The organism is Erythrobacter alti, assembly GCF_037996805.1.
GTDB lineage: Bacteria > Pseudomonadota > Alphaproteobacteria > Sphingomonadales > Sphingomonadaceae > Alteraurantiacibacter > Alteraurantiacibacter alti.
In genome coordinates this window covers 1-57,671 of the sequence record NZ_JBBNAX010000010.1, presented here as the reverse complement: position 1 = coordinate 57,671, position 57,671 = coordinate 1, and the positions used below count along the sequence as shown (strand labels likewise).

Below are 57,671 nucleotides of genomic sequence, written 5' to 3'. Positions count from 1 at the left end.
ATTGGTGAACAGCACATAGCGCTGGAAATGTCGGGCAGGCGTGCCGGTGTAGTGCCGCAAGCGGGCGAGGCTGAAATCAGTTCGAAGCGCATCGAATAACGACAGCGGGCGTTCGCCGTCGCGGCGGCTGATCCAGGTGCCATCGACGACCTCATCCCCGATCTTGACCAAGTCCGAAGCCGGGAAATGCCGTGTCAGTTCCGCGCTGCTGGCGCCTTGCAGCTCAAGCGCGCCGCCATCCAGGACGTATTGATAGGGAATTTCGTCGCCCGATAGGCCGACTTCAAGTTCGACGGTGTAATCTTCGACAAGATATTGCAATTGCTCCTTAAGATACGGGCGGAACAGACCCGGTTCGGCAATCGAGCTGGTGTAGGTGCCGGGCTGATTTAGCCGGGCGAAGGAGCGGGCAGGATGACTTGCCTTCTCATCATCGGCGTAGCGCAGGGTTAGCTCGGGATAGGCAAAAATGCCTTTCGCGCGCTGCTTTGGGTCGGGTGGTGTGCGATCTTCGGCATAGCGGCCCAGTGCCGCAACAAGGTTGGACCGGGAAGCGTCCGAGATTGCCTCCAATTGGTCGAGAATACTGTCTATTTCACCCGTCGTGGTTGCCACAAACGCTCCGTTTTCAAGAATGATTAAAGGCCTTCACTAGCCTATTGCTCGGCAAATACCCAGTCGAGATAAGCTGCCAACCGGACGCCCGACTGGGCAAGCCGTTGTTCCACGCTCGGCATCCAGGTCCAGTGGTAGCTATAGCCGATGGTGACCGGCGAATCCTGCGTACCCATGCCTCGTTCCGGCCCGGTTTCAGGATAGATCCTGTCGCGCAATGTCGCGCTTTCGGCAACCCAGTTCGTCGGGGTCTTGTCCCACCAGGCAAGTACTTGCACAGGCCCGATCCGCCGTTCCAGACGATCCGCGTATTCTGAGTAGGACAGCTGCTGGCGCAGGATCATTCCTTCGTCCCATACCCAGTGCAAGTTGGTCTTTTCGTCGAACCAGTCGACGACCACGTCATTACCGCCGCGGTCTGTACCATTGCCGGAATGAAGGGGCATATGCAGGTCAGACACAAGATGGACGACAAAGCGCAGTGCCAGCGCCTTCTCCTCGCGCGTGGCAGTATCATCGCGCAATGTAGCCGTGAAACTCGCCAAAGCAGTCAGCGCGTCACCTTCTGGCGGGTGCTGCAATTGCTCGACTCCGCGTCCCTCGGGAAGCGTGACATAGTGGTACGAACCTGCACTCTCCTGCCAGAAAGAGGCCGGGTTGGAGCGTTGTTCATCAGGCCAGGTGCTGGCCTCAGGAAGACCTTCGGTGCCAAGGATTTCCGCGATCTCTGCGCGCGTGCGGCCGCTGACATTGTCCTCGGCAATCTCTGCGGTGACGCGATGGCCTATCGGACCCCAAGCTTGGGCTGGCGTCGTTGCAATAAGCCCTGCGGCGGCGAATGCTGTTGCGATTGTTCTGATCATATTGCTTTTCTAGCTACACGAAATGACACGCCTGTGAAGTGGCATCGCCGATCCACGAACATGCGACGGGAGACTGTTGAGAATACGTTTGCATGAGCAGGCCGCTATACATCGCAGCGAAGCCCCTATATCTCTTTCGTGTGATGGGTGAGGCTCCCTCACAGCACCGGTCAACGGGTCCGAGCGTCACTGCCAAATCCGGCGGCGCAGGACCGGGCACGGGCATGGCGGGGATTTAAGGCATGAGCAGTTCAAAAGGACAGGTTGTCGGCTTTGGTGAGCTGTTGCTGCGGCTCACTCCGCCCGGCCGCAAAATGATTGCCCAGGCGCAGTCGCTCGATGTCGAAGTCGGCGGAGCAGAGGCTAACGTACTCGCTGGCCTGGCCTGTCTTGGGCACTCGACAAAGATGGTCAGCTGCGTTGCCGACAATCCGCTGGGCAGGCTGGCAGTTGGCACACTCGCGGCACGCGGTGTCGATGTAAGAAGCGTGACGAACGCGCCGGGCCGGATGGGCCTCTACTTCCTCGAGCAGGGCCAGGGCCTACGGGCTTCCGCAATAACTTATGACCGGGCCAGCTCGACATTCGCCAGAGCCGAAACGAAGCTGTTCGATTTTGAGTCCGCGCTCGAAGGCGCCGCTCTGTTGCACCTTTCTGGAATTACGCCCGCGCTTGGACCCAATAGCGCCGAAGCCGCCCTCGCCGCAGCGGAGGCAGCGCGTGCGGCGGGCGTCCCGATCAGCTTCGACGGAAATTTCCGACCGCAACTCTGGGCTGCGTGGGACAGCGACCCGAAGACGATCCTGACCGAAATCATCGGCAAGGCTGACCTCCTGTTCGGCAATCACAAGGACATCAGCCTGCTGACCGGTAAGGAGTTCGACGGTGATGGGCTTGACCGTCGCCGAGAGGCCGCTGAAGCGGGCTTTGCCGCCTTTCCCAACCTCAAACTTATCGCTTCAACCGCGCGCCATGTTATCGATGTCGATCACCACCGCATCGCGGCGCGCGTAGATCTGCCCGACGCATCAGCTTCGACCGGCGAAGTCGATGTGACAGGTATCATCGATCGTATCGGCACCGGTGATGCCTTTGCGGCGGGCGTATTGCACAAGTATCTGGAAGGAGCCGATGTCGAAAGCATGGCCCGGGCAGGCCTTGGTCTGGCTGTGCTGGAACATAGCCTGCCCGGCGACATGCCGCTGTTCAGCCGCGATGATCTCGCCGCGTTCGAACAGGGTGGTCGGGACGTAAGGCGCTAGTCGTTTCTAGCGCTGTACACGTCCAGATCCGTCACCGCTCATCAGCTTTTCAACTTCGGAAACCGTGACACGGTTGAAATCGCCGAGGATGGTGTGCTTGAGCGCGCTCGCCGCCACGGCGAATTCCAGCGATTGCTGGCGATCCTCGTAGGCATTGAGGCCGTAGATCAGTGCGGAGGCGAAGCTGTCCCCGCCACCGACGCGATCAACAATATCGGTGAGCTCGTACTTCTTCGACAGTTTGAAGCCACCGTCGCGGGTGCGCAGGCAGGCGGACCAGTTGTTACGATCCGCGCTGAGGCTTTCGCGCAGCGTGATCGCAATAGTGTGCATGTCCGAATAGATGTCGAGCACCTTCTGTCCCAGTGCCTCGTATTTGGCAGTGTCGAGTTCACCCGATTCCACGTCGACATCGACGGTAATATCGAGCGACTTCTGGCAATCTTCTTCATTGGCAATGCCGACATCGACATATTTGACCAGTTCGCGCATCACGTCAGGTGCGGTCTTGCCGTATTTCCAGAGCTTGCCGCGGAAGTTGAAGTCACACGAAACGGTTACCCCAGCTTCCTTTGCGGCTTTCACGCAGTCCATCGAGAGCTCGGCAGCAGATGCACTTAGCGCGGGCGTGATGCCGGTGATGTGCAGCCATTTGACGCCATTGAAAATGGTCGGCCAATCGAATTCATCACGCCCGGCGTTACAAATCGAGGAATTGGCGCGGTCATAAACGACCTTCGACGGGCGCTGGTTGGAGCCGGTTTCAAGGAAGTAGATGCCGACCCGATCACCCGAGCGGCTGACATGCGCGGTATCGACACCGAATTTACGCAACTCCATGATCGCATTTTCGCCGATGTCATTGTCCGGCAAAGCCGTGACGAAGCCCGCGTCGAGACCGTAATTGCTCAGCGCAACCGCCACGTTGGCTTCACCGCCCCCGAAAGTCGCCTCGAATGCAGGCGACTGGAAAAAGCGTTCATGCCCCGGTGTCTTGAGGCGCAACATGATTTCACCGAATGAAAGAAAATCCGCCATTTTACTAAACCCATTTCCTTGATGTGCTGGCGACCTTGGCCAAGTCTCCCACGCGCTTGCCAGCGTCTGCCAGCCCGCAGCTTATATCTTCGATCCTGAAACCGGCCGGCATCCCTGCCCGCCGGTCCCTGCTATCTTACGAGAACGCCAGGCCGCCATTGATGTCGTAGTTCGCGCCCGAGATGAACGAAGCTTCATCCGACGCGAGGTACGCAATCAGGTCAGCAGTTTCTTCCGGACGGCCCTGACGCTTTAGCGGTGTCGAATTGGCAACATTCTCGCGAGCGGCGTCAGGCGTGAACTTGTCGTGGAATGCCGTGGCGATCATGCCCGGGCACAGCGCATTCACGCGGATCCCCTGCGGACCGAGCTCTTTCGCCAGACCGCGCGTGAAGGTCATCACGGCGCCCTTTGAAGTAGCATAGGCAACCGCGCCGCCGCCGCCGCCGTCACGGCCAGCCAGCGAAGCAAGGTTCACGATGGCGCTGCCTTCGGGCATGTGCGGCACCGTCGCCTTGCAGGCGAGGAAGGCCGAAGTCATGTTCAACTGCATTACGAAGTTGAAGAATTCCTCGTCCATCTCATCCAGCTTTTTGCGCGCGACCAGTCCGCCAGCGTTATTCACGAGAATGTGGATCTCGTCACCGAACGCTTCACGCGTCGCTGCTACTAGCGCGTCCACCTCGGCCGCCTTGGTCACATCGGCCTTCACCTTGATGGCTTTGCCGCCCGCAGCTTCTACGGCAGCTACTGCAGCATCGGCGTCGGCTTCATTACTGTTGTAATTGACAACAACATTGGCCCCTTCGCTGCCGAGCTTGACGCAAGTTGCGCGCCCGATGTCGCGGCTGCCGCCTGTAACGATGGCGGTTTTTCCTGCGAATTTACCCATTATAATCCCCTTGCGTGATCAGTTGTGATGTGAGGCCGTTCAGGCCGTTTTCGATTTAAGTGGTTTGATTTCCGGACACAGAACGAAGATCGACAGAACCGTCAGGATCGCCAGTGCCGCACCGACCACGAAGGCCGGTGTGTAGGAATTGACCGTGATGACCGGGATCAGGAAGTTGAGCCCGACTACCGCCAGCTTCGCCGCAGTGCCGGCAAACCCGGCGAGCGAACCCACCGACTTGCCGCTGTAGAAGTCGCTCGGAAGCGTCTGGATATTGCCGATCGCAGTCTGGAAGCCGAACAGGATCACCGCCATGATCAACACCGCGGTCAATGGCGTGGCTGCCTGTGTTGTCAGCAGAAGCGAGACGAGCATGATGAGGCCACCAAGCGCAATCACGGTCTTGCGAGTGCGATTTACCGTCCAGCCGGCTTTCAGGCGATTGCCCGCGAGCAGTCCGCCGAACCAGGCGCCGAACATCGCCCCGACATAAGGGATCCAGGCATAGACTGCGATTTCCTCGACACCGAAGCCATAGGTGTTGAGCAGATAGATCGGCAGCCAGCCAACAAACAGCCACCAGATCGGGTCGATGAAAAAGCTTGCGAGGATGACTCCCCAGCTTTCCTTGCGGCTGAGGATTTCCTTCGTGTCGGGTGCATAGTCGGCAACCTCGTTGGTTTCCGCATTGCGCTGGCCGGTGAGAATATACTGGCGTTCCTCTTCGGTAATCCACGGATGCGCTTCAGGGCCGCTCTTGTAAACAATCAGCCACGGCAACAGCCACAGGAAGCCGAGCGCGCCGATAGCGATGAAGGTCGCCTGCCAGCTGCCGAGGAATACGAACAGCAGTCCGATTATGGGAGCGGAAACGATACCGCCGATCGCAGCGCCGGAGTTGAAAATGCCCTGCGCCAGCGCACGCTCGTTGATCGGGAACCACTCGGCATTTGCCTTGGTCGCACCAGGCCAGTTACCCGCTTCGGAGACACCGAGGAATGCGCGAAATGCAGTGAAGGCGAGCAGCGAATTGGCCGCTGCATGAAGCATCGTTGCCGCCGACCAGACTACGATCGATAGCACAAAGCCCAACCGCACTCCGATCCAGTCGAAAATCTTGCCGAAAATCGACTGGCCGAATGCGTAGGCGAAAGTGAAGACGTTGAGGATGATTGCGTAATCGAACTCGGTCAGGCCAAGCTCGGTGGAAATCTCAGGCCAAAGAAAGCCGAGCGCGCCGCGATCGATATAATTGATGATCGTCGCAAGCGCGACAAGGCTGACGATCCAATAGCGTAGCTTGCCCTTCATCTTTCTTCTCCGCCTGGCAGGAAGTCTTCGCGCATCGGGCTGAACATATCGATGAGAACGCCCGCTTCGAGACAGACTGCCCCGTGCATTTCATGAGGCTTGACGTAGAAGCCATCACCCGCACCAAGCTCGGCATCCTCGCCATCGATGGTGACGAGGAAGCGGCCGCTTTCGACATAGCTCGTCTGCGCATGATGGTGAGCATGTTGCGAACCTACCGCGCCTTTTTCGAACCACACGCGCACGGCCATGAGATCGGGTCCATAACCGAGGAACTGGCGGCTGATGCCGTCCCCCAGATCTTCAATCGGTGTCGCGTCTGCATGAATATACCGCTCGCTACCAGTCACTTGCCGGGTTGCCATTTCAGTTGTCTCCCTGCCCGAGCGCAATGCGCGCCGCATATCCGCTCCAGCTGATTTCGCGTCCATCTACCGTGACGCTGTGTTGTTCTTCAGGATCGTCGTCCCACGAGATTGCCACCGCAACGTTTTCGCCGGCCAGCGTCTCGACGAGCACCACATCGTGCTCACCCGATCGTACGTGCCGCAACGATGCGACCTGGCTGTCGCTGCCAATGGTCTGTTCGGTCGCGCCGTCATAAAGGCCGTGCGATTCCAGCACGCTGACGAAGGTCGCGTTGCCACTGCCTCTCACGCGCTGGATGACCAGAGGCTCACGGCGCAGGTTGAAATTCGGGTCACTGGCGCCTGTTTCGCCCAGGATCACTTCCATTTCGCCGCTCGGCACGAAGCGATAGGTGTAGAAACGGCCACCAAGCAGCCAGGTCATGAATCCCTGATCGGCGGCAGGCGTAGCGCGGCCATCGACCCAGATGTGCTGGTACCCGTGGTCGCTCCCAAGCACAGGTCGGCCCGCAGTAAAGCGCTCTGGGTCGAATCCCAGCCGCATGATGTGGCCCGAATAATGCAGCGGCAGGTCGAACTGGAGCTCGCCCTCCCCCTGCGCACGCAGCACATCCAGAGCCAGCGGCGAGGAAAGGCCTTCGACCTCGACCATCGCCAGCACGCGGGTCATGGCGACATTCTCACCGGGATAGGCGTTGTCGATCCCGGCAGCGCTGACTTGAAAACCGTCTTCGATGTTGAAATAGTGCTGGGTAGGCCATGACTGGTCGGCCAGGTCGCGGTCACCGTAGAAATGACTCTGCTCGTTTACGACCAGCGCATTGTGGGCCACACTCTGCTTGGCCCAGCTTTCGTTTTCGGGAAGGTAGCGACCACCGTCTTTCGCCTCGATATTGAGGAAGCGCGCTGCGCCATAATCGCGGACAATCTCGTTGCCGCGATCGTAAAGTTGCCAGCTGAGCTTGTCGAAATGGCCATGCCCCATGCCTTGCGAAGCATTTTTGGCGACCATTGCCATATGCATCGGCCCCTGACCGCTGCGGAACACGGCAACCGCGCCCTGATCGCCTTCCGGCCCATCGGTCAGCAGCATGGATCGGAAATTGAACGGTTCGGCCAGCCCGGCATCGAGCGCACGGGACATCTCGAGACCTTGCGGCGTGATCACTGTACGGCCTTGGTGGCGGGCGATATCGAGAAGTGCGGGGTCCTGCGACACCGAATATCCAATGGCCACGCCTTCGTAGAGTTCAGCCGTATTCAGGCTTTTGTCGCGGATCGCATCGTTGAACGGGAAGAAATACCCGTCATAAGTCAGCTGGATGGTGGCGTTGAGCGCCTTCATCAATATACCGTCACGATGCTCAAAAATTCCGATCTCGGGGTCGTTGCGCTCGATAGCGCCAGCGAAAACCATGAACGGCAGCATCGCGAAGCGCTGGTAGTACGGGCCTTCGGTGTAATAGCCATCAGGCGAAAACAGCAGTTCGGTCTGGCGGATAAAGCCCGTCTCGCCGTCACCTGCAGAACCATAAAGCGCACGCCGGACAAGATCCTCGTCCTCGAGAACATAGCCGGTCATCCCAACAGCGGCGGTAGCCCAGGTCGCGTGATTGTGGATGAGGTTAAATGTTCGCTCCGAATCCACCGAGAGGAATTCGGATGCGCGGCGGAACACGTCATTATCGATCCGTGCGCGGTCTTCCGCGCTCAATTCGTCACGGATCGGCTCGTAGGCCTGGATTGCGTGGACCTGCCACATGGCATCGTTAAGCACCTGCCAGAACAGGCGACCGACATTTTGATTGGCCCGCGCCGGGTGATCGCCCAGCGTCGGATAAAGGTCCGCATATTCGAGCAGCATGTCGCGCACGTAGTCGAAGAAGCGCTGCTCTCCGGTAACGCGATAAAGGTTGCTGGCGAGATACATCGCGCGGTAATTGCGCTTGTGCTGTTCGTGAGTGTAGCCGCCACCCGGGTCCTGGGGAACAGGCACCACGATCCCGCCGTCCATCATCCCGTGCACGAATTCCTCGGCCAGCTCCATCTCGGCAGCGAAGAGTTCCGGATATTCCATGGGCTGAGCATCATCAGCAGCAGCCTCGTGCGCAGCCTCATGCCCATGCGCTAGGACTGGCGCAGCCGTTGCCAGCGCAGTGGTGGAGATGATCGCGGTCAGGATGCGTTTCATGCGCCTTCTCCGTCAGTGTGGACGTTGCTCGACATCTCGACACGTGGCTCGCCCGGGTAGACAAGCTCGATCAGTTCGGGTGCGGAAGTGCGCTCGAAGGCATTGCCGGTGATCGCGGTAACCGGAGTGCCGACGGTGTGAGTGATCCCGATAGGCGCAGACGCCATGAAGGCGTTCTCGGAAATATTCGTGCGCTGCGCACCATGCAGTGCGATCGACACGCCCGCACCGCTTCCGACATTCTCGATCACCGATTGCGCGATATCAACATGCGGCCCGAAGGTGCTTTCATCGCGTCCGCCGCGATAGACCCGGGCGACAGGACCGGTGAGATTACGAAAGATTGATTCCCGGATGTCGAGATACTCGACATTGTACCGGCCTTGGTCATCGGATTCCGACGAAGCTGAAACCACCGATCCGGTCACGTTTTCAAAGATGCTAGACCGGATATCGACGCGGTCTGCCAGTGTCGATTTCCCGAAGTAAATGACATCGAAGTCGCGGTTTACATCGAGATTGCGCACGATGACGCGATCGAGTTCGATCTGCAAATTTCCGCGGATCGGCACGCTGGCGGTACGGATCACGGCATTGCCGGTAGAGTCCGGAGCGTTTGCACCATCGATCAGCAGGTTAGCCAGGCGCAAGCGCCCACCTTCGCGCATTTCGAACAAGGATGGCCGCGCAAAAGTGACAGTCACTTGTCCGTTACCGGCACCGGCTATGGTCAGCGTGCGGTAGATAGGAATGGTACGTTCAATGTCATAATTGCCCGGCGCGAGTAGCAATGTGTCGCCGTCTGCGGCGCCGTTAATAGCTCTCAGCAATGCGCCAGCCGAGGCTTCCACCGCGATTTCACTACCAGCGCCAAACTCGGTGTCAGCACCGGGCTTGGGGTACCAGTCAACGCCGACCTCATCGAGCGCCATGACCCGCAGATCCCGCGGCGCGCCGACATTGGCGAGCGCCGGATTGACCGGATAGAGCAGTCCGTTGTCCGCACGCTCCATCTCGGTCTGGTAACGCGGAATGGCCTCGACCGCGCTATGCATCTGGCCCGAGATCACAGCATTGCCCGCCAGCGCGATGCCGGAAATATCCGCGTCGACCTCGAGGAAGGTTTCCCCGTCACGCCCGCCCAGCAGGTTTGAGTAAAAGTAGCTGTCCGATGGCGCGGCAGAGCGTTCCTCGTCCGCACCGGCACCGAAAGTGATGCGGTCACTGTCGATAATCGAATTGCGCAGTATCTGCGCGTGCTGCACTTCGACATAGCGGTTGGCGGGCGAATTGGGCACGCCATTCATCACGGTCAACGCGCTGGCAAATCCATCGCCGCGCAGTCCCTCCATGTAATTGTCGCGCACGATCTGCCGGCGATTGATGACGCGAATGCCTCCTGTGTGATCCTTACCATCACCCAGGAAGACATTGCGCTCCACCAAATTGCCGTCACCATGCCGCAGCGTCAGCGCTCCGCGTGAATGCAGGAAAAGGTTTTCACGGAATGTATTGCCGCCCGACTTCGAAGAGATGATCTCCACCTCGCCATCGGTGCGATCGAAGACATTGTTCTCGACCACCGTGTTCGAATCATATTCCGCGTAATGGCTGGTGCCGATGCGCAGCGTTTCACCGCCGTTCGAACCGAGGTTCGGCCGCGGGCCGAAATAGTTATGGTCGATGCGGTGATTGTTCTGGCGGCTTTCCGCCGTGTTCAGCCGTACGGCGAGTGTGACTCCGCGGTTCGTCTTGCCGACCAGGTGGTTGTGATCGAAACGGTTGTTCTGCCCGTAAATCGCGACCCAGTAATCTGTTTCCGTACGATCGAGCTTGCTGAAATTGTCGATGACGGTCTGGGTTACCCGGGAATTCCGCGCGAGATTTTCGCTGTCGCGGCGGAAGGAAACAACTTCACCGGTCGGGCTGAAACCGTCGCGGAAAACCAACCCGGACACTACAATGTGCTCGCCGCCAATGCGCAGGTTTGATTGCCCGGTCAGGATAACCCCGCCCGGTGTTTCAGAAGTCAGCGTGATCGGGGCATCGGCAGTTCCCTGCCCGGTGATGACGATTTCGAAATCGCGCCACTCACCGTTTGCGAGCGTAATCGTGTCGCCAGCGCCGACTTGATCAAGCGCTGCGGCATACTCTTCCTGATTGCTGACGATACGATCTTCGGCATGCGCGGGCACCGCCCAAAGGCACACAGCCGCCGCACTCAGGGCAATCCTGCCAAACATCCCTCGTCCTTCCATTATTTTATGGAATGACAATAGGGCCGCAGCCAAAGGTGTCAACCAGATTTGTATGCCAAATCTGGATATCTATCATACCAGTTCAACTGGCGGTGCTATTTGAGCTTGGCTGTGCTGAGAAACCGTTCCCGGCTTTCGCTCGCGCGCTGCTGTACTTCGGCCAGCGCCTGCTGCTCCGTGGCATCGAGCATGGTTTCGATCAGTCGCTTGAAATGCTCGCGCATTGCTGAGCGCGCTGCGGCCGAATCGCGGGCTTTCAAAGCGAGGAACACGTCGCGATGTTCATTGCTGCGAAGCTCCTCGTCATGGCTGCAGACGGATTCGTAGACGGCTTTGACGTTTGGTATTGTATCGCGCATCCGCCAAAGCTGCTTTACGCTATGGACGATGGCGGCATTGTTGGATGCCTTGGCGATGGTTTCGTGGAACAATTCGTCAGCTTCGTCGGCCTGAGCCTTGTCCCCTTCAGCCATGCGATTAACAAGTTCTTCGATCTGGTCGACCTGCTCATCGGTGATGTGGTGCGCGGCCAGTGCCGCTGCTTCTGACTCGATCATCATTCGCGCTTCAGTCACTTCGAAGGCGCTGGCTTCGGGGAGGAGTTCTTCAGCTTTTGGCAGACCTTCGCTGACATAGACGCCCGAACCCGTCTTGATTTCCAGCCGGCCTACAGCCTGCAAGGCAATTTCGGCTTCCCGGATAGTGACGCGGCTGACATCGAATTTTTCGGCAAGTTCGCGTTCGCCAGGCAAACGTGATCCGGGCGGATAAGCGCCTTCTTCGATCAGCTCGGCGATCTGTTTTGCAATAGATTGGTATAGTCTCTTCGTTGTCATCCTCGGCCCCGGAATTCGTATGCACCGTACTGTGCTAACTCACGCCATTAACTGATCATACCAATTTCAACCAGTCTCCAATTGTAAAGGGGCGCCAGTGCCGAAGCACCGGCGCCCCCAAAGGTCAGAACTTGAAACGAACGCCTGCGAAGAATCGTGGGCCGTAGAGCTGCGTTGCACCAAAATCATCCGGTGCACCGCGGTAGTTGATTCGCGGTTCGTTGAAGAGGTTGATCCCTTCCAGACGAACCGTGACATTGTCGGTCAGGCTGTAGGAAATACGCGCTTCGAAAACGCTGGTGTCATCCACGTAGCGTATGCGGCCTGGCGACGATACGAACTGCTGGAAATAATCCGAACGGTACTTGTACACGCCCTGCAGGTCGAGATCGCCGATTTGGTAATAGACCTGTGCCGACAGCACATGCTCCGAGAGACCGAAAATGTTCGAAGGCGGGATTAGCCCGTTGACCGTAGTGATCGTTCCGTCCGGCTGGACTGTAGATATCGCACCCAGCGTGTCGTCTTCGAATTCGAAGTCCGAACTGGCATAGTTGTAGCCAACCTTGAAGCCGAGCCCGTCCAGCGGGGCCGGCAGATAGCTCAACCGGTGCGCAACCGACAGCTCGAAGCCGTAGATCGTGCTGGTATCGTCAGTCGTGTTGACCGTGCGAACCAACGCGTTGACGTCTTGCCCGTCGATGTTGAAGGTTTCGGTTTGACCGATCGCCTCAAAGCCACCGTTGAAGCTCTTGTAGTAGGCGGTACCGGAAAGAATAGTGTCCTCGTTGGGATACCATTCCAGCGAGATATCACCGTTCCATGACATCAGCGGATCGGTGAAGGGATTGCCCAGACCGGTCACGACGCCAATCGCCTCTTCGATCGTCGCAAACTCTTCATCATCATCAATGGAGAAAGCTCGGCCGAAGCCAAGGTCAGACGGATCTGGCCGCGACATCGCACGATAGACGGCGACACGGCCGAGGATTTCAGGCGTCAATTCAGCCGTCAGGTTAAAGCTCGGCAGGAATTCCGTATAGGAACCGCCGCCCGTTACCGTCTGGAGATTGTCTGTATCCTCAACCAGAGTGATCGTCGGTGCCATCGGGTCCGAATTGTCGACAATCGAGTTCAGCGTAGTGCGGAAGCCGGTTGATTCGACTTCGGTATGCACGACACGAAGACCGAAGTTTCCGCGAACCGGTGTCGAACCCAGATCACCATTGAAATTGGCCTGCACATAGCCAGCCCAACTATGTTCGGTAACGTCACTGTTCTGAACCGAATCGAATTCACCCGTCGGATAAATCGGCACGCCATTGGCATCGAACGAAAGGCCCGAAGGATCTTCACGCTCGAGCACCTGCACGATGCACAGTGCATCAAAGGTGGCGTAGGTATTGGCGGTACCAATCACATTTCCATTCTCGTCGAGATTGGTAATCAGCGGATTGCCGCCCGAAACCGAAGACAGGAACCCCGTGGATGGGAAGCTTGTCCGGCATTCGCGGTTGGCAGCTGCCAATGCGCCCGTGTCGTCGGTGTCGTTATAGGTATTTTCGAAACGGCTGGTGCCTCGCTGCGCACCGGGTACATCGCGGTAAACGAGGTCTTGGAAGCGTGCGCCGACCATGATCGAGGACAGGAAGCCGTCCAGTTCATACTCGGCATCCGCACGTACGGCCCAGATCGAATTATAACGATCCTGCTCGAGATCGGCGCGCACGCGCGGATCATTGGCAAACAGGTCGTGGTTGGTCACATCGAAGTTCTGAGTAAAGAAGTTCAACGCCTGCGAACCGTTCTGCATGATCTGCACGGCTGTTTCGACGCGGTCGTTGGTGGATGAGCCGTCGCTTTCAAAAGCGTTCGGCCAGACAGCGGCACCGGTGATGTCTTCATTGTCTTCGGTGCGGAAACGGACCTGTACGGCCTGTTCGATACGCTGGGTTTCAGAATATGAAACGTCTGCTGTAACCGTCAGGCGATCGCTGACTTCCAAAGCGATATCAATTCCGCCACCGTAGTAGTCTTCGGTACGCTCCAGATATTCGCTGGTCGCCTCAATGCGCTGCTCGTTGGTGAACTGACGCAGGGCACCCGTTTCGGTATAGATCAGCGGAAGGTCGATGCGGTTTGGATCACCCGGACCATCGATACGACGGCCTTCTACGAAGCCCAGATCGCTACGCTGCTCGCTAAACGTACGATTGGCATATTGGAAATCTGCATTGATCTCGAACGTCGGAGACGGACGGTACTGGAGCGCCGCGAAGAATGAGTCGCGCTCATCATCGGTGATGTTGTGACGGAAGGCGTAGCTGTTGCGGGCAATGACAAAGTCGTTTGCAACGCTGCCATCACGAAGACCGTCGATTGTCGAGCCGCTGGTGTCACAATTGCCATCGTCGAACACGCCATCACTGGTCGTTGTCGGGTCGAGCACGCAGGCACGGATCGTGTTGCTGACGTTGGCTTCCTGCTCGGGATTGGTCGAGCGATTGGTCTGATAACCAAGCGAAATTCCCAGGTCGCCCAAATCCCCCAGCTCGTATTGATCGACGTAGCTCAGCGTCACACGGTGACCGAAGTCACGGAAGCGCTGGTCTTCGTCGATGTCCAAGTTCTGCGGGTTGTAAGGGATCTTGATGTCGGCCTGGAAACGGCGACGACCGTACTCCAGCGGCGCAATGGTTTCCAGGGCGATCTGGCCGGCAACGCCGCCCTCAATCAGGCTGGCCGACTGTGTCTTGTAGATCGCCAGCGTATTGAACAGCTCCGAAGGGAACTGGCTAAAGTTAACCGAACGATCGCCACTACCGTTGGTAGCGGCACGGCCGTTGATGGTTGTCGAACTGAGGAACGGGCCGAGACCGCGCAGGGAAATTTCCGTGGCACCGCCCTGCTCACGGTGCGAGGCCGCACTGGTCAGCGTTTCGAGCGCCTCACCGATCGAAAGTGCGGGAATGTCGCCGATCTCGTCCGACGTAAGCACTTCAACGATCAAGTCGCTTTCGCGCTTTTCAACGATCGAAGACTGGATCGTTCCGCGGATACCGGTGACGACGATGTCCTGTCCGCCCTGTGCCGCCGGTTCAGCAGGCGCGTCCTGCGCCATTGCCGGCGCTGCGGCCAGTACCATTGCGCTACTAGCGAGCAGTCCGCCAACAATACGCGAATTAGTGATCGAGCGGCGCGAGCCGCTTCCCCCATTACCCATCAATCTTCTCCCAAACACTTTGTTATGCCCTTAGGTTAGACGTGCGAGACCAGTTGTCAACCACAGGTTCATGCCAATCTGAGAACTCCTGTAATACCAATTTGACTGTGACCTAAATGTAACGGAATTGTCACAAGCTGGGTGAACCTTGGCTCAAACCTGCGGCCCAAACGAAGAAAGGCGCCCCACATCGTGAGGCGCCTTTCCAGATTTATGTTTGCGATCTTGATTGAGCGTTAGAAACTCACAGTCGCGCCAAATACGATCCGGCGGTCAGGCAAGCCCTGGAAGCAGAGCAGCGCACCGTCGTTCACGCAGTATTGTTCGATCGGCGACTTGGTCAGATTCACACCCTCGACACCGACGTTCAGGAAGTCCGTCACATCGTAATTGATGCTGGCATTGAGCTGACCGCGTGCCGCTGTAACCGCGGGGAAGCCGATCGTGCTGCCCAGTGTCGCGCCGCCTGCTGTGTCCAGCGTGCGGAATGAATCACGCCACGTGTAGCGGGCACGGGCGGAAAGGCCGTACTTCTCGTAAAACAGCGTGACGTTGTAGGCGTGCGGCGAGAAGTCCAGCAGGCCCTGCACCGCGGTGAACGGTCCGGTCAAGCCACTGCTCGATTCGAGAATCGCCGTGCCGCGACTGTCTGAATCCGATGTGTTCTCCAGCGTACCACCACTGAATTCCTGATAGGTGTAGTTGGCAATCACACCGAAGCCCGATGCGAACCCGAGCGTGTCCTCAAAGTCCGATAGGTCGTACTGGAATGCGACTTCGATACCCTTTTGGGTGGTCGTGCCGGGATCGTTGACGATCGTCTGGATCGGGACACACAGTCCGTTACCGGGAACGTTGGACAACACGTTGCGGTCGGGCAGCGGATTGAAGATACCACCGCCTTCACATGGTGGCGTAATATCGCGGAAGCCATTGGCGTCTTCTGCGGCAGCTTCTTCCTGGGTGACGAACAGGTTCGTGCGATCCTTGAGGAAGAGGCCGACACTCAGCACCGCGGACGGTGCAAAATACCAACTGGCAGACACATCATACGACGTGACCGATTCAGGCGACAGGTTCGGGTTACCGATGGCCACCGCATTGTTCGGGCCAGTCGGGAAATTGACCGAGAGCGACAGGTCGTCGAAATCGGGACGATTGATGTCTTCAGTGTAGCTGGCACGAAGCACGAGGTCATCGGCAACGTCCGCAATCACATTGAAGCGCGGCAAGAACAGATCGTAGTCACCGGTTGAAGAAATCGGCGTTACGACACCTCCAGCAACTTCGTTACCGAAGGATGTGATCGACGTAGCCACATAACGCAGGCCAAGGTTGCCGCGGACCGGGCCGAATTCGAAGTTTGCCTGGCCGTAGAAGGCGCTGGTTTCTTCTTCGACCGAGAAGCTGCCCTGTGGGACTGGTGACGGATCGCTGATCGAACCATTGGTCGTCGCGAGCGCGGCCTGCAAAGTGTCCAAAGTGCCGTCAGCATCGTTGAAGGCACGGTCCGGATCGACGAGGAGGAAGTTTCTGAAAGCCAGTGTGCGGCCGTCGAAATCACCGAAGTTGCTCGGACCGGGAACCAGCAGGTCCGCGAACAGCGATCCACTCGGGCTGTTGGCGATTGCACCCGTTCCGAAGGTAGAACGCACCTGATTGAACTCGGTCGAGGTGTCGTTGAAGCGATAGCCGAAATCGAGCGACGTGATAAACGGTACGACGTCATACATGTCGTATGTGAAGTCGACCCGGAACGCGTCTTCCTTGTTGTTGGTCGTGTTGCGGCCAACCGTAACGGCGTCCAGCACGGTGTTTGCCGGATTGAGCAAATCGTCGATCGTCGGTGCGAACGGCGAAGCAAAGTCGACCCCAAAGCTCAGCGCGCCGCCCGAAAGATCGTAGATGAACGGGACAGCGTTGTCGTTGCTGGTGCCATCGAGCGGCGTCAGCGGATTGGGGTTGATGAAGTTCAACGTCGTGCTGAGGTCAGGAGTGAACGAGTCCGAGGTCGAGCGCGATGCTTCGATCCGCATGGTAAACGGGCCAGTGCCCCATTCGCCGCCCAAGCGGTAAACTTCGTTCGTGGTCAAACGGGCGCCGACATCGCTCGAAAAGCGCAGGTTCGGATCATCGTCATCTTCGGCGAGGTTCGGCTGGATCGTGCCGGTCAGCGCGGCCTGGATCGAACCGAGGTCAACACCGCCAAGCGTACCGAAGTTAACGGTCTCGAACGAATCCGGCACGTTCACAAAGCGAAGTGAGCTTACGCCCGATCCCTGAACACGCGAACTGTCCTGCCGACGCTCCTGATCGCTGTAAATCGCATCGAAGAAGAGGCGCAGATTGTCAGCCGGAGCCCATTCCAGGGTGCCGGCGAAGTTGATGGTTTCATATTCGAAGTTTTCAAGTTCCTGGTTGAGGAACTGAATACCCAGATAATCGAAGTCCGGACCGGGTGCACCGGTGGAGGTTACACTCGAACCCTGGGGGATTAGCGTATCGCGGTCGACACGCGGGCGGAAAGAAGTCGCCTCCTGCTCGGCGTAGCTTCCGCTCAGCACGATGCCGACTTCGCCAATGCCCGTATCCCAGCGATCGCCAAAGCTTGCCGATACGCGAGGCGTGATGCTGTCGGACAGCTCGCTATATTCGCCCTGGACACGTGCGGACAGCACGCGGTCGGTCAGGTCGAGGGGACGGATCGTCCGCAGGTTGATAGTACCGCCAACGGAACCTTCCGTCGTGGCGGCGGTCGGCGCCTTGATCACTTCAACCGAAGCGATGATGGCTGCATTGATATCTTCAAAGCTGATGCCGCCACGTCCGGTACCGGAACCAAGCGTACCAACGCCATTGATTTCGGTGCGGTTGTCATTCGTACCGCGGATCTGCACGCCGGTGCCGACACCGGCTGTCCTGGTGATCTGCACACCCGTGACGTTCTCGAGAACTTCTGCAAGGTTTTGATCGGGCAGCTTACCGATATCTTCCGCCTGGATGACTTCGATAAGGCTGTCGGCGTTGCGCTGCTCGTTGAGCGCGCTCTGCAGAGCGCCGCGGATACCGGTGACGATGATGACGTCACCCTCATCCGTCTGGACCGGAGTTTCGGCATCCTGCGCAAGCGCGGGCGAAGCACCGAGGGCAAGAACACTGCTTGTCAGCAGGCTGGCGATAACACGATTGCGACGGCAAAAGCCGCCCTTGGAATTCCTCACAACATCTCTCCCGTTTAGTTATTTGTGCGGAAGGCTAGAATTACAAACCCGTTTGTCAACCCAATTGTTAGACCTTTCGCATATTTCTGTACTACCAATTTGAATAACGCGATAAACCGCGATCGGGGTTGGGCCGAAGGATCGCGATATGTCTCGCGCCGAGCCTGCAGGCAAAGCGAAACAATATTTCGAATTCGACCGGCTTTCCGGAGACTTAGGGAAGTTCGATAAACGTCCAACCGCGCAATATTCTTCGATTGGGCGGACAGGCTGTGTCAATTTGGCGACAACGATCAAGGAAATCGGATCCGACCTTCGATCGACGTGTCAAACGACCTTTCAGCCTGTCTGGCAAACCTTCGACTTATTTGAATTTTGCAGAAGAAGATCCGCACAACACGTCAATCGCGCCGATTATTCACTCGCGCACGCGAATCGCCACAGGCGGCAACCCGAGCGACAATTGACTTCTCCAGTGCAATCAGAATGACAGCCGCGAGGACACCTGGACTTTTTGAAGATCGCCCGACAGGCCGTTCTCGAGCATGCGCTCCGCATACATGTATTCGATACCCACGTCGAAGCGGCTTGCCGGCGACCAAACCAGGTTGACGAAGGCATTCCAGCTTTCGTCGGTTACCTGGTTGCCTGTCAGCATCACGGGATTATCGGCCTTGAAGTAGGACCCTGCGATGGTGGAACGCAGATCGTCGGCCCAGAAATGGCGGAAAGCGGCAAAGCCTGAGTAGGTAAAGATGGGATCGAGCTCGCCATTGATGTTCACCGCAGCATCATTGACGATATTGAGCCCGATATAGCGACCAAGCCCATCGCCTGCGGTCCCCATGAAGCGCAGGTCGTCCCGCTCACCGACACGGATACGGCCAGACAAACTCAGGCCATATCCGAAGGCCGAATCGTCTCCCATGCCGAAATCATCGTCGGCCACATTGAGGCTGCGCACGATGCCCGCCGCGGTCAAGGAACCCCAGTCACCGCCGTGATTGTAGCGGATCACCATATCCGGCAGGGTATCATCGCCCGCGAGCACGCGTCCGCCGGAACTTGTCGTCACCGTGGTTTCCGGTTGCTCCGCCGCGATTTGCAGGCCGCCGGATGTATAGCGGATCATCGGCTGCCGTTCGAACACTGTGCCGGGCGTGGTGCCCACGAAATCCATCGATTCGGGCAACGCGCCAACATTCTGGAAGGTCGACCATGTCTGGCCGAGAAGCCAGTCGCCATAGGTCATATAGGCCTGCCGCATGCGGGGTGTGTAGCTGTTGGAAATGCGCTCATCACCGCCGGAAGTGACCATGAAATCAACCTCGACAAATGTGCCGACGGGATTTTCGAGCCCTACATCGGTGGAGGTGCGCATGTTCAGGCGCGTCTGGCGTGCCGAGAAATCTGTATCCCAGCCCGACGCGGTTCCCCCGACCGGGATGGCACCCGGAATGAGAAAGTCGCGAACAATACTCCCGCTTCCCACCTGACCGCCGCTGGTTCGCTGTGAAATTGCGTCCAGCTTCACATAGCCGCCAAGCGTGAATTGGGTGTTGCCAATCGAGAAGCCGTCACGTTCCTGCTCTTCGGTCACAGCCGCTACCTGCGTTGCAAGCTGTGCCTGCTCCTGCTGCAGCGCCTGCGTTTCCACGAGCACCGCCTCGGTCTGCGCTTGCAGTTCGGCCTGCTGGCCGGATGTCCGTGTCTCCTGTGTATCGAGCCGCTCGACGAGAGTTTCGACCAAAGCCTCCAGACGCGCAATTCGTGCTTCCATCGAAGCATCATCTTGCGCCTGGGCCGCTGCTGGCATCATGCAACTGGCAGCGAGCAATCCCGCAGTGAGCCGATGGCGAAGTGTCATTCCGGTCATCCAAACCTCCCGTTATGCGTTGGCCCGTTACGTCGCGGCCTTTGTGTTCTGGAGATGGTATGGAGCGCCCCTTGCGTTGCGAACAATTAGCGCATGGTCGTACGACCTTTGTCTGGAAGGCATCGCACGCTAGGCTGGTGTAAAGCGAGAAAAACGGAGGATCTGACAATGCGCGATCGTATCGAACGCCCTGCTGCAACAGCCAGCGCCAATTGCACGCCCGAACAATATGATACGCTCTATCGCCGCTCGGTCGAGGAGCCCGATCAATTCTGGCTTGAACAGGCGAAGCGGATGGTTTGGTCGACCTTCCCGACCAAGGCTGGCGAATGGTCGTTCGATCCGCCGCAGATCAGCTGGTTTGCCGATGGTTCGCTCAATCTGTGCTACAATGCGGTCGATCGGCATCTCGCAAAAAGTGGCGACACAACGGCTTTCATTTTTGAGCCGGACGACCCTTCCAGCCCCTCACGCAGCCTTACTTACCGCGAACTGCATTCCGAAGTCGTTCGCATGGCCAATGCGCTTAAGGCCATGGGTATCTCGAAAGGCGACCGGGTCACGCTCTATATGCCGATGGTGATCGAGGGCGCTGTCGCCATGCTGGCATGCGCTCGGATCGGCGCAATCCACTCGGTCGTCTTCGGCGGGTTTTCTCCCGAAGCATTGGCCGGTCGCATCGAGGCGTGCGAAAGCCGGTTCATCGTAACCGCTGATGAAGGCCTTCGCGGAACGAAGCGCGTGCCGTTGAAAGCAAATGTCGACGCAGCCATCCCGCTGGTGGCCAAGAGCACATCGGTCGATGGAGTGCTGGTAGTCAAGCACACTGGCGCCGACATCGATATGCTGGAAGGTCGAGATCACTGGTATCACGATGTCGCCAATGACGCGGATTGCCCGTGCGAAGATATGAATGCGGAAGACCCGCTGTTCATCCTCTACACCAGCGGTTCGACAGGTAAGCCCAAGGGTGTACTGCACACCACCGGCGGATACGGCGTTTGGGTCACGACCACGTTCCACTATACGTTCGACTACCAGCCGGGCGAGGTTTTCTGGTGCAGTGCCGATATCGGCTGGGTCACCGGGCACAGCTATGTTACCTACGGTCCGCTTATCAATGGCGGCACGAGCGTGATCTTCGAAGGCGTGCCGAACTACCCCGATCACGGCCGCTTCTGGGACGTGATTGACAAGCACAAGGTCAATATCTTCTACACCGCGCCGACCGCGATCCGCGCGCTGATGCGGGAAGGGGATGATTGGGTGACCAAGCACGATCTTTCATCGCTGCGTTTGCTCGGAACCGTGGGCGAACCCATCAATCCCGAAGCGTGGCGCTGGTATCACGACGTGGTCGGAAAGGGCACGTGTCCCATTGTCGACACCTGGTGGCAAACCGAAACGGGTGGCCACATGATTACTACGCTTCCCTACGCCCACGACATGAAGCCGGGCAGCGCGGGCAAGCCTTTCTTCGGCGTCCAGCTCTTGTTGGTCGACAACGAAGGCGAGCCGCTTGAAGGCGCAACTGATGGCAACTTGTGTATCAGCCATAGCTGGCCCGGACAGGCCCGCACAGTCTATGGCGATCACGATCGTTTCAACGAGGCCTACTTCAGCACTTTCCCCGGACGTTACTTCACCGGTGACGGGTGCAAGCGTGACGAGGATGGCTACTACTGGATTACCGGCCGAGTGGACGATGTAATCAACGTGTCAGGTCACCGTATGGGAACCGCCGAAGTCGAAAGCGCGCTGGTGCTGCATCCGAAGGTTTCCGAAGCCGCGGTTGTCGGCTTCCCGCATGATATCAAGGGCCAGGGCATCTATTGCTACGTCACCCTGATGGAGGGAGAAGACGACAGCGACGAACTTCATGGCGAGCTGCGCCAATGGGTGCGCAAGGAAATCGGCCCGATTGCCACGCCCGATCACCTGCAATTCACCGATGGCCTTCCCAAGACCCGCAGTGGCAAGATCATGCGCCGCATCTTGCGCAAGATTGCAGAGAACGACTTCGGATCGCTGGGAGATACATCCACGCTCGCTGACCCGTCGCTGGTTGAAAGGCTGATTGATGGAAGGCAGAACCGCTGACCATGCCTAGCAGAATCGTCATTGCCGATGACCATCCCCTGTTTAGAACAGCTCTGGGCCATGCGGTTGGTGCGGCTTGGCCCGATGCGGAAAAGATAGAAGCCTCGAGTGCGGCCGAAGCACGCGCGGCCGTCGAAGTCGGCGCGGACTGCCTTCTGCTCGACCTGCATATGGAAGATTCCCACGGTCTCAGTGCACTGATGGATTTCCGCCAGGACTTTCCTGCCGTGCCGGTTGTAATTGTCTCCGCCAGCGAGACGCCTCACGTTTACTCCGCAGCTGCCCAGCTTGGCGCGTCAGCTTTTATTCCGAAGTCGGCCAGTCTGGATAACATGCGAGAAGCCCTGGTTGCCGTGCGCGACGGCGACAGCTGGTTCCCCGAGGGAGAGGGCGAAGTCGATGAAGATCTTGCGCGCATTGCCTCGCTCACACCTGCACAACGCCGCATTCTCGATCAAATGCGTGCCGGCCTGCTCAACAAGCAGATCGCCTATGAGCTCGACATCAGCGAAGCGACGGTAAAGGCGCATATCACCGCAATCTTTCGCAAACTGAACGTGATAAGCCGGACGCAAGCGGCGATGCTTTCCGCCAAACTCGATGTCGATCAGTTGGACGCTAACGCCGGTCCAGGCTGACTATCCGGATCGCGATGCCCGGAAATGGCGCTTGCGATTATCGAACGCAATGCTGCCGGTGCGCCCGGCTTCAACAGCCGATAGGCCCCTATCGCCGCAGCGGCAGCGGCAGTTTCGTCGCTGGCTTCGGCTGTATATAGAATCACCGGTGGCCGCGTCTGCCAATATTTGCAAAGCGCCTCGTAAACTGCATCGCCGCGGGCATCGTCATCAAGCCTGTAGTCCATCAAGACAAGATCAGGCGCAACCTCCGTAGCATTCCGGGCGTCTTCTTCGCCACGTGCATCGGTGACGTCCAGTTCCCACCTTTCGAGCAGCGCGCGCGAGGCTGCCCGCGCGGCGTATTCATTGTCCACGACCAGAACCCGTGCATTGGACAGTTGTGCAGTCGATCGCGGAACACGCTGCCGCTTTTGTGCAATCCGCCATGATGCCACCGGCATGTGCAGGGCGAAGCAACTACCTTGCCCGGCCGTCGACGTGGTTTCGACTTCGATTTCGAGCAATCCGGTTATGCGCCGAACAATGGCCAGACCCAGGCCGAGACCTTCGCGATCAGCAGTACCCACGCGTTGGAATTCGTCAAAAATCCGTGCGACATCCTCCGGCGCAATTCCGCGCCCCGTGTCGTAAACGCACAGGCGGATGCTATCCCCTGCACGCCGCACACCAAGCAATGCGCCACCGCTATCGGTGTAGCGGATGGCATTGCTGAGCAGATTGCGCAGGACGCTGGCCAGCAGCGCGCGATCGGTTTCGACCCAGGCGCTGGTGCGTACCCGCCGCAGCGCAATCCCTTTCGCCTGTGCCTGAAGTGCGAATTCCCGGCAGACATCTTCGAGCACATCATCGAGCGATACGGTTTCGAGTTTTGGCTCGATCCCGCCACCATCGAGTTTCGAGATATCCAGAAGCGCCCGGATGAGCCGGTCGGCCGAAGTAATCGATCCATCGAGATCGCGCACCAGCTTACGCGCAGGATCGTGCTCACCGATTTCCTCGCCGAGAGCAGAAGCAAACAGGCGGGCCGCATTCAGCGGCTGGATAAGATCGTGACTGGCCGCTGCAAGGAAACGCGTTTTTGATCGGGTCGCCTTCTCAAGCGCCGCATTGGCATCGCTGAGTTGCCGCGTGCGCTCGGTGACCTTGTTCTCGAGTGCCTGTTCGGCACGCCTGTCGGCAGTGATATCGATATAGGACGTAACGTAGCCGCCGCCGGGTGCCGGATTGCCGATAATGCGCATGATCACGCCATCCGCCTGCTCGCGTTCCAGCCGGTGGCGGCGTCCGGCACGCATGTGCTCGAGGCGACGCTCGATCTGTTCCTCGATCTCGTCTTCGGAAGTGTTGCCGCGTCGCAGATTATAGCCGATCAACTTGGCAATCGGCGTACCGATCGAAGCCAGCTCCTCGGGCAGGTCGAACATCTGAGTGTAGCGGCTATTCCACGCAACGAGGTTCATGTCGGCATCGACAACCGCCACACCCTGGTCGATATTCTCGATCGCAATCTGGAGCAGGTCGGCGCTGAAAGTCAGGCGGCGGCTTGTCTCGTCGAACATAGCGACGACATCGGCCAGAGGGACAGGCTCCCCGCCTGACCAGGAGGAAACCAAAAGTCGAGATGAGGACGACCCGACCACGCCGGCGATGGTACGCTCGGCCATTGCAAGGACCGTCTCATCAGCGGGGTCGCTGTCCTGATAGGGGCGAGGCAAACCGGCCAGAGCATCTTTGGCCCGATCGGGTCCGACGACCTGCGCCAACAGCAAGCGAATGTCGGCGATGCGCTTGCGCGTGGCATAGGCGGGTAGCTGTCCGGGAACCGTGCTGCCAACAAATACGGCGGCCTGGGCAGCATCAACCAGCGAGGGTCTGAACAGGGCAGAACCGAACCAGTAGATAACCACATTCGCGCCGAGGCTGAGCAATACGCCCGAAACCAGCGGGTCAGGGTGGACCAGCCAGACCGGCGCGGTTCCGGTCGCTGCCGGGAAGATGAGCAAGCCGAGCCAGAGCCCGAACCCCATAGTCAGGCCGGCGAGCATTCCGATACGGTTTCCGTGTCGGCTGACCATTCCCAGAACAAGTCCCGGGGCAAATTGTGCCGCAGCTGCGAATGCAAGCGTTCCAAGCCCTGCCAGCGTGGTGGAAGCTCCGAAGCTCGCGTAGAACAAATATGCCAGAAACAGCAGCGCACCGATCACGATGCGTCTTAGAATGAGCAGGGTCGCTGCAAGCCGGGTGCGATCTCCTTCCCCGCTCAGCGCTCTCCGGAACAGGACCGGAGCGAGCAGGTCGTTAGAAATCATTGTCGAAAGAGCGACACTGGCGACCACGATCATTCCCGTCGATGCCGCAAGCCCCCCTATGAATATCAACACTGCCAGCGCCTCATTCCCCATCGAAAGTGGCAAGGCCATGACGATGGAATCGCGCGGCACTTCTGGCGGCAACGCACTAATGCCGGCCAGCACGATCGGGACAATCACCAGCGAAGTCAGCGCCAGATACGCAGGAAAAACCCAGCGCATCGATGGCGTGGTGTCCTCTCCGGGCGCTTCCACGAAAGCCATATGGAATTGTCGCGGCAGGCACAGTGCAGCGCAGGCTGCCAGAAGTGTCAGGATGCCGAAGCGCAGATCGACCTGGCCAAAATTGAATACCGTCGACGCCGGTATCGAAGGACCATCGGCAAGTACAAACAACGCGGCCACGGCCAGAGCCACCAGTGCTACCAGTTTCACCACCGCTTCAATTGCGATCGTCAGAACCAATCCGGCATTGTCGCCGGCTCGGTCGGCCCGGCGTGACCCGAACAATATCGCGAACAAGGCCATGCTTACCGCTACGGCCAGAACCACCTCGTCCATGGCGACGCTCTGTTCAAGCGACGGATCAAGCGCGACAAGCGAACTGCCGACCGATTGGAGCTGGAGCGCCATATACGGCAACGAACCGACGGTCGCGATCACCGTGACGAGTGCAGCAACCCCTGCGCTCTTGCCGTAGCGCGCCGAAAGGAAATCGGCGATCGAGGTGGAATGCTGGGCCTGTGCCTGGGCCAGCACCCGTCGCACCAGCCCGTACCCAAGCGTGAAGACAAGGATCGGACCCAGATAGATCGGAAGGAATTGCAGACCATCTGTCGCAGCTGTCCCAACACCTCCGAAAAACGTCCAGCTGGTGCAGAATACCGCAAGCGAAAGGCCGTAGATCCAACCGCTTTCCCGCAAGCTGGGGGCATGCGTCGACTTGTCACGACGAGCGGCAATCCAGAAAAGAGTGCCGAGATAGATGGCACTGGCAATAATGGCGATCGCAATAAGAATACGCCTGTCCTTCTACCCTGACCGATGATGCTAGCTCAAAGCGGCGATGATGCAAACAAAGGGGCGGCGCCTTGCAGCACCGCCCCTCCGTTTGGATTGCGCGAGACAATCAGTGCGCGTGCGCTTCGCCTGCACCGCGCGGTACGCGGATGCTGTCGACCAGACGGCGCACGTCCATCGGCGTACGAGCGGTCATCTTGGCAACCACGATGGCGACGATGAAGTGAAGCACCATGCCCACAACGCCGATGCCTTCCGGCGAGATACCAAGCAGCCAGTTCTCCGCCACATTCGCCTCCGGGTTCGCCAGCTTGAAGTAGAAGATATAGCCGAAGGTAAAGGCGAGGCCTGTCACCATTCCGGCAATCGCTCCTTCGCGGTTCATGAACTTCGTGAAGATGCCCATGAAGATCGCTGGGAACAGGCTTGCCGCAGCAAGGCCGAAGGCGAAAGCGACCACCTGTGCCACCCAGCCCGGCGGGTAGATGCCAAGATAACCGGCCACGATGATTGCCGCCGTCGCTGCCAAACGCGCCGCCAACAGCTCTCCTTTCTCCGAAATATTCGGCCTGAAGGTCGATTTGAGCAGATCGTGACTGATCGAGCTTGAGATCACCAACAGCAATCCCGCCGCTGTCGACAAAGCCGCCGCAAGGCCGCCAGCTGCCACCAGGGCTATCACCCATCCCGGCAGATTGCCGATTTCCGGGTTGGCGAGCACCATGATGTCCCGATCGACGTAGACTTCATTCTCGCTGTCGGCGTTGGGCGTATTGGTGACTTCGCGAGCCCCCGATGCGGCAGTTCCTTCAGCGAATACCGGTGCGCCTTCAAAGGCATCACCCGAGCGGTACTGCATCACGCCGTCATTGTTCTTGTCCTGGAAGGCGATGAGGTCATTGCTTTCCCAGTTCTTGAACCAGTCAGGTGCCTGTGCGTAGCTCGTCTCGTTCACCGTATCGATGAAGTTGATACGGGCAAATGCGCCCACTGCCGGAGCGGTGGTGTAGAGCAGGGCGATAAACAGCAGCGCCCAGCCGGCCGATTTGCGCGCATCTGATGCTTTGGGCACGGTGAAGAAGCGCACGATCACGTGCGGCAGACCCGCCGTACCGACCATCAGGGCCAAGGTGATGCAGAACACGTCGATCATCGACTTGCTACCATCGGTATATTGCCCGAAGCCCAGGTCGGTCAGCACCAGATTGAGCTTCTCCAGCACGTATAGCCCGGAACCGTCATTGACCTGCGACCCCAGACCCAATTGCGGAATCGGATTACCCGTGATCATGAAGCTGAGGAAGAAGGCCGGCACCATATAGGCGAAGATCAGCACGCAATATTGCGCGACCTGCGTATAGGTGATGCCCTTCATCCCGCCGAGCACCGCGTAGATAAACACGATCCCCATACCGATGATGACGCCCCAGAAAATCGAGACATCAAGAAAGCGTGAGAACACGATCCCGACGCCGCGCATCTGGCCTGCGATATATGTAAAGCTGATGAAGATCAGGCAGATCACGGCAACCACACGCGCAGTCTTGGAATAATACCGCGTGCCGATGAAATCGGGCACGGTAAACTGGCCGAACTTGCGCAGATAGGGTGCCAGAAGCAGTGCCAGCAGCACATATCCGCCGGTCCAGCCCATGAGATAGACAGAAGCGTCATATCCGAGGAAGGCGATCAGGCCTGCCATGGAAATGAAGCTTGCCGCGCTCATCCAGTCGGCGGCGGTTGCCATGCCGTTGACGACCGGGTTCACCCCGCCGCCGGCGACATAGAATTCCTTGGTGGATCCGGCGCGAGACCAGATGGCGATACCGATATACATCGCGAAGCTGAGCCCCACGAAGATGTAGATCAGGGTTTGCGTTTCCATCCTACTGCCCCCTTCAATCGTCGAGGTCGTACTTGCGCTCAAGCGAGCGCATCTTGACGACGTAATAGAGGATCAGGGCCATGAAGATGTAAATCGAACCCTGTTGGGCGAACCAGAAGCCAAGCGGATATCCGCCGAGCGAAAACTGGTCGAGCCAATCGCGGAAAAGGATGCCGGCGCCGAAAGAAACGACAAACCAGATCGACATCAGCGTGAGCAGTAATCGCAAATTGTCACGCCAGTAGGCGTTCTCGGTGGCGTTTGTTTCGCCCTCATCGGCCTGACTTGAATCAGGCGGTGTTTCGTCGACCATCGGTCCCCTCCTTGCTTTGTTTTTTCGCAGCCCAGTTCGGCAGCTTGCCCGCAAGGCTAGGAGGATGCCCGGCATACGACGAGAGCGACTTTAGTATGAGACTAGCGAGAGAGTGCTTCGAGCCGGCCCAGCCGCGTGTCAGCGGGCATTGTGGCCAGCTGCGCGAGCAGCAGTTCCGCTGAGGCAATGGCATCACCCAAAGCGTCATGCACCCTGTATTCGGGCAGGCCATAGCGCGCGCGTGCTGCTCCAAGGCGATAAACCCCATTACCGACTAAGGATGGAGCGAGATGTCGCTCGAGTTTGAGCGTGCAAATCGCCCGGACCGGAAGCGTTATTTCGAACAGTTTTCGGCAAGCTCCTTGCAAGGCTGCTGTCTCGACATCAGCTCCGTGCGCCACGAGGATACGGCCGGAGAGGCTGGCGATCAGGGGCAGGATGACTTCGTGAAGCGCTTGTCCGGCCACGGCACGATCCTCGCCGATACCGTGAATTGTCACCGCCCTGCGATCCAGTTTTGCCGCGCAGTGCACATCGGCGACTTGAGCGAGTTCCAGCGGAATCGAACAGGCGTTGAACGGCAACCAACCAGCCTGCAGGATATGAGCATCTCTTTTCAGTCCATCGAGTTCGAAATCCAGTGCAAGCAATGGCGCTTCGATGACAGGCAGGTCCGCATTCGGCCAGGCCGCGAGGGCATAGCGGCGCAAGACAGGTTCATCCAATTCAGCCAGTCCGCGCAAGGCACGTTCGAATCGCCACCGTGCGAACATGTCAGGCGATGCCGCCCGCGAAGTTGCGTCGCAGCGAGTCCAGCCCGCTCCTGATGACCTTGAACGCGTCTTTCAGGTAATCGCGCTCCAAGGGGGAAAGCGTGGCCGGGGCGATCAAATTGTCGGGTTCCGCCCCGCCGCGCAATTGTTCGGCCTGGTGGCGAATGCGCAATTCGTTCACCAGCAAGTGCGCGTCCTCAAGGCTTTGCGCATCGCCCTTGTCCATCCGGCCTACTGCCGCGAGCGCATGCAGGCGTTCCCGCGTGCCGGTGGCGACAATTCCATACGCAAGTGCCTGGGTGCGCGCGATATCGATGATCGGCATGATTGCCTGCGCCTTGGCGTCGAACACCTTGGTGCCATCGGCCGCGTTCTCCAGCACGAGATTGCGAAAAATGCCAAGCGGGACCCGGCTGCGTTGTGCATCACGCGCCAGGTAACTGGCGAAGATCGATGAGGCCGCTGCCATTGCGAGCACATCCTTCCGCAATTCCTCGACCAGCCTCCGCTCGCCGTGCACACAGCGCATGTCGAAGAATATCGTCGCGCGCAGGATACGGTCTTCATCCGGCCGTTCGACCCAGTCCGCATAACGTGTCCGCCAATCGCTGGCAGTGAGCCGCTGGTCTGCATTTTTCGCCATGATACCGCCCTTGCAATAGACGAAACCGCAGGCGTCCAGCAGGTCGGAAATCCGCGCGCCCAGCGTCCCGAAATAGCCCTCTGCAGCCTCATCCCCCCGGTCGGAGATCACAAGTCCGTTATCCTGATCGGACCCGACCAACTGTTCCTCGCGCGCAAGTGAGCCAAAGACGACCAGAGCATAGGGCACAGGCGGTGGGCCAAGCTCGGCCTCGACCAGTTCGGCGGCCCGGCGATGAACCGCCTCTCCCAAGGCCGAGGTAAAGCGCATGGCATGCGCCGCCGACAGTCCCTGCCGCACCATTCGTGCAAAACTGTCGGGGATTCGCAGTGCCGCCTTCACCAAGGCGTGAGGCGTTTTGGCCCGAGCTATGGCCATGCCGGTGTCGATGGCATTATGACCCAGGAATGCGAGTATATCCGTCGCGCTGACGATCCCTGCGAGTTGCCCGTTCTCGTCGAGAAGGGGGATATGGCGAAACCCGCCCGATGCCATCAGCGCCATCGCTTCACCCACACTGTGTTCGGCGGAAAGCGTTTGAGGATCGGGCGTCATCACACGGCTTACAGGTTCGTCTCCTGGAAGCCCCGCGGCCAGCACACGGTTGCGCAAGTCCTTGTCTGAGACGATGCCGACCAGTAGCTCCCCTTCGCACAGCGGTAGCGTGCTCACATCGTGGTCGCGCATCAATTGCGCGGCAGCGCGGATTGTCATGCCTGGAAGGCCGGAGACGAGCTGCTGCCTGCGCGTCAGGCTTGAAACATGTGTCGTGTCGAGCTTCGAATGACCTTCGGTTTCACGCTTGCGCAGTGCGTGCCGGATGCGTGCGGACTCGTCTTCGGCGAAGTATTCACGCACCACCGGATGCTCTTCGCGTAGCGCGAGAAATTGTTTGCCGGGAAGCGCATAGACCAGCGTGGCTTCCAGAGCCTGCACTGCATTATGTATCTCACCGCCGCGCAGCAGCGAAGGGTAGGCAAAACAGCTTCCAGCCGCGAGCCGTGCAGTCAGTTCCTCGCCTGCCAGTCGCAGTTCCACAGCGCCTGACCGGACAATGAAAAGCCGGTCATTGTGCTGCCCCGCTTGCAGGATCATCTCATCAGCTCGGTAATAGAAAATCGTGATCTTGCGGGAGAGCGCAGCCAGGACGTCTCGGCCCAAAGCGTCGAACGGCGCAGTGGACGAGAGGAAACGGGCGATTTCGGCGATTTCCTGTCCCATCCTCCGACCATACACGCACAAGTGGGCGTGCCAATTCGACCTTGGTCGCAGCCGGGATCAGGATTTATCCTGCCTCGCTGACCCAGTCCTTGCGCAACGACGGCCCGGCCAGTGCCATCAGCAATGCCGCAACGAGATAGAGGACGAGCGCATAGAGCATGGAATAGCGCAGTGCCTCATCGCCGTAGATCGGGGTGAGCAGGTCCGAAAAGGCTCCGAGCGCGTAGATGCCGCCGCCAAGCCCGATGAGGTTGTTCATCAGCAAGAACAGGGCCGAAGCGGTCGAGCGCGCTGCAGGAACAACCAGATGCTGGATCGCCGAAAGGACCGGGCCGAGCCAGACATAGGCGAGCGCTTGCGGAACGAGGAACAGCAGGAAGGCGACCTGTGCATCGCTGCTCGAAATTCCCGCAGCGAATAGCGGCGCGCCCAGCAGATAGGCAAGGCTGGGAAGCCAGGCATAATAGGCGCGGTCACGGTTGCCCAGACGGTCTGCAATCAATCCGCCTGCAAGCACACCGACAACGCCGCCGATGAGCAGAACAGCGCCGAAGAATTGCGATGCCTGCACAAGGTCGTAACCGAAGCTGCGGATCAGCAGGCTGGGCAGCCAGAAGGCGATGCCATAACCCAGCATCGACGACATCGACGCACCGAAGGCGAGGAACCAGAAGGATCGCTTGCGCGCGAGGACTGCGGCGGTTTCCTTGAGTGTCGGCTGCCGGGATAACTCCTCCGCTTCGCCTTCAACAGGAACCGGCTTGATCTTGTCGCGCACCAGGAACTTGAACAGCGGCACGATGATCAGGCCTGCCAGGCCAACGGCAAAGAACGCCGTGCGCCAGTCCACAGTCGCCGCGATGTAGCCGCCCATCAACACGCCCAGCCCCGATCCGATCGGTATGCCGAGCGAATAGACCGACAGCGCGGTCGCTCGCTGCGAACTGGGGAAATAATCGCCGATCAGGGCGTATGATGGTGCCACCCCGCCCGCTTCGCCTATGCCAACGCCAAGCCGGGCAAGGAAGATGTGCCAGAAACTGGTCGCCAGCCCGCACAGTGCGGTGAAGCCGCTCCACGCAGCAAGCGAGACGGCGATCACCCAGCTCCGGCTCGTGCGGTCGGCCAGTGCGGCCAGCGGCACCGCCATTGTCGAATACAACAGGGCGAAAGCTATCCCGCCGAGCAGGCCCATCTCTCCGTCGCTCAATTGCAGATCGGCCTGGATGGGAGCTGCGAGGATCGACAGGATCTGCCGGTCGACGAAATTGAAGATGTAGACCACCAGCAACATCGCAAGAACGGTGTTGCGGTGCGGGTCGCCCTTGGCAGGTGTGACTGCCGCTGCTTGGTTCGGGCTCACCCGTAATGCTCCTTCAGGAAGGCGGTTATCGCCGCCACTGCGACCGGTTCGTCCAACAACGGGGCGTGACCGCGATTTGGCACATCGGCATGATCGAACGGCCCCTTGTGAAGTTCCTTCATCCGGGCGACCGTATCGAGTGTGAGCAGATCCGACAATGCGCCGCGCAATGCCAGTACCGGCGTTTCGCCCAGCATCTGCCACAGTGGCCACAGGTCTTCCTGCGGACCGTCGCCAATATCGGCAAAACCTTGAGCGATTTCCGGGTCATAGGCGAAGGCAAGCCGGCCATCGGGCAAGGTCCGGCAAGTGCGCCGCGCCCATGCCATCCAGTCAACCCCGGCAAAATCGGGGAATGCCTGACCATTGATGTCGGCGCAGGCGCGCGCGGCTTCATCCCAATCGGCAAAGCTGCTGCCACCACCGACATAGCTGCCGATGCGCGCCAGACCCTCGGGCGCGAGTTCGGGACCTATGTCGTTGAACACGATCGCAGGGAATGCGCCGGGCTGCATGGCGTTCATCACCATCGCCATCAAGCCGCCCATCGACGTGCCGATGATCGCCGGGTGCTCGATTTCCAGACTGGCGAGCAGTGCGAACATATCGCCCGCGTAGATGTCGGGCCGGTATTTCGCCGGATCGGGATCATCCTGCGACAATCCACGCCCGCGCTGGTCGGGCACGATCAGGCGATACCGGGGTGCCAGATGTTCGGCCAGAGGCTCGAAATCAGCACTGTTCCTGGTCAGCCCGTGCATCATCAGCACGGGTTTCCCATTGCCGCCGTAGTCGCGTGCAAACAGCTTAAGCCGTCCGCACGCGCTGGTATAGCGATGCTCGCGATACTCCATCATGCTTCCATAGTCCTGTCCGCCGGAATGCGGATCAGAATTCTATGGTTGCAGTGACATAGACCTGGCGCGGGTTGCCGTGGAAGGCGGTCAGTGTGCCCTCGGTACCGAGATTTGGCGTTGGTTGGCCGTTCGTCAGCACCGGAGCGCCGGTGACCGGATCGATCGCGATGAAAGTATAGCCTGATGTGCGGTAGATCCTGTCGGTCAGATTGCGGCCATAGAGGCCAATGCTGAAACCGCTGTCGTCGTTGTAAACGATGCTCGCATCGACAAGTGCATAGCCGCTCTGGTCGAGGAACGGGTTCGGGATTTCGAACTGCGTCGTCGAGCTGCGGTATGACACGGTGCTGCCGACATAAAGATCGCCATTGCCCGCAGGCGTGCTGTAGCCGAGCGTCGCGCTTCCACTCCATTCAGGCGTATTCTGCACTTCGCGGAAATCGGAAACGTCAGTCGGCGTGCCAACGATATTGGTGATGAATTCAGTGTATTCGGCATCGATCCAGCCGAGCGAGCCGCTGAAGCGCAACTCATCGCCGGATGACATCATGTCGCGGGCAAGCCGTGCGCTGGTCTCCAGTTCCAGACCCATGAATTCCGCCGCACCGGCGTTCGAAACCACGCCGCAGAACGTTGCGACACCGCCAACGTTACAGGCGACCGAGCCGGGAATTTGCACATCGGTATACTCGGCATAAAAGCCGGCCAGCGCGATGTACACCGCATCATCCAGCAGGCTGCCCTTGTAGCCGACTTCGTAGCTGTCGACCGATTCCGGTGCGAAGCTGAGGAAGTCAGCCACTTCAGCGTCGGTCGGTGAACCAGGGATGGCAGCAGGGGCATTCACACCCACGCCGCGCGGATCAAAACCGCCGCCCTTGAAGCCTTGCGAAAAGCTGGCGTAGATATTGTGGTCAGGGGTCGGCTGGTAGCTGAGCGAAACGCGCGGGGTGAACTTGTTGAAGTCCTCCGATCCGTCGAAATCGGTACTCGGCCCGGTGCCAAAGAACGGAACGCCGGCTCCGCCGAATACCGGGGACCCACCGCCCTGATAGTTCTGGCGCAAAATTGTCGCCGAGCGTTCGTCCCAGGTGTAGCGACCACCCAGCGAGAGGCTGAGCTGATCGGTAATGTCGTAGGTGAAGTCGCCGAATACAGCATATGTCTCGGTGTCGACATTGGCCTGTGTGAAGGCCGTGAAGCCAGCAAATGTCGTGAACAGCCGCACATCGAACTGCGTGTCTGCAGCAGCGTTCAGGTAATAGGCGCCGAACAGGCCGGTGAAGGGCCCGCCATCATCCCAGATCAGCTGGAGTTCCTGGCTGGTCTGTTCGTTGTTGTAGAACGCAGGCACATCAAGATCGACCGCAGGCAATGCGTCGAAATCTATCGGAGAGGCGCTCTGGTCTGCGCGGTACGAAGTGATCGAACGCAAGGTCAGCGCATCGGACAGGTCGACACGGGCATTGAGGGCGATGCCATATGCTTCGACATCCTGCTCCGGATCGACAAGGCCGCCGCGCGTGTCGAACACGTTATCGAGTATGGGCGCTCCTGATGCGCCGCCGACGATCAGGCGATGACCGCCGCGCGCATTGCTAAGGTCGTGCGTGTAATCGCCCGAAATGCGCAGCAGGTAAGGCGCGCCATTGCCACCGACTTCAATAGTGCCGCGCGCCGCCCAAATGTCCTTGTTGTAATTGTCTTCGCCGGTCGTGAGGTTCTCACCAAAGCCGCCGCGCGAAAGCCGGGCAACCGATGCTCCGACACGGACAGGGTCGGCGATTGGAGCGGAGACTGTCACCACACCTTCGGCGCGGTCATATGAGCCATAGGTACCGCGCAGGCGCAGGCTGAATTCGTCGGGCAGTTCGCGGGTAACATATTTCACCGCGCCGCCAATCGTGTTGCGGCCGTAAAGCGTGCCCTGCGGACCGCGCAGCACTTCGATCCGCTCGACATCGTAGATATCGAGCACGGCAGCCTGCGGGCGGTTGAGATAGACATCGTCGAGATAGATGCCGACGCCCTGCTCGAAACCTGAAACCGGGTCCTGCTGGCCGATCCCGCGAATAAAGGCAGAGAGCGTCGAGTTGGTGCCGCGCGATTCCTCGAGCGTCGTGTTGGGAGTGATCTGCGCGATGTCGGTAATGTCGACCGAGCCGCGACGTTGCAGTTCCTCTTCGCCGAAGCTGCTCACTGCGACAGGCACGTCAACCAGGCGTTCTTCACGGCGACGTGCGGTGACGATAATCGTCCCGCCGGTGGCCGTTTCTGCTTCCGGATCGGTCGCGCCGCCCTGCTGGGCATGAGCAGGCGTAGCGAGCGCTGCAAGGACAATGGCACAGGCGGCGGACTGCCGCAGAAGGGCTTTCGACATCAATTCTCTCCCGATGAACTCTTGTTCTCGGACAACCCAATATTGAAACCTGAACCAACTTTCAACTTTAATCTTTGCGCATTGTGCAAAATCGCGTTAGCGCCGTGACATGGCAGCAACACCGACAACCGAAGCGGATCAAAGCAAAGCACCGCGCACGGCGCGAGGTCGGGAGACGTTGCGCAAATTGCTTGATGCAGCGGCGCTCGAATTTGGCGAAAAGGGTTTTCACGAGGCGTCGATAAGCGCGATCACCCGCCGCGCCGGAACAGCCCTCGGCAGCTTTTACACATACTTCGAAAGCAAGGATGCGATCTTCCGCGCCCTGGTGAAAGACATGAGTGCGCAAGTGGCGCGCGAGGCCGGCGAAGCAGTCGCACCAAAGACCGATCCTTTCGAGATCGAGCGCGCTGCGCTGCAATCCTTCCTCGACTTTGCGCGCGAGCATAAGGAAATCTATCGCATCATCGATGAAGCCGAGTTCGTCGATCCGGCGAGCTTCCGCGAACATTACGAAACGACCGCAGCCCGCATCCTCGACCGCCTCAAGAAAGGCGAGAACGAGGGAAAATTCCGCGAAGGTATGGACGAAGCGCACGCCTGGGCATTGATGGGCATGAACGTGTTCTTGGGCCTGCGATACGCCGTGTGGTCTGAAAGCACCGATGCGGAACGCATTGCAGAGCTGGCGAACACGATGCTGCGCCAGGGTATCGGCAGGAACGGCGACAAATCCTAAACTGCGGAGCTGAACCTTCGCGCACTGTCTTGCCGATAGGGATCAAAACACGCAGCAATACTGCGTGCATATGGCAGGGAGGATTCCGGGATAACGAACATCCCGCCGGCAAATTCAAACAGTCCTGCTCGTGCGAAAGGTTCCAGCCGGTCCTGTGCGCCCTCCATGATCGCATGATCGACCCGCGCCCGTCCTTGGCACAGTAATTCTTCGATAATTGCGCCGCGCCGACGATCCTCAACCGTGCGCACCTTGCCGCGAGCAACCGGCGCCTTCCCCTGGGATAACAACATTCGATATCGCCCGGCATTTTTTTCATGCTGCGCCAACAGGTTCGGGAAGGAACTGATGGCAGATGCTCCCAACCCGATCAGCGTGGTCGCAGAATCATCGGTGAAACCCTGGAAATTGCGGTGAAGCTCACCTGCCGTTGCGGCCCTGGCAAGCGAATCGCCTGGCAAAGCAAAATGATCGAATCCTACGGGCACATATCCCGCATGGACCATGTTGTGGTAGCCGAGCGCAGCCATGTTGAACCGCAAGAGCTGATCCGGAAGATTGCTGCCATCGATCTGGCGTTGGCGTGGAATCAGATGAGGTACATGGGCATATCCAAAAAATGCTACCCGGTCCGCGCCCAAGCGCTGCGCCATGTCGAGCGATGAAGAAACATCGTCCAGATTCTGGCCAGGCAATCCATACATCAGATCCAGATTGAGCGAGCCAACCCCTGCCTTGCGCAACAGTTCTACCGCCCTGTCGATCATAGCGACAGGCTGGATGCGGCCAATCGCGCGCTGCAATGACGGGGCAAAGGTTTGCACGCCAAGCGAAGCATGGCTCACACCAATGGCGCCCAGCACGCCTTCCCATTCCTGTGTCAGGCTACGCGGGTCCAGCTCAATCGCGACGGTCGGACTATCGAGCGGGAATTTCAGCGTCAGTTGATCCATCAAGCGTATGAAATCGACCGGATTGATGGCATTAGGGCTGCCCCCGCCAAACGCAATGCGGCGCACCCGCGCACCCGCTGGCAACATCTCCGCAACCAGCATGATTTCCTTGTGCAGCGCATCCAGATAGCTGGTGAGGCGCGTCGCTCGATTGGCAGCCGCGGTGTTGCATCCGCAATACCAGCATATCTGATCGCAGAACGGGATATTTACGTAGAGCGAAACGTCGCCAGTGGCCGTCGAAACGGCGTCGCTGAAGTCTACCTGTCCTACCTCGTCACCAAACTCCGCAGCGGTGGGATAGCTGGTATAACGCGGGACGGGCGAAGAAAGGAGTTCTGCATGATAATTCCACATGCAAACCTGCATCGCTCGTCCGTCAGTTCGCGTCATTGTTCTGGGTCAAATGACCCGGATCGCTTGCGCGATTGACAGCCCTTGGCACAACAGGGCGTACTCGAGGGGGCTTCGGGTAATTGTCGCTCGACGGGGACGTGCGCCGTCCCGCCATTGCACATCATCATTTCAAGTATCAGCGCACCGCCTTGTTTCGCCGGGACTGGTCCGGTTACGGCCGGAATTAGTGCGGCAAGTGCAAATGCGAGAGACGCGCCGGTCATGAACCATCCCCGTCATCGTCGTCTTCGTCGATCAGAATTCGCGAGGCCGCGCCCGCAGGATCGTCGAACTGGCCGCTCCGCAGCGCCCAGAAGAAGGCAGCCAGTCCGGCCAGACCCAGCAACAAGGCGATTGGCACGAGGATCAGCAGGCCGTTCATCGCGCCGCCCTCACCAGTCGCAGCGAATTGGCCACCACCAGCAAGGAGCTGGCAGACATTGCAATGGCAGCGACCAACGGCGTTACGAAACCGAATACTGCCAAAGGCACGGCAAGGACATTGTATGCAATTGCGAGAGTGAAGTTCTGCTTCACAACGGTCATTGTCCGGCGCGATGCGCAAACAGCGCGAGGAATGGAGAGCAGCGAATCCTGGACGAAAACCATATCGGCTGCCTGCAATCCGACATCGGTGGAAGAGCCTGGTGCCATGGAAGCATCGGCTGCAGCAAGAGCCGGACCGTCATTGAGCCCGTCGCCAACCATCAGCACGCTGTGCCCGGCGTCGCGTTCAAGGCCTACGATTGCCTGCTTTGTCGCCGGATCTACTTCTGCCTCCGCGGCAAGCCGTAAATCACTGGCGATCATGCCAACCGCTTCTTCCTTGTCACCCGACAGGATCGTGCAAATCACGCCCATCCGGTGCAAGCGATCCAAGGCTTCCACGGCATCGGGCCGCAGAGCATCGGCAAAGGTGATAAGCCGAACCGGCGCAGCGCCGATGCTCAGCGCCACGGCAGAACCGCCCCCTCCTTCGGGACGGCTCAGTGCGACGTCTTGGCCGTGGTATTGGGCGAATACACCGATCCCGGGACGCTCTTGGACTTCTCTGATCGGCGCAGCCTCGGTCGACATCGCCGCAAGGGCCTTGGCAAGACCACGCGAAAGCGGATGGCTGCTGTGCGATGCCAAGGCTAGCGCGATGCTGCGCTCTTTGGCTTCAAGCGACTTGAGCGCCACATCGTCCGGCACGGGACGGCCCAGCGTCAGTGTACCAGTCTTGTCGAGCAAGGCGCGGTCGATGCCGGCAAGCCTTTCCAGGGCGGTGCCGTCTTTCACCATAATGCCTGCGCGCATCAGCGACCCGCTCGCCACGACCTGCGCTACCGGAACCGCAAGACCCAATGCGCACGGGCAAGTGATGATAAGAACCGCGACCCCAATCACGAGCGCTTCATACAGACTGGCGCCGGCCACCAGCCAGCCGGCAACCGTGATAGCGGCGAGTGTATGGACGGCGGGTGCATACAGCCGTGCCGCGCGGTCGGCGATGCGGACATAGCGACTGCGATTTTGCGTGCTCGCTTCCATCAGTCGGGCGATTTCGGCGAGCGTCGTATCGCGCCCTGCATGGCTGACACGGATATCGATGGGGGAAGAAAGGTTCAGCATCCCCGCCAGCGCTGTTTCTCCTACGGCAACATTTACCGGCGCGCTCTCACCCGTCAGGATCGACTGGTCGAAACGGCTGCCACCCCTTACGACTTCACCGTCAGCAGCCAGTCGTTCGCCTGCTGCCACGCGCATCACCATGCCGGGTTCCAGCCGCTCTGCCTCCAGCCATGCAACCGTGCCATCGCCGTGTACGATTGTCGCGCCCTGTGCTGCCTGGCTGAGCAACACATCCACCCCTGCACGCGCCCGATCGCGCATCATCGCATCAAGTACGCGGCCCGCCAGCAGGAAGGTCAGGAGCATCAGCGCACCGTCGAACCAGGCGTGACGCCCTGCGGTAACGACCTCGTAGAGGCTAAGACCGGATGCAACAATCACGCCGATGGATATCGGCACGTCCATGTTGGTCGTCCCGCGACGAACTGCGCGCCACGCCGAGGAAAAGAAGGGGCGGCCGGCAAAAGCTATCGCGGGCAACGCGATAAGGGCCGAAAGCCAGTGAAACATCTCTCGCGTAGAGCCTTCGGCACCCGACCACACGCTGACCGACAGCAGCATGACATTCATCGCCGCAAAGGCCGCGACGGCAAGCGGCGCGAGCAATGGGCGCACGGCAGAAGGCGCATTTGCGGAGTCATTTCGCCGCGGCTGGGCCTCGAATCCGATTCCGCCCAGCGCCTGCGTCAAAGTCCGCACCGGCACCACTTCATCGTGCGTAACCGTTACGGTTCGCGACGTAAGATTGACCCGCGCTGACAAAACTCCCGGCACCTGCGCCAGAGCACTCTCGACCTTGCTCATGCAGCCAGCGCAATGCATCCCGGGCACGGCCAACTGTGTGCATTCGGGAGCAACCTGGGGAGCGAGCGCCTCGGCCATTATAGTTCGACCTCGCTGCGCCACGTGTGGGCGTGATCGGTCAACTCCATCCGAACAAGCCAGCGCCCGTCGCCGAGTGTCTCGCGTGAAAGAAAGCTGCCATCTGCCAGCCGGTCAAACTCGAGTGTGCGCGGCTCCTCACCGCCAAGCGGATGACGAGCCGCCGCGCGTAGGTTAGCAGGGGACGATGGGCCTATGGCTTGCACTGTCAGGCGTCCATCATCCCGCCAACTTGTCGTGACTTCCCATCCGAGCTGTTCCTGCGCCGCGGCCTCTTCGAGCCAAGTGTTGTAATTCTGGCTGGCAACGTAGGAATTTTCGACAACCACGCCGCCGAAGGTCGATGTCGCGCGCTGCGCCATGGTGAAATTTACCGCCGCAACAGTACCAAAAAATGCCACGAGGATGCCGGTCATGTGATAGCCTGTGAACCTGCGCGCCATTATTTGTCTCCGGGTGCCGTGAAGCTGGTTTCAACCGCGTCCTGCTCGCGCTGCTCATCGAGCGAGGTCACGGTGAAAGTGAAAATTGTCGCCCTGGTGTCGCTAGGGGCGATCACGTAGGCGCGCACAGGCAGCGTCGCATCGGCGGGTACGCTAAAGACTTGCCGCACGGCAGCCTCGTCGCGCCCGATAGTACCCGTCCAGAAGGTGCCGGCGTCCAACCCGTCGATGGCAACCTCCATTTCCCGAGGACGGCTTTCCATATTGCGCAAGCGGAGAGTGTACGCGTTGCGGATCGAACCGTCGCTCATCGGCATAAAGGGTGGGTTGCGGTCAGGCGAAACGGTCAACTCGGTGTGCGTGCGCGCGCCCAATGCAAACAAAAGGGCGAGTCCAATGGCGCTCCAGATCCCCAGGTAGATCAAAGTGCGCGGATGCAGGAGGGTCTTCCAGACAGGCCGGGGCGTCTCGCCGGCAGCTTCTGCCTTGCAATCTTCGAGTGTCGCATAATCGATCAACCCGCGCGGTCGCCCGATATCGGCCATGACCTTGTCGCAGGCGTCGATGCACAGCGCACAGGTGATACAGCCGATTTGCGGGCCTTCGCGAATATCGATGCCTGTCGGGCATACCTGCACGCATTGCATGCAATCGATGCAGTCGCCGAAGGCATCTGGCGTCTTCCTTGCTTTCTTCAGGCTGCCCCGCGGCTCGCCGCGCCAGTCCTTATATGTGACGATCAAGGACTTCTCATCCAGCATGGCAGACTGGATACGCGGCCATGGGCACATGTAGATGCACACCTGTTCGCGCATGAACCCACCCAGCGCAAAGGTCGTGAGGGTCAGGACTGCGACCGTAGCGTAAGCGACAGGTGCTGCCTCAAGCGCGAAAAATTCGCGAAACAGGGTCGGCGCATCGGCAAAATACAGGATCCACGCACCGCCGGTAGCAAAAGCAATAAGCAGATAGATCGCCCACTTTATTCCTCTCCGCGTCAGCTTGCCCCAGGTCCATGGAGCGGCATCAAGTCGCATGCGGGCATTGCGATCTCCATCGATAAATCGATCCACGTGCTGGAAAAGATCGGTCCATACCGTTTGCGGACATGCGTAACCGCACCAAGCGCGCCCTACTGCACTGGTGACTAGAAACAGGCCGATGCCAGCCATGATCAACAGGCCGGCAACGAAATAGAATTCGTGCGGCCATATCTCGATACCGAACATGTAGAAACGGCGGTTGGCGAGATCGACCAAGACCGCCTGATCGGGTGCGTATGGTCCGCGATCCCAGCGAAGCCACGGGGTCACATAATAGATCGCCAGCGTGACGATCATCACGAGCCATTTGAAGCGGCGAAAGGGTCCATCGATACGCTTGTTGTGGACCGTCTGTACCGCTTCATACAGCTTCTCGGATTGCGGATGCTCAGGGCTGTTCATCGACCTCGACCTCGGGGTCTGCGGCGACGTCTACAAACCGCTCACCTCCGCCGAGCGAATGGACATACGCCGCCAGCATCCGGATCGTGACCGGATCGAGCCGCCCTTCCCACTTCGGCATCATGCCCATCCGAGGGTTGAGGATTTGCTGCGCGACTGCCTCCCGGCTGTTCCCGCGTAGCCAGACTGCATCGGCAAGGTTCGGCGCGCCCAACGCGCGATCTCCCTCACCGCCGGGACCGTGACAGGCTGCGCAATTCTGCTCGTAAAGCTGAGCACCCTGCGTGCTGGGATCGGCGAGTCCGCTTAGGGACAGTACGTGGTCGGTCAGCGCATTCAATTCGGCTGTCCCGAACATGCCTTCGTAAGCGGGCATCTGGCTCTGCCTGGTCTCATCCGCGCCGGGTTGCCTTATCCCATGCGTCAGCGTGTATTCGATTGCACGGATGTCTCCGCCCCACAGCCAGTCATCATCGTTGAGATTGGGATAGCCCAGTTCCTGACTGCCGGCCGCACCCGATCCGTGGCACTGGACGCAATTGACCAGATAGGCCGCACGCCCGCCAGCAACGGCTTTGGCCAACAGCGTGCTGTCTTCAGGCAGGCGTTCCAAAGGAGTATTGGCAATCTGCTGGCGAACATCGGCGCGCGCCAGTTCGGCGGCGGACATTTCCTCGGCCAGCTGACCACGGCTGGTCCAGCCGAGCACACCCTCTGTGGCCTTGTCGATCATGGGCCATGCCGGGTAGGCGATGACGTAGCCGATGCTCCAGACAATCGTTGCGTAGAAGGTCCAAAGCCACCAGCGCGGCATCGGCGTGTCGAGCTCTTCGATACCATCCCATTCGTGGCCAACAAATTCGGTGTTGGTGGCTTCATCCTTGCGAGGGCCGGGCTGACGTTCATTCGCCATTGTCTTCGTCCTTGAAAATCATGTTGGCAGCGTCTTCATGGTGGCGCCTGACACCCGGCCGAAAGGCCCAAAGGCCGAAGCCCAGCCACAGCACCAACATCGCCAGCAGCCCCCAGCTGTCGGCAATCTGCCGCAGCACTTCGTAAGTGGAATGCTCGCTCATCGGCCCGTCTCCGCAGCGAGTTCTTCCTGCGCAGCAGCGCTGTTCACATCGACCAGCGTGCCCAGCATCTGTAGGTAGGCGATCAACGCGTCCATTTCGGTCAAACGGTCCGGATCGCCATCGAAATCACGTATTTGCGCCTTGGGATAGCGGTCCAACAGGTCACCCGCCGGAACATCGGGATCGCCTTGCGCGACGAGGTCCTGCGCTGCCATCGCGATGTCTGTTTCGCTGTAGGGAACGCCGATGATCGCAAGAGCTTCCAGCATCGCATCTGGGTCGGTCACTCGTAGTCGCGTGTCCGCCAGGAACCCGTATTGCGGCATGATGCTTTCAGGCACCACGCTCTGCGGATCGACCAGGTGCTGCACGTGCCACTCGTCCGAATAGCGACCGCCTACGCGCGCCAGGTCGGGCCCGGTCCGCTTGGAACCCCATTGGAAGGGGTGGTCATACATGCTCTCTGCGGCGAGCGAGTAATGGCCGTAACGTTCCACTTCATCCGGAAACGGGCGGATCATCTGGCTATGACAGACATAGCAGCCTTCGCGTATGTAGATGTCGCGACCGGCCTGTTCGAGCGGGGAATAGGGGCGCATCCCGTCAACTTCCTCGATCGTATTGTCGATCCAGAACAACGGCGCAATTTCCACGATGCCGCCAATGGCGACGGCAATCAGCGCGCCTACGCCAAGCAGGGTGACATTGCGTTCAAGCCGCTTGTGGCCGGTTACGGTTTCTTCAACTACGGGATCGGTCATGATGAGTCAGTCCTACTCGGCCGGGACAGCTACTGCGGGGCGATCGGCTTCGGGGTCGTATTCGGCTTGGGACATCGGCGCTTCGTCGCGCGTCTTGCCCAGGATGGTGGCCCAGACATTGATCACCATGATTACCGCGCCAGCGAGGTAGAGCAGCCCGCCAAAGGCACGCAGCACGTACATCTCGAACAGTGCCGCAACAGTATCGACGAAGCTGTTCACCAGATATCCGTCGAGGCCGTACTCGCGCCACATCAACCCTTGCGTCACACCTGCAACCCACATGCTGGCGGCGTAGAAAACGATGCCGACCGTCGCGAGCCAGAAGTGCCAGTTGACCATCCGCAGCGAATAGAGACGCTCGCGCTTCCACAGGCGAGGCACAAGGTAATAGACCGCTGCGAAGGTAATCATTCCATTCCAGCCAAGCGCGCCGGAATGCACATGGCCAACGGTCCAGTCGGTATAGTGGCTCAGGCTGTTGACGGCTTTGATCGAAAGCATTGGCCCTTCGAATGTGCTCATGCCGTAAAAAGCCAGTGCCATCACCATCATACGGATGATCGGATCGGTGCGGACCTTGTCCCATGCGCCGTTCAACGTCATCAACCCGTTAATCATCCCTCCCCAGCTCGGCATCCAGAGCATGATCGAAAATACCATGCCAAGCGTCTGCGCCCAGTCGGGAAGAGCGGTATAATGAAGATGGTGGGGTCCGGCCCAGATGTAGAGGAAGATCAGTGACCAGAAGTGGATGATCGACAGTCGATAGGAATATACTGGTCGCTCAGCCTGTTTGGGTACGAAGTAGTACATCATGGCGAGGAAGCCGGCGGTCAGGAAGAACCCGACGGCGTTATGGCCATACCACCATTGCACCAACGCGCCCTGCACGCCGCCGAACACCGGATAGCTGCGCGATCCCAACAAGCTGACCGGCACGTCGAGATTGTTCACGATATGCAACATCGCGACAGTCAGAATGAAAGCGAGATAGAACCAGTTCGCCACATAGATATGCGGCTCCTTGCGCTTGACGATGGTGCCGACAAAAACGATCAGGTAGCCGACCCAGACTGCCGTCAGCCACCAGTCGACATACCATTCCGGCTCGGCGTATTCCTTCGATTGCGAAATGCCGAGCAAATAGCCGGTCGCGGCAAGCACGATGAACAGCTGATAACCCCAGAACACGAACCGCGCGAGGCCCGGAAACGCCAGTCGCGCCCGGCAGGTGCGTTGCACCACATAATAGCTCGTGGCGATCAGGGCATTGCCGCCAAACGCGAATATCACTGCACTGGTGTGCAGCGGGCGGAGACGGCCGAAGTTGAACCAAGGTTCGATATTGAGGACCGGGAAGGCAAGTTGCAACGCGATGAACAGACCCGCGAGGAAGCCAGCCATGCCCCAGAACACCGTGGCGATTACGCCCCAACGAACCGGATCATCATCATAGCGCGACGGGTCTGTCGGCATGCGCAGCACATCGCGCGTTGCCGCATCGAACTCCGCGCGCCAAACAGTGGCAACCAGGGCAACGCCCGCCGCCATTGCGATTATGACCATATGTACCGCGAATGCCGTATCGTGCGCCACACCGGCTATTGCCAGCGCGGCGAATATCAGCACGAAGAAGATCCCCGAGCGGGTGAGCAAGGCTTCCATTTGATTATCCGTCCCTGTGTTTCGCCACCACCGCTAGCGATTCTGGACAGCCGTTCGTTGATCGGGATCAAAAACATCATTTCTGTGGAATGAAATATTTGTTCGCGGTCCTTGCGCCAGATCAAAGCCAGCCAGCACAACCCCTGCGAATGGCCCCTCGCCAGCATGGCAGGCCACGAGGGATGGTCGGTGCGGCGAACAGGAGTGAGACGATGACGAAAATACCGCTGTGCAAGCTCGGTGGAACCACTTTGGCTGTCGCGTTTGCAGCCTTGGCCTTCCCGGTTGCCGCGCAAGATGCCGGAGACTTTCAGGTCAAGCTGCTGGCTACAGCCGTCCTGCCCGATGGCGAAATCGACCAGGTCAATTTCGACCTGGTAGGGCTGCCCACCGGAACCCAGACCGAAGTCAGCGACAATTATGTCCCAACACTTGCGATCGAATACTTCGTCTCGCCCAACTTCTCTGTCGAAACGATCTGCTGCCTGACGCAGCATGATGTCGACGGCGTGGATGGTGCGGCTGGTACCGAACTGGTCGCGGATGGATTGCTGATCCCCGCCACTTTCACCTTGAAGTATCACTTCAACCCCGGCGGCGTGTCACCTTATGTCGGCGTCGGTCCGACCTATTTCCTTTGGATTGACGATGAACCGGGCGAAACTGCCGTGGCCCTTGGAGTGGATGATTTTTCGTTCAGCGACGAACTCGGCTTCGCGCTCCAGGCAGGTTTCGACGTGCCAATCGGCGAGAGCGGCTTTGGTGCCTCGATTGACGCCAAGCGCTATTTCGTGGGCACTACCGCCACCTGGTATGCCAATGGCACGCCGGTTATCGAAACCGAGCACAATTTGGATCCTTGGGTAATAAGCGCAGGGGTTTCTTTGCGCTTCTGAAGGCAGTCGGCTGGCTGACCACCCGGTCAGCCCGCCATATCATCCAGCGCCGTGCGGTCGACAATTTCGACTGCGCGGCGACTTGGCAGGTCAATCACGCCGGTGCGGCTCAATGCCATCATCTGACGGCTGACCGTTTCGATCGTGAGCCCCAGGACATCACCGATCTGTTGACGAGAAAATGGCAGGTCGAACTGCTTCAGCGGAGCTGGATCTGTCCCTTCGTCGCAACCGGCAACCGCAAGCCGTTCGGAAATCTCCAGCAGGAACGTCGCGACCTTTTCCTGCGCATTCTTGCGCGAGAGAAGCAGCATCCACCTGCGTGTGCGGTCGAGTTCGGTTAGCGTGCGTTCGAGCAGCTTGTGCTCCAGCTTGGGATGCTCGGCCGCAAACCTGTCGAAATCTGCTCGAGCGAAAACGCAAACCTCGGCATCGGTAAGCGCAGTAACCGAGTAATCCGTAGACCGGCCGAAGGGTCTGCCGATGAAGTCGGACGGATACACCACGCCGACTATCTGTTCGCGTCCGTCTTCGGTCCCGGCACTCAGCTTGAGCATTCCGCCAACGACATTGGCAACGAGAACCGAATCCTCGCCCTCCCAAACGAGCGATTCACCAGCGACAAGACTGCGCTTTCGACCAATGTTGTTCAGTAGACCAACTTCGGTAGCATCAAGGCCGGAGCAGATAGCCGTGTTGCGCACGACGCAGGTTTCGCATGAAGACATCTGGGTTTGTTAACAGCGAAGCACGAATTGCTCAATCAGCATTGGTCTAGTCGTTTGGTCGCACACCCGGCTACTCGCAAGACACCCAACGCTGTGAGCGCTGTTTCAGCTTTCGATACGCAAGCTATCGCTTACAGGATCATAGCGAATATTGAGCCCGCTGCGCCTCAGGAGGTCGAAGGTCACAAACTCGCCTTCCGATCGGATCCGGGAGTGAAGCTCTGCTGGAAGAACCTGCCGCAGATCCGCCGATGAAAGATGCAATTGCGAATTCTGGTCGATCGAAATGCTGACAGTTCCGACCCTGCTCCCATTGAGGCTAACGGGCTTGGCCACCCGGATGTCGCCTGCTCGCGGGCCACCGGCATTTAGGTCGTAATCAATGGCGAGCAGTCTTTGGCCACCAGCAAGAATGACCTCGTTGCCCGGAGTGGCCGATGATCGGAGTTGCGACGACAATTGTCGCGCGCCGTCCTGACCATCGGTGCCGGAAAGTGCGCCGTCTTCCGACGTAGTTGGTCCGCTTGATTCAGTGTCGTTGCTCTCACTTTGACCGGCGGAATTGGAGATCGAGAAATAGGGCGCAGGTCCGGACGGAATCTCTGAAAGCAGGAAGCTTTGTACGTAGGCAGGCACCGTCGGCCCAAGCCTGTTTGCCACTTGCACGCCGACCAGTACCACGATCAGCAATCCGAGCGAACCTGCGGCAAGGATGTTCCAACCACCCCAACCTCCGGCGCGATCGAGGCCATGCTCTGTCCGTAAGGAGCCCAGTTTCACTGCTTAATTTCCCCCTGTCCCAAGCTAAGCACGCATTCGAAGGTATGGCAATAATCGACACAAGATAACAAAATTTAACCCTTTGATTTTGCTAATTTTTGTCATGGTTTAAACCGCGTTAACTAAGTCCAACTACCTAGCTTTATCGAGTCGCGCCGCATCAGGCGGGCATGACAGGAAACTGGAACACATCCGCTCGTCGGAAACGCACCTTTGCCAAGATGCTTCTTGGCGCTTGCGCATCGGCCTGCCTGCTTCCCGCAACCGCGCAGGCCATCGCAATCCCGACAACGGCGCAATCGGCCAATGCCAGTCCATTCACCTGTTCCGGCCAGATTATCGCTCCGGCCGCCGCCGCAGCCGCGAGCGCCGATGATGGTGTCACCACCAAGAGCGAAGCCATACTTGGCGGGCAACCCAGCGCGCTTGACCTGATCCGCCAGCAGCAATCAGGTCTGACGAATTCGCCCGCACCGGCGTTGGCTGCAAGCGCCGCGCCGCAAGCGACCTTGCCGCACGGCACACTGCCGGCACCGGGCGCGTGCTTTGTTTCGGCCTCGCTGTCGATTGACCTGCCGTCAATTCCCGCGCTTGCGGTCTCGAATGCAGACGACACATTTCTTGGTAGCGGACGCGTGGGTATCAGGCGCACACCGTTCAACGATGACTGGCAAAGGGTGTCGGCAACACGGCTCAGCGCCAACCGTGCCAGCAATTTGCTCGGAACCGGCGGCGATATGAGCGTAGAAACTCTGTCGTTGGTCAATCGCTGGACCAACCGCCGCATTACCCATGTCGACGATATCGCCCAATATGGTGCGCGCGATTACTGGGCGACTGCGGAAGAAACATTGACCTCGCGGACCGGCGATTGTGAAGATTTCGCAATCCTGAAGTACCAGATGCTGGCCGCGCTCGGCTTCAATCGCGGTGACATGTATCTGACGCTTGCGCGTGATCTGGTTCGCAATGCCGACCATGCCGTGCTGATCGTACAGGTCGATGGCCGCTACTACATGCTGGACAACGCCACCGATGTGCTGCTGCCAGCCCATGTCTCACATGGCTATCGCGCGACGATGAGCTTCAACACGGAATCGGCATGGCTTCACGGCTTTGCCAATCAGGTCACGCCTCCTGCGCAGACTCGACAGATCGCCTACCGCTCGGTCAGTGCCCTGTCGAGCGCCCGGGTCACCGGCTTGAGCAGGTAAGCCAGGATACTCTTCGCGCCGGTGATGATCTCCACATCGGTGATCATGCCGGGGACGATCGGGAATTGCTGCCCGTCCTTCTCGATATAGCTGCGGTCGGTCTCGATCAGCACGCGGTAGTAGGCTTCGCGCTCGACCTCGTCATATATGCTGTCCGCTGACACTTCGACAACGCTGCCTGACAGGCCGCCATAAGTCGCGAAATCATAAGCGGTCACCTTGACGTTTGCCGGATCTCCAACAGCGACAAAACCGATGTCGCGCGGGCTGATGCGCGCTTCCACCAGCAATCGATCGCCAATCGGCACGACCTGCATGATGGTTTCGCCCGCGCTTACGAAACCGCCTTCGGTAGTGACCTGCAGATTGTTGACGATGCCGTTTGTCGGAGAGCGCAACTCATTGCGGTCCCTGCGCGCCGATGCCCCGCGGATACTTTCCTCGTTCACTGCAATCCGCGTCTCGACCTCGCTGCGCTCATCGAGAGCCTGTTGCCGAAAATCGAGCCGCGCGCCCTGGAGATCGGCCTGCGCTTCGCGTATTGATGCCGACGCACGCGCAGCCGCCTGACGCGCCGCCGACAGCCTGCCGCGAACATCAACGAGTTCGCGCTGTGCCGTCAGCAATTCGGTCTGCGGCACAATGCCCTGCGCGGCGAGCGGTTGGAGCATGTTGACCTGTTCCTGCGCGAGGCTGACGCTTTGCTCCAGCGAGCTTGCGGTTGCTTCTGCCTCGCGCAAATCCCGGCGACGCTGTTCCACTGCGGCAGCGAGCGCGCTTTCCCTGCTCCGCGCTGTTGCCAGCCGCGCGCGTTGGAGCCGCTGTTCCTCGGCGCAAAGGGAGCCGGCTTCGCAGCCCATCGCAGACCCTTGCGCTTCGCCTTCAAGACGCTGTGCGCGCACGGATAGACGGGAATTTTCCGCCTCGAGCTGGCCCAATTCAGACGAAGCCATGCTGTCATCCAGCCTTACGAGAACTTGCCCCTGCTCGACCCGCTCACCGCTGCGCACAAGAATGTCGGCGATTACTGCAGGCTCGGAGGGCTGCACAAGTTGAGCCTGGCTCGACGGGATCACCCGCCCCTGTCCGCGAGTGATTTCGTCCACCTGGGCGAAGCTCGCCCAAATCAGCAGTAGGGCCAGGGCAAGCGCGCAAATCGCGATCAGCTTGCGATTGGCATCCCACCCGGAGATGCGATCTCTAATGCTCATGGCTGGCTACCCGAAACGGCTCCTCTCGCCTCGGGAGATGACACTGACCTCCCCTGTTCTTCCAGCGCAGCGCGATAGCCCCTGCTTGCTGCTGTCGGATCGGGAATGGATAATTGCCATCCCGTCGATGGATCAAGCCGCCCGCCAACGTCATTGTCCGCCCGCCTGTCGGTCGGATCACGCGGAGCAATCGCTGCAACCGCCTCTACCATTTCCTGCGCATCCTCTTCTGCCGCGAAACGCGCAGGATTGAACGACGGATGGAATTCCCGGCCAAGCCAGCGTGCGCTGAAATAGGCTGCGCGACCCGCACGGCCGGGCAGGCGATAGAAAATGTGGCGGCCTTCGACATGCACTTTTTCAAGGCGGAAGGCCCAGTACGGCAAGACGTAATCGGCGTGATAGTGGGTCGCAGTACCAACGGCTTCATCGACATAGCCGGCTAGCGCCGCCTGCGCGACTTCACGCGACTGTTGCCACAAATGCGCCAGCGGACGCCGTGCCAGCGAGCCATCGCATGTATAGCTGAACTGGCACACGGGCGCGGTGAAGCCCTGATAAACCACTCCGCACACCGATGAGGGATAGGCCGGGTGCGCTACGCGGTTAAGAATGACCTGTGCCACTCCCCGCTTGCCCTCGCGGCTTTCGTTCGCAGCTTCGTAATAGATTGCTTCGGTCAGGCAGCCGAGTGCCGTCGAATGGCTGGCAGTGCCCGCCGTAATTGCCCGAAACGGTCGCATCGTATCTGTCAGACGCGCTGCCATCGGAATACCTGCGTTGCGCGCCTGCGCGCTATCGGCATCTTCGAGCAGCAGGGATTCGCCCTGCACCGTGAAATCTTCAAGTTCGCGCGCCAGCTTTACGGTAGCTGCCCGTGCTGCCTCCCGCTCTGCCATGGCTTCTGCGGGATGGATTATCGAGGTGGACGGAGCCGACAGGAAAGCCAGTGCGGCACCGCAGGCTGCCAGCTTGAAAGCAGTTCCGGGCGCTTGTGCCAGAGAGGTAAAGATTGCGGTCATCACGGCACTATCCCGACTTGCCCGGAAGGGTTCTCAGGATTTCCGCCTTGGGACCATCGGCCACGATACGGCCGTTGTTCATCACGATGATGCGATCGCAGATGTCGAACAGAGCGGGTCGGTGGGTAGCGACCACCAAAGTCTGCCTGTTCGACAGCACGCCCTCCAGTCGTTGAACCAGCAAGCTTTCGGTATTGGCATCCATCGCGCCTGTCGGTTCATCGAGATAAAGCAACTCGAACGGGGACACAAAGGCTCGCGACAGGGCGATAAAGGCACGTTGGCCACCCGAAAGCTGCCTCCCCTGCTCGCCCACTTCGCGGTCGAAACCTGCCGCATCACGCGCAAGATAGGCGTCCGCGCCGCTTTTGCTGAGGGCCGCGATCACCGCTTCGTCGGTTGCACCGGGGGAGCCCAGCGCGATATTTTCGCGGACGCTGCCGGTGAACAGATTGGCGTCCTGACCCACAAATCGGAACGCGCGGCGCAGTTCGGAAGGGCGGAACTGGCGGCTGTCGATCCCTTCGATCGTCATGGCCCCGTCGTTCGGCGGATACAAACCGCACAATACCCGGCCGAGCGTCGATTTGCCCGACGCCACCCGTCCGACGATAGCGACGCGTTCGCCCGGCTGGATGGCCAGGTTGATATTATCGAGCGCGTTCACAGGACTGTCGGGATAAGCGAAGGACAGATTCTCCATCGCAACCCGGTATCCATTCGCTGGCGAAGCGGGCAGCGACATGCTCCCGAATTGCCTCTCGTCCTCCGCATCGAAAAGCTGCTCGATGGAATCGAGCGCTTCGCGGGCTTGCCTCCCGCGTGTGAGCAGGAATGCGATCTGTCCCGCCGGCGCAAGCGAGCGAGAGGCCAGCATGACGATCGCGATGATCGCACCCATGGTGATCTCGCCTGCCGCGAACAGATAGTAGCCGCCGACCACCAGCGAGACGCTGCTGATCTGCTGGAAAGAGGATGCCAGAGCGACGGCATTGGCGGATATACGGCGTAGTCGCAGCTGCGAATTGCTGCCGACCTGCGACAGCGAATGCCATTTGCCGAGCAGGCGGCGCTCTCCCGAAACGCTTTTGAGCGTTTCCATTCCGGCAATCGATTCAACAAGGACCGTCTGCTGGAGCCCGAGGTCCGCCTGTGCATCGCGTGCAGCGTCTGCCACCTTGCGCTGCAACACCAGTCCCGCGATGGCCATCAGGATCATCGCCACGACCGGCACGAGCGCAAGCCATTTGGCGATGTATGCAATCACGGCGATAAACAGCACCAGGAATGCCATATCGACCATCAGGACAATCGTGGTCGAGGCGAAGAAGTCGCGCACAAGGGCGTATTCGCCCACGCGAGAAGCCAGTGCCCCAGTACTCCCCCGGCGACCGCTCATCGGCGTGGAAAGCACGCGCGAAAACAGCTTCTGCGACAGGCGCAGGTCCAGCTTCCTCCCGATCTGATCGACGACATTGGTGCGCGCCGTGCGAAGCGCGAATTCCAGCGCGAAGGCGAGCAATACGCCCGATGCCAGCACCCAGAGCGATGCCTCTGCCCGGTTCGGGATGACGCGGTCGTACACGTTCATCGAAAAGATCGGCAGCGAGATCGCAAGCGAATTGATCAGCAGCGATGCGAGCAGGACGGGCCGGAAGGCCTTCCGTTCCTTCCGCAGTTCGGACCAGAACCAGTGATGCCTGCCCTTCGCGTGCCACGGCGCGTCCTTGTCACGGAGGCGGTCAGGATTGGCGATGACCGTGATGAGCTCGCCTGCATAAGCTGCATCGATCTCGGCTGCCGGCTGCCAGACTGGCTGCTGCGCTTCGGCGGGAAAGACGAGCACATCCGAACCCGAGATTTCCATTATCGGAAGTGCGATATCGCCTTCCATGCGCGCGATGGCAGGATAAGCTTCCGGCTTGCGTGGCAACCTGCTGCCCGTCAGCGCCTCGTGGTTCATACCCGCAAGATCCAGCGCCGCAGAAGCCTGGTGGAATGGCAAGCCACCCGCCGCATCTCGCGGAAGGGTATCGAACAGGGCCTTGGGGTCGGGCAAGCCGAAATGACCGGCAAGCCGCGCCAGTCCCAGAATCAGCGGGTCTGTTTCAGCTGATCCGGCAAACTCTCCTGAATGATACACCCTGTCGCTCCTCGGGTGTCGCTATCCCCTAACTGGGATTGCGACGCCTTTGCAATTCTGCAGGCACCGATGGACCGTAATCGAAACGCTCACGCTCCATCATGCCAGCACCTGCTCCGGGAGACACATTAAGCGCTTCGAGGAACTGATTGGTTGCTGCCAATACTTGATATTGTGCAAAGATTTCGGAGAAGCGCGAGGTTTCGCGGCGCACCTGGGTGTTGAACCGGGTGTTCTGCGCATCCAACACATCAAGCAGCGAGCGTCGTCCGATGTTGAACTGGCTGCGATAGGAAAGCAGCAGATCGTCGCTGACCTGCGACTGCCGTTCAAGCGCCGAACCGATGGTCCCCTGCGTGGTCATCGCGGTCCATGCGTTGGCGACATCTTCTTCTGCCTGGCGCACCCGGTCATGCAGGCGATAGCGCGCCTCGCTCGACCGGCGAACCATTTCCTGCACCTGTGCTGCGCGCCGACCACCGTCGAATATTTGCCAGCGAACATAGACGCGGCCCTGCACATCATTGGTTTCGCCCTGGAAACCGTCGATATCATCGCCGATCCGTCCGCGCACATCTACACCGATTTCAGGCGCCAATTCACCGCGCGCCGACATGACCATGGCATTTGCCGCATCGACATCTGCCTGCGCCTCGCGAACCAGGGGATTGGCCGTACGGGCGAGACCGATTGCCGCTTCTTGCGTGGCGGGCAGCAGTTCGGAATAGGCAGAAGGCAGGTTGACGCGCGAAATGTCGAGGCCGGTCAGACGTCGCAATGACGTACGTGCATTCTGCAGATCTTCATCGGCCTCGGCACGTAGAACGAGCGCTGCTTCCGTACGCTCCTCTGCTTGCTGCAAATCGGCAATGCTGATCGATTGCTGCTCGACGCCTTCCGCAAGGTTCGCGGTCATCTGCTGGTGGAACATGACGTTATCGGTCGCAGCCGCAACGATCCGCTCCTGCAAAAGTATGTTGAGATATTGCCGCGCCACTTGAAGCGCGATAAATTCCGACCGCTCGACCACACGAAGCGATGCCCCGTCAACACGCGCTGCCTGGCGCAACAATTCGCCGCGACGACGCCCGAAATCGACAACGGTCCAATCGGCACGGACCTGCGCTTCGAGCGGATAGAGCCAGTCATCAGCAATGCCCAGCGTACGCCTGGTCGTGTTTTCGAGCCTGCGTGCGCCTGCGGAAGCTTCCACGTCGATTGTCGGAAAGTACAGCGATTGCGCCTGTTCCCGTTCGAACTGGATAGCCTCGGTATTCATCTGGGCCTGGATGATTTCCGGATTCGACGCAATTGCACTTTCAATCGCGTCCAGCATGGAAATCGTGCCGCCGTCCGATTGCGCCATGGCTGCCGTCGAACATGTTGTTAGAGCAACAGCGATTGTGAGTTTGCCTAGAGCATTCATCTTTCGATCCCCCCGATCACTCTGCAGAAATTTCAACACGACGGTTTTGCGGGCTGCGTGTCCCGTCGGGCAATGGCACTCTCGGGTTGGACTCCCCTTGCCCGCCCACTTCGATCCTGACGCCGCCGATGTTCCGGCTGCGCAATGCCGCGGCAATTGCGTCTGCACGGGCCTGTGAAAGCCTCAGATTGTATGCGTCGCTGCCTGCCTGGTCGGTATGGCCGACCACCGAAAGCGCGGTCCAGCCACAGGCCGGAATGCTTTGCACGACAGTGTTGAGCGTGGACCCGGCATCAGCCCTGACGTCTGCCGAATCAAAGTCGAAGAACACCATTCCGACAATGTCATCGTCGCACTGGTCTGGCCGGCGCGCCGGTGGTTGTGGTGGCGGAATGACCGTGACCGCCGGCGCCAACGGAACATCGCTCATGCGGTCGTAAGCGTTGGCACAATTGCCGATGCTCGTGGCATCGCGGGTCGAAGATTCCATGAATCCCAACGCGATGGCGCACTGCACCTTGGTTTCCAGCGCCCACAGATACCGCGGATCATTCGCAGAAATATAATTGTCATCAAGCGAAGCGGCGAGCCCGGCTTCGTATCGCATGGTCAAAGCATCGACCAATGCTGAATCACCGAGCCCGGAAAGGCTCGAATTATCCTGGGCCAGCGCGCTGGCTGGCAGACCAGCTACCCCAACGACGGCCGCACCTATACCTAACATTGAACATGACAGACGCATGTTTCTTCCCCCCAAATTTCCCCGTTAACCATGTATTACAGCAGGTTCACCCCCTTCGTCCATTGAAACTTCGGAGAACGGTGTCGCGAAGGGCACCGTATGTCCGTTGACTTCAGTGGAGAGAAGGCTGGCGAGCTCGCCAGCGGATATCTCGGCAACCTCGGCCCTGACGGGTGAATCACCCCCGGTGAACTGATCGATCAGCGCGTCGATGGCCTTGCCGGCAAGCGCATCAGACATCGTATCGCCGGCAATTTCGTCACCCACAGGAAGCGTGGCAGCATCGGCCAGCGCTTCGGTCTGATCGAGGATCAGCAAGGCTTCCATCATCGCGGCTCCCTCGCTCATGTTGGCTCCGGTAGCGAACGCGGCGTCCGAAACGGCTCCGGTACTGAAATCCTCCATCGTGAAGCTTGCGGTTCCGGAAACGAAGACGTCGCCATCCGCATCCGAGTAACCAAGTCCGTCGGAGAGGAGATCGATCGACGTGATGCCCGCATCGGAAAGCGTAACAAACTCGCCTTCGTCGGCCACTGCATTCAAATTGCTATCGAGCCAGATGCCAAAGCTTGCATAAGAGGCATCATTGGCATCGAGCACGCCATCACCATTCGAGTCATGGAGTGCCGCAACTGCTTCCAGATCGGTCAGACCATTGCCGCCGAATACAAATTCGGAAGCATCGGTGACTAATCCATCGCTGTTATAATCGAACGCCAGAATCGCGCTTCCGGCAGCAACCCAGGCGGTCTGAGTCTTTACGCCATCGCCATTGTAGTCGTAGGCGAGACCGGCCGTGATCGGAACGAAAGCATTGCCGCCCCCATCGAGGTCGAGGACAATCGGCGGCACTTCAACAATGCCATCTGCATCAAATTCGATATTGATCGCATCGGGAACGACCACGGTATCACCGTCGCCATCCACGATCTGCAGGTCGAAGTCGGCAAACAGGTCTGTACCTTGTTGGGATACTTCAATCGTCAGTTCGGACAGCGAGAACTTGCCATCATTACCGCTGGAAGATCCGCGCACATTGTCAATTTGAATCGCGGTATAGCCGTTGGCGGTATTTGTCAGGATAGACCAGTCCGAAGGCAAATCCCTGATAATTACGCCGGCGGCAGCCGTTCCACCGAAAGTTACGTCGACGGTAGACCCACCAACGTTGGTGGAAGAAGTTGAAACTTCAGCAACCAAATTGCCCAGGCTGTTGTAGATTTCTACCGAAGTGATCTGCTGCGCGACATCATCGCCCGCCGGGTCAGCGCCGCCACTATCCGTCTCGGGAACGGTCGGGTTAGGATCCAGCAAGGCAACGATCTTGATGCCGACGGTGCTACCGTTCGAAATCTGATCAATCGTGAATTTGAAGCCATTGATGACTTCGAGACTTGTGGTCGAGAAGGTGTCATCCGAATTGCCACCTCCGTTCGGGAAATAGGTGAAATCACCGAAATCGAACCGGATCCCGTCGGGGAAGCTGATGAACTGGCTGCCCGCAGCGATGTCATCCGAGTCGCTGTTGACAGTCGTTGCGGTTCCACGCGGTGTCACCGCCAATTCAAGGCTGCCTGCAGTTGACGAATCGATGAGCTTGAACGGCGGGTTGCCTGCAGTACCACCGGACAGATCGGCGAAGGCAACGCCCGATCCATTGTCGAGTGGAGCAGTGCCCATTTGAACAGTGTAAGTGCTCGCACCCTGCTGGAGAGCGACGGTAAAGACCAATTCACCCGTGCTGCTTCCTGCCCGCGCTTCAAGCGTCTGCCCCCCATTGGTCAGCACCAGCACGATCGGATCGCCGTTCGATGTCAGCGGCGTACCACCAGTATCGGAAAGGGTAGTAACCCCGCTCGTGATGTTGGCAAAGCTGACAGATCCCGGACCATCTGCACCGAAATTGTTGAGGATGTTGTCGTCGATATCAAGGTGCAGCGGTCCTGCTGCGACCTCGCCCGGATTGTTGAAGACAAACGCGGGGTCAGGCGTGAAGGCACTCGGAACATCGTCGATGATCGTCACATCGATCGAGCCTTCGAAGGTGTTGCCGCTGGCATCGGTCACCCGGTA

The 57,671-nt window shown here is 59.2% G+C and carries 42 protein-coding genes and 1 pseudogene (1 of these 43 running past the window's edge); 6 read left to right on the top strand and 37 right to left on the bottom strand.

Annotated features, from left to right (window positions below; translation table 11 throughout):
- Both AAC850_RS12750 and AAC850_RS12745 read right to left on the bottom strand, forming a co-directional pair.
- Nucleotides 1–615 carry the 5' end (the start) of an AMP nucleosidase gene (locus AAC850_RS12750; RefSeq protein WP_340589190.1) on the bottom strand. The gene continues 840 nt to the left of window position 1, outside the view, so only the first 615 of its 1,455 coding nucleotides appear in the window; the start codon lies at nucleotides 613–615; its stop codon lies off the left edge, out of view.
- A 41-nt stretch (nucleotides 616–656) separates the two neighbouring features.
- Entirely contained in the window at nucleotides 657–1,478 is an 822-nt protein-coding gene (locus AAC850_RS12745; protein WP_340589189.1) for a S1/P1 nuclease, read from the bottom strand.
- A gap of 242 nt (nucleotides 1,479–1,720) precedes the next feature.
- Between AAC850_RS12745 and AAC850_RS12740 the strand changes: the two genes are divergently transcribed.
- Complete coding sequence (locus tag AAC850_RS12740) at nucleotides 1,721–2,740, top strand: sugar kinase (RefSeq protein WP_340589188.1); 1,020 nt, start codon at nucleotides 1,721–1,723, stop codon at nucleotides 2,738–2,740.
- Nucleotides 2,741–2,746: 6 nt separating this feature from the next.
- Here AAC850_RS12740 and AAC850_RS12735 read toward each other — a convergent pair whose 3' ends face one another.
- The 10 genes from AAC850_RS12735 to AAC850_RS12690 form a co-directional block, all read right to left on the bottom strand.
- On the bottom strand, nucleotides 2,747–3,778 hold the full coding sequence (locus AAC850_RS12735) for a PfkB family carbohydrate kinase (protein ID WP_340589187.1): 1,032 nt from the start codon (nucleotides 3,776–3,778) through the stop codon (nucleotides 2,747–2,749).
- 136 nt (nucleotides 3,779–3,914) lie between these two features.
- Nucleotides 3,915–4,670, bottom strand: coding sequence for an SDR family NAD(P)-dependent oxidoreductase (locus tag AAC850_RS12730; RefSeq protein ID WP_340589186.1), 756 nt, complete (start codon nucleotides 4,668–4,670; stop codon nucleotides 3,915–3,917).
- 39 nt (nucleotides 4,671–4,709) lie between these two features.
- Nucleotides 4,710–5,981, bottom strand: a complete 1,272-nt coding sequence (locus tag AAC850_RS12725; RefSeq protein WP_340589184.1) for an MFS transporter — start codon at nucleotides 5,979–5,981, stop codon at nucleotides 4,710–4,712.
- The gene (locus AAC850_RS12720; protein WP_340589183.1) at nucleotides 5,978–6,346 is read right to left on the bottom strand and encodes a cupin domain-containing protein; all 369 of its coding nucleotides are present in this window, start codon (nucleotides 6,344–6,346) and stop codon (nucleotides 5,978–5,980) included. Before AAC850_RS12720 ends, AAC850_RS12725 begins: the two co-directional genes overlap by 4 nt.
- 1 nt (nucleotide 6,347) lies before the next feature.
- On the bottom strand, nucleotides 6,348–8,540 hold the full coding sequence (locus AAC850_RS12715) for a heparinase II/III domain-containing protein (protein WP_340589182.1): 2,193 nt from the start codon (nucleotides 8,538–8,540) through the stop codon (nucleotides 6,348–6,350).
- Nucleotides 8,537–10,735: a chondroitinase-B domain-containing protein gene (locus tag AAC850_RS12710; protein WP_340589181.1), complete on the bottom strand. Its 2,199-nt coding sequence runs from the start codon at nucleotides 10,733–10,735 to the stop codon at nucleotides 8,537–8,539. The genes AAC850_RS12715 and AAC850_RS12710 overlap by 4 nt, the downstream gene beginning before the upstream one ends.
- Before the next feature lie 158 nt (nucleotides 10,736–10,893).
- Complete coding sequence (locus tag AAC850_RS12705) at nucleotides 10,894–11,634, bottom strand: FadR/GntR family transcriptional regulator (RefSeq protein WP_340589180.1); 741 nt, start codon at nucleotides 11,632–11,634, stop codon at nucleotides 10,894–10,896.
- A gap of 124 nt (nucleotides 11,635–11,758) precedes the next feature.
- Complete coding sequence (locus AAC850_RS12700) at nucleotides 11,759–14,857, bottom strand: TonB-dependent receptor (RefSeq protein WP_340589179.1); 3,099 nt, start codon at nucleotides 14,855–14,857, stop codon at nucleotides 11,759–11,761.
- 236 nt (nucleotides 14,858–15,093) lie between these two features.
- Nucleotides 15,094–18,078: a TonB-dependent receptor gene (locus AAC850_RS12695; protein WP_340589178.1), complete on the bottom strand. Its 2,985-nt coding sequence runs from the start codon at nucleotides 18,076–18,078 to the stop codon at nucleotides 15,094–15,096.
- A gap of 481 nt (nucleotides 18,079–18,559) precedes the next feature.
- A complete protein-coding gene (locus tag AAC850_RS12690) occupies nucleotides 18,560–19,954 on the bottom strand; it encodes a DcaP family trimeric outer membrane transporter (protein ID WP_340589177.1) in 1,395 nt (464 codons plus the stop codon).
- Between the two features lie 168 nt (nucleotides 19,955–20,122).
- Here AAC850_RS12690 and acs point away from each other — a divergent pair, with 168 nt between their 5' ends.
- Nucleotides 20,123–22,054 (top strand): acetate--CoA ligase, encoded by a 1,932-nt coding sequence (gene acs, locus AAC850_RS12685; RefSeq protein ID WP_340589176.1) that lies wholly within the window; start codon nucleotides 20,123–20,125, stop codon nucleotides 22,052–22,054.
- 2 nt (nucleotides 22,055–22,056) lie between these two features.
- Nucleotides 22,057–22,692 (top strand): LuxR C-terminal-related transcriptional regulator, encoded by a 636-nt coding sequence (locus AAC850_RS12680; RefSeq protein ID WP_340589175.1) that lies wholly within the window; start codon nucleotides 22,057–22,059, stop codon nucleotides 22,690–22,692.
- Here the strand turns inward: AAC850_RS12680 and AAC850_RS12675 are convergent.
- From AAC850_RS12675 to AAC850_RS12640, 8 genes are all read right to left on the bottom strand, one after another.
- Entirely contained in the window at nucleotides 22,662–25,928 is a 3,267-nt protein-coding gene (locus AAC850_RS12675; protein ID WP_340589174.1) for a PAS-domain containing protein, read from the bottom strand. The genes AAC850_RS12680 and AAC850_RS12675 overlap by 31 nt on opposite strands.
- A 205-nt stretch (nucleotides 25,929–26,133) precedes the next feature.
- Nucleotides 26,134–27,909, bottom strand: coding sequence for a sodium:solute symporter family protein (locus tag AAC850_RS12670; protein ID WP_340589172.1), 1,776 nt, complete (start codon nucleotides 27,907–27,909; stop codon nucleotides 26,134–26,136).
- A gap of 13 nt (nucleotides 27,910–27,922) precedes the next feature.
- Nucleotides 27,923–28,222, bottom strand: a complete 300-nt coding sequence (locus AAC850_RS12665) for a DUF4212 domain-containing protein (protein WP_340589171.1) — start codon at nucleotides 28,220–28,222, stop codon at nucleotides 27,923–27,925.
- Between the two features lie 101 nt (nucleotides 28,223–28,323).
- Nucleotides 28,324–28,995, bottom strand: a complete 672-nt coding sequence (locus tag AAC850_RS12660; protein WP_340589169.1) for an exonuclease domain-containing protein — start codon at nucleotides 28,993–28,995, stop codon at nucleotides 28,324–28,326.
- A 1-nt stretch (nucleotide 28,996) separates the two neighbouring features.
- The gene (locus AAC850_RS12655) at nucleotides 28,997–30,859 is read right to left on the bottom strand and encodes a DUF294 nucleotidyltransferase-like domain-containing protein (RefSeq protein ID WP_340589168.1); all 1,863 of its coding nucleotides are present in this window, start codon (nucleotides 30,857–30,859) and stop codon (nucleotides 28,997–28,999) included.
- A gap of 64 nt (nucleotides 30,860–30,923) precedes the next feature.
- On the bottom strand, nucleotides 30,924–32,153 hold the full coding sequence (locus AAC850_RS12650) for a spinster family MFS transporter (RefSeq protein WP_340589225.1): 1,230 nt from the start codon (nucleotides 32,151–32,153) through the stop codon (nucleotides 30,924–30,926).
- 65 nt (nucleotides 32,154–32,218) lie between these two features.
- Nucleotides 32,219–33,079: an alpha/beta fold hydrolase gene (locus AAC850_RS12645; RefSeq protein ID WP_340589167.1), complete on the bottom strand. Its 861-nt coding sequence runs from the start codon at nucleotides 33,077–33,079 to the stop codon at nucleotides 32,219–32,221.
- Between the two features lie 31 nt (nucleotides 33,080–33,110).
- Complete coding sequence (locus tag AAC850_RS12640; protein WP_340589166.1) at nucleotides 33,111–35,459, bottom strand: TonB-dependent receptor; 2,349 nt, start codon at nucleotides 35,457–35,459, stop codon at nucleotides 33,111–33,113.
- A gap of 109 nt (nucleotides 35,460–35,568) precedes the next feature.
- On the opposite strand from AAC850_RS12640, the gene AAC850_RS12635 reads away from it, so the two are divergent.
- Complete coding sequence (locus tag AAC850_RS12635; RefSeq protein ID WP_340589164.1) at nucleotides 35,569–36,198, top strand: TetR/AcrR family transcriptional regulator; 630 nt, start codon at nucleotides 35,569–35,571, stop codon at nucleotides 36,196–36,198.
- On the opposite strand, the gene hemN is transcribed toward AAC850_RS12635, so the two are convergent.
- The 9 genes from hemN to ccoN all read right to left on the bottom strand — a co-directional run bounded on the left by hemN (nucleotide 36,195) and on the right by ccoN (nucleotide 45,436).
- Nucleotides 36,195–37,544, bottom strand: a complete 1,350-nt coding sequence (gene hemN / locus AAC850_RS12630) for an oxygen-independent coproporphyrinogen III oxidase (RefSeq protein WP_340589163.1) — start codon at nucleotides 37,542–37,544, stop codon at nucleotides 36,195–36,197. The two genes, AAC850_RS12635 and hemN, sit on opposite strands and share 4 nt — an antisense overlap.
- A gap of 223 nt (nucleotides 37,545–37,767) precedes the next feature.
- Complete coding sequence (ccoS, locus tag AAC850_RS12625) at nucleotides 37,768–37,929, bottom strand: cbb3-type cytochrome oxidase assembly protein CcoS (RefSeq protein ID WP_340589162.1); 162 nt, start codon at nucleotides 37,927–37,929, stop codon at nucleotides 37,768–37,770.
- Entirely contained in the window at nucleotides 37,926–40,043 is a 2,118-nt protein-coding gene (locus AAC850_RS12620) for a heavy metal translocating P-type ATPase (RefSeq protein WP_340589160.1), read from the bottom strand. The genes ccoS and AAC850_RS12620 overlap by 4 nt, the downstream gene beginning before the upstream one ends.
- The gene (locus AAC850_RS12615; protein ID WP_340589158.1) at nucleotides 40,043–40,486 is read right to left on the bottom strand and encodes a FixH family protein; all 444 of its coding nucleotides are present in this window, start codon (nucleotides 40,484–40,486) and stop codon (nucleotides 40,043–40,045) included. Before AAC850_RS12615 ends, AAC850_RS12620 begins: the two co-directional genes overlap by 1 nt.
- Complete coding sequence (ccoG, locus tag AAC850_RS12610) at nucleotides 40,486–41,931, bottom strand: cytochrome c oxidase accessory protein CcoG (protein WP_340589157.1); 1,446 nt, start codon at nucleotides 41,929–41,931, stop codon at nucleotides 40,486–40,488. Before ccoG ends, AAC850_RS12615 begins: the two co-directional genes overlap by 1 nt.
- Entirely contained in the window at nucleotides 41,918–42,844 is a 927-nt protein-coding gene (gene ccoP, locus AAC850_RS12605) for a cytochrome-c oxidase, cbb3-type subunit III (RefSeq protein ID WP_340589156.1), read from the bottom strand. Before ccoP ends, ccoG begins: the two co-directional genes overlap by 14 nt.
- On the bottom strand, nucleotides 42,834–43,007 hold the full coding sequence (locus tag AAC850_RS12600; RefSeq protein WP_340589155.1) for a cbb3-type cytochrome c oxidase subunit 3: 174 nt from the start codon (nucleotides 43,005–43,007) through the stop codon (nucleotides 42,834–42,836). The genes ccoP and AAC850_RS12600 overlap by 11 nt, the downstream gene beginning before the upstream one ends.
- Complete coding sequence (ccoO, locus tag AAC850_RS12595) at nucleotides 43,004–43,768, bottom strand: cytochrome-c oxidase, cbb3-type subunit II (RefSeq protein ID WP_340589153.1); 765 nt, start codon at nucleotides 43,766–43,768, stop codon at nucleotides 43,004–43,006. Before ccoO ends, AAC850_RS12600 begins: the two co-directional genes overlap by 4 nt.
- A gap of 12 nt (nucleotides 43,769–43,780) precedes the next feature.
- A complete protein-coding gene (gene ccoN / locus AAC850_RS12590) occupies nucleotides 43,781–45,436 on the bottom strand; it encodes a cytochrome-c oxidase, cbb3-type subunit I (protein ID WP_340589152.1) in 1,656 nt (551 codons plus the stop codon).
- A gap of 212 nt (nucleotides 45,437–45,648) precedes the next feature.
- On the opposite strand from ccoN, the gene AAC850_RS12585 reads away from it, so the two are divergent.
- A complete protein-coding gene (locus tag AAC850_RS12585) occupies nucleotides 45,649–46,332 on the top strand; it encodes an OmpW/AlkL family protein (RefSeq protein WP_340589151.1) in 684 nt (227 codons plus the stop codon).
- A gap of 26 nt (nucleotides 46,333–46,358) precedes the next feature.
- On the opposite strand, the gene AAC850_RS12580 is transcribed toward AAC850_RS12585, so the two are convergent.
- Together AAC850_RS12580 and AAC850_RS12575 are read right to left on the bottom strand one after the other, a co-directional pair.
- Nucleotides 46,359–47,060 (bottom strand): Crp/Fnr family transcriptional regulator, encoded by a 702-nt coding sequence (locus AAC850_RS12580; RefSeq protein ID WP_340589149.1) that lies wholly within the window; start codon nucleotides 47,058–47,060, stop codon nucleotides 46,359–46,361.
- Between the two features lie 105 nt (nucleotides 47,061–47,165).
- Nucleotides 47,166–47,840, bottom strand: a complete 675-nt coding sequence (locus AAC850_RS12575; RefSeq protein ID WP_340589147.1) for a hypothetical protein — start codon at nucleotides 47,838–47,840, stop codon at nucleotides 47,166–47,168.
- A 170-nt stretch (nucleotides 47,841–48,010) separates the two neighbouring features.
- Here AAC850_RS12575 and AAC850_RS12570 point away from each other — a divergent pair, with 170 nt between their 5' ends.
- Nucleotides 48,011–49,054, top strand: a complete 1,044-nt coding sequence (locus AAC850_RS12570) for a transglutaminase-like cysteine peptidase (RefSeq protein ID WP_340589146.1) — start codon at nucleotides 48,011–48,013, stop codon at nucleotides 49,052–49,054.
- Here AAC850_RS12570 and AAC850_RS12565 read toward each other — a convergent pair.
- The 6 genes and pseudogenes from AAC850_RS12565 to AAC850_RS12540 form a co-directional block, all read right to left on the bottom strand.
- Nucleotides 49,000–50,265 carry an HlyD family type I secretion periplasmic adaptor subunit gene (locus tag AAC850_RS12565; RefSeq protein WP_340589144.1) on the bottom strand — a complete coding sequence of 422 codons (1,266 nt, stop codon included), beginning with the start codon at nucleotides 50,263–50,265 and terminating at the stop codon, nucleotides 49,000–49,002. The two genes, AAC850_RS12570 and AAC850_RS12565, sit on opposite strands and share 55 nt — an antisense overlap.
- Nucleotides 50,262–51,287, bottom strand: coding sequence for a cell wall hydrolase (locus AAC850_RS12560; protein ID WP_340589224.1), 1,026 nt, complete (start codon nucleotides 51,285–51,287; stop codon nucleotides 50,262–50,264). The genes AAC850_RS12565 and AAC850_RS12560 overlap by 4 nt, the downstream gene beginning before the upstream one ends.
- A 7-nt stretch (nucleotides 51,288–51,294) precedes the next feature.
- Complete coding sequence (locus AAC850_RS12555; RefSeq protein WP_340589143.1) at nucleotides 51,295–53,430, bottom strand: type I secretion system permease/ATPase; 2,136 nt, start codon at nucleotides 53,428–53,430, stop codon at nucleotides 51,295–51,297.
- Nucleotides 53,431–53,458: 28 nt separating this feature from the next.
- The gene (locus AAC850_RS12550) at nucleotides 53,459–54,796 is read right to left on the bottom strand and encodes a TolC family protein (protein ID WP_340589142.1); all 1,338 of its coding nucleotides are present in this window, start codon (nucleotides 54,794–54,796) and stop codon (nucleotides 53,459–53,461) included.
- A gap of 76 nt (nucleotides 54,797–54,872) precedes the next feature.
- On the bottom strand, nucleotides 54,873–55,580 hold the full coding sequence (locus AAC850_RS12545; RefSeq protein ID WP_340589141.1) for an OmpA family protein: 708 nt from the start codon (nucleotides 55,578–55,580) through the stop codon (nucleotides 54,873–54,875).
- Nucleotides 55,581–55,622: 42 nt separating this feature from the next.
- Nucleotides 55,623–57,671: pseudogene (locus AAC850_RS12540) on the bottom strand (hypothetical protein); the annotation flags it as partial.

Bases quoted from the DNA above. Each gene is read 5' to 3' on its own strand.
- AAC850_RS12745 (WP_340589189.1), bottom strand. From the start codon at position 1,478: ATGATCAGAACAATCGCAACAGCATTCGCCGCCGCAGGGCTTATTGCA.
- AAC850_RS12740 (WP_340589188.1), top strand. From the start codon at position 1,721: ATGAGCAGTTCAAAAGGACAGGTTGTCGGCTTTGGTGAGCTGTTGCTG.
- AAC850_RS12735 (WP_340589187.1), bottom strand. From the start codon at position 3,778: ATGGCGGATTTTCTTTCATTCGGTGAAATCATGTTGCGCCTCAAGACA.
- AAC850_RS12730 (WP_340589186.1), bottom strand. From the start codon at position 4,670: ATGGGTAAATTCGCAGGAAAAACCGCCATCGTTACAGGCGGCAGCCGC.
- AAC850_RS12725 (WP_340589184.1), bottom strand. From the start codon at position 5,981: ATGAAGGGCAAGCTACGCTATTGGATCGTCAGCCTTGTCGCGCTTGCG.
- AAC850_RS12720 (WP_340589183.1), bottom strand. From the start codon at position 6,346: ATGGCAACCCGGCAAGTGACTGGTAGCGAGCGGTATATTCATGCAGAC.
- AAC850_RS12715 (WP_340589182.1), bottom strand. From the start codon at position 8,540: ATGAAACGCATCCTGACCGCGATCATCTCCACCACTGCGCTGGCAACG.
- AAC850_RS12705 (WP_340589180.1), bottom strand. From the start codon at position 11,634: ATGACAACGAAGAGACTATACCAATCTATTGCAAAACAGATCGCCGAG.
- AAC850_RS12700 (WP_340589179.1), bottom strand. From the start codon at position 14,857: ATGGGTAATGGGGGAAGCGGCTCGCGCCGCTCGATCACTAATTCGCGT.
- AAC850_RS12690 (WP_340589177.1), bottom strand. From the start codon at position 19,954: ATGACCGGAATGACACTTCGCCATCGGCTCACTGCGGGATTGCTCGCT.
- acs (WP_340589176.1), top strand. From the start codon at position 20,123: ATGCGCGATCGTATCGAACGCCCTGCTGCAACAGCCAGCGCCAATTGC.
- AAC850_RS12680 (WP_340589175.1), top strand. From the start codon at position 22,057: ATGCCTAGCAGAATCGTCATTGCCGATGACCATCCCCTGTTTAGAACA.
- AAC850_RS12670 (WP_340589172.1), bottom strand. From the start codon at position 27,909: ATGGAAACGCAAACCCTGATCTACATCTTCGTGGGGCTCAGCTTCGCG.
- AAC850_RS12665 (WP_340589171.1), bottom strand. From the start codon at position 28,222: ATGGTCGACGAAACACCGCCTGATTCAAGTCAGGCCGATGAGGGCGAA.
- AAC850_RS12660 (WP_340589169.1), bottom strand. From the start codon at position 28,995: ATGTTCGCACGGTGGCGATTCGAACGTGCCTTGCGCGGACTGGCTGAA.
- AAC850_RS12655 (WP_340589168.1), bottom strand. From the start codon at position 30,859: ATGGGACAGGAAATCGCCGAAATCGCCCGTTTCCTCTCGTCCACTGCG.
- AAC850_RS12650 (WP_340589225.1), bottom strand. From the start codon at position 32,153: ATGTTGCTGGTGGTCTACATCTTCAATTTCGTCGACCGGCAGATCCTG.
- AAC850_RS12645 (WP_340589167.1), bottom strand. From the start codon at position 33,079: ATGATGGAGTATCGCGAGCATCGCTATACCAGCGCGTGCGGACGGCTT.
- AAC850_RS12640 (WP_340589166.1), bottom strand. From the start codon at position 35,459: ATGTCGAAAGCCCTTCTGCGGCAGTCCGCCGCCTGTGCCATTGTCCTT.
- AAC850_RS12635 (WP_340589164.1), top strand. From the start codon at position 35,569: ATGGCAGCAACACCGACAACCGAAGCGGATCAAAGCAAAGCACCGCGC.
- hemN (WP_340589163.1), bottom strand. From the start codon at position 37,544: ATGACGCGAACTGACGGACGAGCGATGCAGGTTTGCATGTGGAATTAT.
- ccoS (WP_340589162.1), bottom strand. From the start codon at position 37,929: ATGAACGGCCTGCTGATCCTCGTGCCAATCGCCTTGTTGCTGGGTCTG.
- AAC850_RS12620 (WP_340589160.1), bottom strand. From the start codon at position 40,043: ATGGCCGAGGCGCTCGCTCCCCAGGTTGCTCCCGAATGCACACAGTTG.
- AAC850_RS12615 (WP_340589158.1), bottom strand. From the start codon at position 40,486: ATGGCGCGCAGGTTCACAGGCTATCACATGACCGGCATCCTCGTGGCA.
- ccoG (WP_340589157.1), bottom strand. From the start codon at position 41,931: ATGAACAGCCCTGAGCATCCGCAATCCGAGAAGCTGTATGAAGCGGTA.
- ccoP (WP_340589156.1), bottom strand. From the start codon at position 42,844: ATGGCGAATGAACGTCAGCCCGGCCCTCGCAAGGATGAAGCCACCAAC.
- AAC850_RS12600 (WP_340589155.1), bottom strand. From the start codon at position 43,007: ATGAGCGAGCATTCCACTTACGAAGTGCTGCGGCAGATTGCCGACAGC.
- ccoO (WP_340589153.1), bottom strand. From the start codon at position 43,768: ATGACCGATCCCGTAGTTGAAGAAACCGTAACCGGCCACAAGCGGCTT.
- ccoN (WP_340589152.1), bottom strand. From the start codon at position 45,436: ATGGAAGCCTTGCTCACCCGCTCGGGGATCTTCTTCGTGCTGATATTC.
- AAC850_RS12585 (WP_340589151.1), top strand. From the start codon at position 45,649: ATGACGAAAATACCGCTGTGCAAGCTCGGTGGAACCACTTTGGCTGTC.
- AAC850_RS12580 (WP_340589149.1), bottom strand. From the start codon at position 47,060: ATGTCTTCATGCGAAACCTGCGTCGTGCGCAACACGGCTATCTGCTCC.
- AAC850_RS12570 (WP_340589146.1), top strand. From the start codon at position 48,011: ATGACAGGAAACTGGAACACATCCGCTCGTCGGAAACGCACCTTTGCC.
- AAC850_RS12565 (WP_340589144.1), bottom strand. From the start codon at position 50,265: ATGAGCATTAGAGATCGCATCTCCGGGTGGGATGCCAATCGCAAGCTG.
- AAC850_RS12560 (WP_340589224.1), bottom strand. From the start codon at position 51,287: ATGACCGCAATCTTTACCTCTCTGGCACAAGCGCCCGGAACTGCTTTC.
- AAC850_RS12550 (WP_340589142.1), bottom strand. From the start codon at position 54,796: ATGGCGCAATCGGACGGCGGCACGATTTCCATGCTGGACGCGATTGAA.
- AAC850_RS12545 (WP_340589141.1), bottom strand. From the start codon at position 55,580: ATGTTAGGTATAGGTGCGGCCGTCGTTGGGGTAGCTGGTCTGCCAGCC.